At 42.7% G+C, this 43615-nt stretch carries 37 protein-coding genes and 1 rRNA gene; 16 read left to right on the top strand and 22 right to left on the bottom strand.

All coding sequences use genetic code 11. From position 1 onward, the window contains the following. Positions 1 to 1151 precede the first annotated feature (1151 nt). Positions 1152 to 1487: a hypothetical protein gene (locus VJ786_RS12785; protein ID WP_134776324.1), complete on the top strand. Its 336-nt coding sequence runs from the start codon at positions 1152 to 1154 to the stop codon at positions 1485 to 1487. Between the two features lie 221 nt (positions 1488 to 1708). Here the strand turns inward: VJ786_RS12785 and VJ786_RS12780 are convergent, their stop codons facing one another. Beyond that, complete coding sequence (locus VJ786_RS12780; RefSeq protein WP_336557820.1) at positions 1709 to 2752, bottom strand: DUF2157 domain-containing protein; 1044 nt, start codon at positions 2750 to 2752, stop codon at positions 1709 to 1711. 65 nt (positions 2753 to 2817) lie between these two features. Between VJ786_RS12780 and uvrA the strand changes: the two genes are divergently transcribed. Next, the gene (gene uvrA, locus VJ786_RS12775) at positions 2818 to 5655 is read left to right on the top strand and encodes an excinuclease ABC subunit UvrA (RefSeq protein WP_336557819.1); all 2838 of its coding nucleotides are present in this window, start codon (positions 2818 to 2820) and stop codon (positions 5653 to 5655) included. Positions 5656 to 5695: 40 nt separating this feature from the next. Here the strand turns inward: uvrA and VJ786_RS12770 are convergent, their stop codons facing one another. From VJ786_RS12770 to VJ786_RS12745, 6 genes are all read right to left on the bottom strand, one after another. Continuing rightward, positions 5696 to 6127: an energy transducer TonB gene (locus VJ786_RS12770; RefSeq protein ID WP_336557818.1), complete on the bottom strand. Its 432-nt coding sequence runs from the start codon at positions 6125 to 6127 to the stop codon at positions 5696 to 5698. Between the two features lie 54 nt (positions 6128 to 6181). Further along, complete coding sequence (locus VJ786_RS12765; RefSeq protein ID WP_134776327.1) at positions 6182 to 7162, bottom strand: hypothetical protein; 981 nt, start codon at positions 7160 to 7162, stop codon at positions 6182 to 6184. A 30-nt stretch (positions 7163 to 7192) separates the two neighbouring features. After that, complete coding sequence (locus VJ786_RS12760) at positions 7193 to 7843, bottom strand: alpha/beta fold hydrolase (RefSeq protein WP_336557817.1); 651 nt, start codon at positions 7841 to 7843, stop codon at positions 7193 to 7195. 40 nt (positions 7844 to 7883) lie between these two features. Next, the gene (locus tag VJ786_RS12755) at positions 7884 to 9998 is read right to left on the bottom strand and encodes a type IA DNA topoisomerase (RefSeq protein WP_336557816.1); all 2115 of its coding nucleotides are present in this window, start codon (positions 9996 to 9998) and stop codon (positions 7884 to 7886) included. Positions 9999 to 10062: 64 nt separating this feature from the next. After that, positions 10063 to 11409 (bottom strand): deoxyguanosinetriphosphate triphosphohydrolase, encoded by a 1347-nt coding sequence (locus tag VJ786_RS12750; protein ID WP_336557815.1) that lies wholly within the window; start codon positions 11407 to 11409, stop codon positions 10063 to 10065. A gap of 54 nt (positions 11410 to 11463) precedes the next feature. Then, entirely contained in the window at positions 11464 to 11868 is a 405-nt protein-coding gene (locus VJ786_RS12745; protein WP_134776331.1) for a hypothetical protein, read from the bottom strand. 108 nt (positions 11869 to 11976) lie between these two features. Here VJ786_RS12745 and VJ786_RS12740 point away from each other — a divergent pair, with 108 nt between their 5' ends. Then, positions 11977 to 13041 carry an aldose epimerase family protein gene (locus VJ786_RS12740; protein ID WP_336557814.1) on the top strand — a complete coding sequence of 355 codons (1065 nt, stop codon included), beginning with the start codon at positions 11977 to 11979 and terminating at the stop codon, positions 13039 to 13041. Here VJ786_RS12740 and argH read toward each other — a convergent pair. Continuing rightward, on the bottom strand, positions 13038 to 14378 hold the full coding sequence (gene argH / locus VJ786_RS12735; protein ID WP_336557813.1) for an argininosuccinate lyase: 1341 nt from the start codon (positions 14376 to 14378) through the stop codon (positions 13038 to 13040). The genes VJ786_RS12740 and argH overlap by 4 nt on opposite strands. Before the next feature lie 788 nt (positions 14379 to 15166). On the opposite strand from argH, the gene rbfA reads away from it, so the two are divergent. From rbfA to VJ786_RS12715, 4 genes are read left to right on the top strand one after another with little or no spacing between them, the layout of a single operon-like run. Then, the gene (gene rbfA, locus VJ786_RS12730; RefSeq protein ID WP_099367090.1) at positions 15167 to 15541 is read left to right on the top strand and encodes a 30S ribosome-binding factor RbfA; all 375 of its coding nucleotides are present in this window, start codon (positions 15167 to 15169) and stop codon (positions 15539 to 15541) included. A gap of 14 nt (positions 15542 to 15555) precedes the next feature. Beyond that, positions 15556 to 16224: a leucyl/phenylalanyl-tRNA--protein transferase gene (gene aat / locus VJ786_RS12725; protein ID WP_336557812.1), complete on the top strand. Its 669-nt coding sequence runs from the start codon at positions 15556 to 15558 to the stop codon at positions 16222 to 16224. After that, complete coding sequence (locus tag VJ786_RS12720; RefSeq protein WP_336557811.1) at positions 16202 to 17278, top strand: aminotransferase class V-fold PLP-dependent enzyme; 1077 nt, start codon at positions 16202 to 16204, stop codon at positions 17276 to 17278. The genes aat and VJ786_RS12720 overlap by 23 nt, the downstream gene beginning before the upstream one ends. Further along, positions 17275 to 17919: a DUF8465 domain-containing protein gene (locus tag VJ786_RS12715; RefSeq protein ID WP_134776336.1), complete on the top strand. Its 645-nt coding sequence runs from the start codon at positions 17275 to 17277 to the stop codon at positions 17917 to 17919. Before VJ786_RS12720 ends, VJ786_RS12715 begins: the two co-directional genes overlap by 4 nt. Positions 17920 to 18126: 207 nt before the next feature. On the opposite strand, the gene VJ786_RS12710 is transcribed toward VJ786_RS12715, so the two are convergent. Further along, positions 18127 to 18567 (bottom strand): hypothetical protein, encoded by a 441-nt coding sequence (locus tag VJ786_RS12710; RefSeq protein ID WP_336557810.1) that lies wholly within the window; start codon positions 18565 to 18567, stop codon positions 18127 to 18129. A gap of 289 nt (positions 18568 to 18856) precedes the next feature. Between VJ786_RS12710 and hemA the strand changes: the two genes are divergently transcribed. From hemA to VJ786_RS12685, 5 genes are all read left to right on the top strand, one after another. Then, positions 18857 to 20098, top strand: coding sequence for a glutamyl-tRNA reductase (gene hemA, locus VJ786_RS12705; protein WP_336557809.1), 1242 nt, complete (start codon positions 18857 to 18859; stop codon positions 20096 to 20098). A gap of 107 nt (positions 20099 to 20205) precedes the next feature. Continuing rightward, the gene (hemC, locus tag VJ786_RS12700) at positions 20206 to 21792 is read left to right on the top strand and encodes a hydroxymethylbilane synthase (protein ID WP_099367091.1); all 1587 of its coding nucleotides are present in this window, start codon (positions 20206 to 20208) and stop codon (positions 21790 to 21792) included. 13 nt (positions 21793 to 21805) lie between these two features. Beyond that, positions 21806 to 22783 carry a porphobilinogen synthase gene (hemB, locus tag VJ786_RS12695; RefSeq protein ID WP_336557808.1) on the top strand — a complete coding sequence of 326 codons (978 nt, stop codon included), beginning with the start codon at positions 21806 to 21808 and terminating at the stop codon, positions 22781 to 22783. Positions 22784 to 22835: 52 nt separating this feature from the next. Next, positions 22836 to 24281: an asparagine--tRNA ligase gene (gene asnS, locus VJ786_RS12690; RefSeq protein WP_336557807.1), complete on the top strand. Its 1446-nt coding sequence runs from the start codon at positions 22836 to 22838 to the stop codon at positions 24279 to 24281. Between the two features lie 99 nt (positions 24282 to 24380). Continuing rightward, the gene (locus VJ786_RS12685; RefSeq protein ID WP_099367082.1) at positions 24381 to 25001 is read left to right on the top strand and encodes an L-threonylcarbamoyladenylate synthase; all 621 of its coding nucleotides are present in this window, start codon (positions 24381 to 24383) and stop codon (positions 24999 to 25001) included. On the opposite strand, the gene VJ786_RS12680 is transcribed toward VJ786_RS12685, so the two are convergent. The 8 genes from VJ786_RS12680 to tilS form a co-directional block, all read right to left on the bottom strand. Further along, positions 24905 to 25438, bottom strand: a complete 534-nt coding sequence (locus tag VJ786_RS12680) for an SRPBCC family protein (RefSeq protein ID WP_336557806.1) — start codon at positions 25436 to 25438, stop codon at positions 24905 to 24907. The genes VJ786_RS12685 and VJ786_RS12680 overlap by 97 nt on opposite strands. A 44-nt stretch (positions 25439 to 25482) precedes the next feature. Then, positions 25483 to 26055: a Crp/Fnr family transcriptional regulator gene (locus VJ786_RS12675; RefSeq protein ID WP_336557805.1), complete on the bottom strand. Its 573-nt coding sequence runs from the start codon at positions 26053 to 26055 to the stop codon at positions 25483 to 25485. Next, positions 26052 to 26951, bottom strand: coding sequence for an EamA family transporter (locus VJ786_RS12670; protein ID WP_336557804.1), 900 nt, complete (start codon positions 26949 to 26951; stop codon positions 26052 to 26054). The genes VJ786_RS12675 and VJ786_RS12670 overlap by 4 nt, the downstream gene beginning before the upstream one ends. Positions 26952 to 26999: 48 nt before the next feature. Continuing rightward, positions 27000 to 27317 (bottom strand): DciA family protein, encoded by a 318-nt coding sequence (locus VJ786_RS12665; protein ID WP_134776344.1) that lies wholly within the window; start codon positions 27315 to 27317, stop codon positions 27000 to 27002. Next, complete coding sequence (gene recF / locus VJ786_RS12660) at positions 27301 to 28413, bottom strand: DNA replication/repair protein RecF (protein WP_336557803.1); 1113 nt, start codon at positions 28411 to 28413, stop codon at positions 27301 to 27303. Before recF ends, VJ786_RS12665 begins: the two co-directional genes overlap by 17 nt. Positions 28414 to 28449: 36 nt before the next feature. After that, positions 28450 to 28749 (bottom strand): DUF4834 family protein, encoded by a 300-nt coding sequence (locus VJ786_RS12655; protein WP_099367076.1) that lies wholly within the window; start codon positions 28747 to 28749, stop codon positions 28450 to 28452. 86 nt (positions 28750 to 28835) lie between these two features. Next, a complete protein-coding gene (locus VJ786_RS12650; protein WP_099367075.1) occupies positions 28836 to 29321 on the bottom strand; it encodes a hypothetical protein in 486 nt (161 codons plus the stop codon). Between the two features lie 5 nt (positions 29322 to 29326). Then, the gene (gene tilS, locus VJ786_RS12645; protein WP_336557802.1) at positions 29327 to 30730 is read right to left on the bottom strand and encodes a tRNA lysidine(34) synthetase TilS; all 1404 of its coding nucleotides are present in this window, start codon (positions 30728 to 30730) and stop codon (positions 29327 to 29329) included. A gap of 96 nt (positions 30731 to 30826) precedes the next feature. Here tilS and VJ786_RS12640 point away from each other — a divergent pair, with 96 nt between their 5' ends. Beyond that, positions 30827 to 33235, top strand: coding sequence for an OstA-like protein (locus VJ786_RS12640; RefSeq protein WP_336557801.1), 2409 nt, complete (start codon positions 30827 to 30829; stop codon positions 33233 to 33235). On the opposite strand, the gene VJ786_RS12635 is transcribed toward VJ786_RS12640, so the two are convergent. The 4 genes from VJ786_RS12635 to VJ786_RS12620 all read right to left on the bottom strand — a co-directional run bounded on the left by VJ786_RS12635 (position 33225) and on the right by VJ786_RS12620 (position 36020). Then, a complete protein-coding gene (locus VJ786_RS12635) occupies positions 33225 to 33716 on the bottom strand; it encodes a hypothetical protein (protein WP_336557800.1) in 492 nt (163 codons plus the stop codon). The genes VJ786_RS12640 and VJ786_RS12635 overlap by 11 nt on opposite strands. A 33-nt stretch (positions 33717 to 33749) precedes the next feature. Beyond that, entirely contained in the window at positions 33750 to 34730 is a 981-nt protein-coding gene (locus VJ786_RS12630; protein ID WP_099367071.1) for a deoxyhypusine synthase family protein, read from the bottom strand. Between the two features lie 67 nt (positions 34731 to 34797). Beyond that, positions 34798 to 34926: a hypothetical protein gene (locus tag VJ786_RS12625; protein WP_262708799.1), complete on the bottom strand. Its 129-nt coding sequence runs from the start codon at positions 34924 to 34926 to the stop codon at positions 34798 to 34800. Next, positions 34923 to 36020, bottom strand: coding sequence for a mandelate racemase/muconate lactonizing enzyme family protein (locus VJ786_RS12620; protein ID WP_336557799.1), 1098 nt, complete (start codon positions 36018 to 36020; stop codon positions 34923 to 34925). Before VJ786_RS12620 ends, VJ786_RS12625 begins: the two co-directional genes overlap by 4 nt. A gap of 210 nt (positions 36021 to 36230) precedes the next feature. Here VJ786_RS12620 and gltB point away from each other — a divergent pair, with 210 nt between their 5' ends. The 3 genes from gltB (at position 36231) to VJ786_RS12605 (ending at position 42977) form a co-directional block, all read left to right on the top strand. Then, a complete protein-coding gene (gltB, locus tag VJ786_RS12615; RefSeq protein ID WP_336557798.1) occupies positions 36231 to 40730 on the top strand; it encodes a glutamate synthase large subunit in 4500 nt (1499 codons plus the stop codon). An 11-nt stretch (positions 40731 to 40741) separates the two neighbouring features. Beyond that, positions 40742 to 42211: a glutamate synthase subunit beta gene (locus VJ786_RS12610; RefSeq protein ID WP_336557797.1), complete on the top strand. Its 1470-nt coding sequence runs from the start codon at positions 40742 to 40744 to the stop codon at positions 42209 to 42211. A gap of 190 nt (positions 42212 to 42401) precedes the next feature. Next, a complete protein-coding gene (locus VJ786_RS12605; protein ID WP_336557796.1) occupies positions 42402 to 42977 on the top strand; it encodes a non-canonical purine NTP diphosphatase in 576 nt (191 codons plus the stop codon). A gap of 320 nt (positions 42978 to 43297) precedes the next feature. Here the strand turns inward: VJ786_RS12605 and rrf are convergent. Further along, positions 43298 to 43409: ribosomal RNA gene (gene rrf / locus VJ786_RS12600) — 5S ribosomal RNA — on the bottom strand. Positions 43410 to 43615 lie beyond the last annotated feature (206 nt).

Genomic DNA, 43615 nt, shown 5'->3' with positions numbered 1-43615 from the left:
TTAGGGCGGCCAAAAACGGCTACCCTAAACAGGCTGGCAATAGACCGCCTAAAACCCGAAATTACAAAAAAAAGATAAAATTGACTTGTATATTAACACAGAATCTAAAAAAGATGTCTTAAAGAAATAACCCCGTCATTAAAAAATGGCGGGGTTTTTTATGGCAAACATAAAATTCAAAGTGCTTCTATCCAATAGTCCGAGTCTTTGACTCAAACAAAAAACGCTGTAGCCAGTGGAATCGGAGAGGAATCTCGTAATTGATCCAAGACCAATTAGAACAAACTATGAAATGGAAATTTATTTTTGTAACCCTAGCAATCGTTGTCATCATTGTAAACTTACCAATAATCAACAAGAACATTTTATTGATGATAGATGGAAATGATCCTTTTAGATATTCTAATTCGAATGCATCCTTTACACGAGAGGAGTCATTTGAATTTAAGGATCCTTATTTGACTAACTGGTCAATAAATCGTTTCATAGAAGAAACAAATCCTTCCGATGCAGACAAACAAGTCTTTCGTCTTTATAAAATCAATCCGTTATGTTTTTGGAGATGGTCTTACTATATTTCTATTAGCAGGAATTATAAGTATAAATCTTGGGACGATATAGGACTAAATCGAGTTCCATACGACCCGGAGAATATGTGGCAGGATTTTTAAAAGAAGTTATTTAAAAAAATCCGTGTTTTAAAGGAGAGGAAATGAAAAGTCAATAGAGGTGTCTAAAAAGTCACCTTCTTTTTCTATTATTTGGGATGTTATTAAAAATAATTTTTTTTGTAAATTTTGGATAATAACATCTGTTATATTATCCATTCCTAATATTGCAAATATCCTTTTCCTATGAAACTTGATCGATACAACTATTATACGCCCCAGTGTTGATAACGGATATGTGCCTTCCACCAATCTAAATAATAATATGAATTTTGAAATTGCTTATAGTTATCTGAATATTTTAAACCTGAGTCCCAAACAAGGATTAAACCTGTACGAAAATAAGCAGTCAAATAGTCAAAAATACCATGATATTAACAACAATTTTCAGCATTTATGGGTGAACCTATATATTATGAACTACGTTCTTACAAGCATAAAAATCAAATTATTGACTATACCATAAATTTTAACAATTAAGTTATGATCAAAACAAAAACCTCCCTTTACCTTCTTTCTGTAAGCCTTTTACTTGTTGGATTTCTATCATCTTGTATTAGCACTAATCTGGCATATATGAAGAATCAAAATATGAACAAGCTCTCATTGGGCATGAACATTGAACAAGTTTCGGATCTATTAGGCAAAAAGTATGTTATTTCTAAAAAAGAAATTGTCAACCAAGACACGCTTGAAATAATATCATATAGAGGATTCCCAAATGATGAAGAAGTTTATTTATTTACGTTCAAAAATAATAAGTTAGAAAAATGGGAAAGAGAATTTATACCTAAATACAGAGTTATGGAACAAAAGTGATAACACTTTCTAGCTACAGTTTTTTTCATAACAAAATTGATGTAGCGTCAAATCCATTCATGGAACTTATCGTCCTTGCGAGGGGTATACGTCATTGCGAGGAACGAAGCAATCTTCACACATATCGAAAGATTGCTTCGTCGTGCCTCCTCGCAATGACGATGTTAATTGCAGACTATCTAATATCTATAATCTAAAATCTAACATCTAACATCTATAATCTAAAATCTCCCATCCTTCCAAACCTTCTCTGCCCAGCGGCCAACAAACCAGAAGGAAACAGCGATCAAGAGAAAGAAAATAGTACGGTTGATGTTATCCCAGAGGTATTCAACGAAACGGGTGTATAGGTTCAGGATGAAGAATACAAAACCGATATCCCTGGCAGCATGGTCTTTAGTTTTCATGCCATAGATGGCCAATGCGAGGGATAGACCGATTCCCAATAATCCCCAATAAAAGATCTGGAACTGTCGTACCTTCAACCATTGTTCATAATCGCTGAAGTTTCCGAAGATGGAAAGCAACCACAGGGCGATCATGGTATACAAAAGACCAACCACAAAAGAGGTGGATTGAAAGTAGACCAACTTCTTGATACGCGGTTGGATAAAATAGGCGAAGGCTGTCAACAATATTCCGAAAATGGTAAACCGCAGCGGGTAATTCATACCCCAGAATTTAAAGCCCCAATTACTATGATAGGCCGTTTCTGTGGCGAACCATATCCCCAAAGCCACCAAGGTAAACACCCAGATCAACTTGGAACTCAGTTTTACCGAAAGGACGGCATAAATAACAATGGATAACAGAAATAGAATCGTATAGTGGTTTTCAGTACGGTCAAGGATCTGCCCGAGGAAACCGATACTGGCGGCGGTGGAAAAAGATCCGGCCAACATCATGGTCTCATTGGAAAAAGTCTTATCGGGATATTTCTTTTTATTCCGGAAGCCCCAGAGGTAGAACATCACCGCCAAGGCGGCAAAAAACAGACAGAACACCACATTCGGGGTGTCGTAAAACTGCTGCACCAAGGTCTCCAGGTAATTATCGGAAAACATGGATACAACCGCCAGGATTAAGGACGCTAAAGCGATCCACATGGCATATCGCGCAAGTACGCCCCACTCAAAACCCTTATCATCCAAATTGCCTTTCAGCTCTGCCACTTTCTCACCAGGCAGCAAGGCCTGATCTTCCCAATGTTTAAGCGCATCTTCGATGATTTCCCGCTCATTCTTACTTACGTCCAGCTTCTTCAAAATATCAAATTTGTTAATTAAAGGTAATAAAAATCAGTAACTTTGCATTTGCAAAAATTAGTTTGATGGCCCAACAAAAAACAATTGATCTTGGTGACCAAAGTGAGGTAGAAGTATTTGGAGCTCGAGTTCATAATCTGAAAAACATAGACGTATCTTTTCCTAGAAACCAACTGGTAGTCGTAACTGGCTTAAGCGGAAGTGGAAAATCTTCCCTGGCATTTGACACGATCTATGCCGAAGGTCAGCGCCGGTACATGGAGACCTTCTCGGCCTATAGCCGCCAATTCCTTGGTGGTATGGAACGCCCGGATGTGGACAAAATCTCGGGCCTGAGCCCCGTGATCTCCATCGAGCAGAAGACCACCTCCAAGAACCCGAGATCTACCGTTGGAACCATCACGGAAATCTATGATTTCCTGCGTCTGCTCTATGCCCGTATCGGGGAAGCTTTTTCCTACGTATCCGGCAAGAAGATGGAACGCATGTCGGATGATGAGATCACCGATAGGATCCTAAAAGAATTTGAAAGCGAAGGGATCTATATCCTGGCCCCCGTGGTAAAAGGCCGTAAAGGTCATTACCGCGAACTGTTCGAACAGATCCGCAAACAAGGCTATACCAAAGTGCGTGTGGACGGAGAGATATTGGATATCGCCCCTAAAATGCAGGTGGACCGCTATAAGATACACGATATCGAAATTGTGGTAGACCGCATTTTGGTGGAGGTCAATTCCAGGAAAAGATTGTTCGACAGCATCGGACAAGCCTTAAAAACCGCAAAAGGGATTATCAAGATTGCCAATAAGGAAAACAAGGAACAGTTCTTCAGTAGGTATTTGATGGACGCAGAATCGGGCATCTCCTACGATGAACCCCAACCGAATACCTTTTCCTTCAATTCGCCCTATGGCGCATGCCCGCGTTGCGATGGTTTGGGCTACATCTATGAAATCGATAAGAAGATCGTTATTCCGGATCGCAGCCTGAGTATACAAAAAGGGGCCATTCTTCCTCTCGGACCTTCCAAAGAGTCCTGGACTTTTGCCGTATTAAAGGCAGTAGCTAAAAAATATGACTTCTCCTTATCAACAGCCATCGAAAAATTACAGGAAGATACGATCGATATGCTTCTCTTCGGTGCTGAAGAACCGGTGAACCTTACGGTTTCCTATGGTTCCTATGGCGCTAGGGAATATAACGTGCAGTTCCAGGGTATTTTCAAGATGCTGGAAGAAATGAGCGGGAAATACCAGGATGATAACCAATCCTTGGAGGAATTCAGAACCCAAGTGGTCTGTCCGGAATGCGAAGGCGCAAGATTAAAAAAGGAATCCCTACATATTAAGGTAGATCAAAAGAATATTGCGGAATTGGCAGAAATGGATATTGTTGCCTTGTTCCATTGGTTCGATGGGATCGAAGAAAGACTTTCGGAACGCCAGAATATCATTGCAACCGAGATCATCAAAGAAATCAAGACCCGTATCGGGTTCCTATTGGATGTAGGTCTGAATTATTTGACCTTGAACCGCAGCTCGAAAACCCTTTCCGGCGGGGAGGCCCAACGTATCCGTCTGGCCACCCAGATTGGTTCCCAATTGGTGAATGTACTTTATATCCTGGATGAGCCAAGTATTGGTCTCCATCAGCGCGATAATGAACGCTTGATCAATGCCCTGAAAAACCTTCGGGATATCGGCAATTCCGTTCTTGTTGTGGAGCATGATAAGGATATGATCATGCATGCCGATTATGTGATCGACATGGGGCCAGCAGCCGGTGTATTCGGCGGTAAGGTAGTGGCACAAGGAACGCCTAAGGAATTGATGAAGGCGCATACCCTAACCACGGATTACCTGAACGGTACAAAACAGATTCATTATAACAAAGAAAAACGTGCAGGAAATGGCCATACGCTTTCCTTAAAAGGCGCTAAAGGGCATAACCTGAAGAATGTGAGCATCGATATTCCCTTGGGGAAATTGGTACTGGTAACGGGTGTTTCTGGTTCTGGAAAATCCAGCCTCATCACCAATACCCTATATCCGATTCTGAACCATCATTTCTTTAGGGCAAAAGCAAAACCACTTCCCTACAGCAAGATCGAAGGCTTGGAACATGTGGATAAGGTGATCGAAATCGATCAATCGCCGATCGGAAGAACGCCTCGATCCAACCCTTCCACCTATACTGGTGTATTTTCAGATATAAGAGCTTTATATGTACAGCTTCCGGAAGCAAAAATCCGTGGGTATAAACCCGGCAGATTCTCCTTCAATGTAAAAGGTGGGCGTTGCGAAACCTGCCAAGGTGCCGGAATGAAGATCATCGAGATGAATTTCTTGCCGGATGTTCAGGTTCCTTGTGAAACCTGTAATGGAAAGCGCTATAATCGAGAAACCTTAGAGGTAAGGTATAGAGGAAAGTCGATTTCTGATGTTCTGGATATGAGTATTGATGAAGCGGTAACCTTCTTTGAGAATATCCCTTCCATATATCGGAAGATCAAGACCCTGCAGGATGTGGGCTTAGGCTATATTACACTAGGGCAATCCTCTACCACCCTTTCCGGTGGGGAGGCACAACGGGTAAAACTAGCGACCGAACTTTCGAAAAAAGATACTGGTAAAACTTTCTACATTTTGGATGAACCAACAACTGGATTACACTTTGAGGATGTCAATGTGTTGTTAGGGGTGATCAACAGGCTGGTGGACCGTGGAAATACCATGATGATCATTGAGCATAACATGGACATGATCAAAGCGGCCGACTGGGTGATCGATATGGGACCTGAAGGTGGTAAAGAAGGTGGAAAGGTATTATTCCAGGGAACTCCAGAAGACCTGATCAAACAGAAGAACAGTGAAACAGGAAGATTCCTGAAGCTGGAAATGTAAGGAATCAATTGGGTCTTAGGTAAAAAATGCTGTCCGAAGATTATAGATCATCGATCAATACAGCTGTAATATGTTGCCTAAACCGAGTTCTTACGGGTTTATCGTTTTTCAAGGCTGGTTTCCATTTCGGTGATTTTTTCATCACCCGAAGGGTTTCTTCCACAAAGGCGGGACTAAGTTTATTTTTATTGATGACATCCACGTCACAGACCGATCCATCTTCGCAGACGGTAAATTCCATAATGGCCGTTTGCTTCGCTCCAAAATCGGCATATTGGGTACTATCCATCATTTCAATGGCATCCATTAGTTTGATGTTGTTGGTGAGGAACTGCTGCCAACTTCGCGATCCACCATTAAATTCGGGGATCCGATCCACATCCTTAACGATGCTGGTATCCACTTTTGCTTTTTCTTGGGCAGTTGCAAAAGAAACGAGGAGAGCCAATATGGGGATAAAAAACAAGCGCATAATCATAGTATGATTATAAATATACAACAAAACCAGCAATAAGCTGGTTTTGTTCTATTTAGGGAGTTGAATATCTTTCTTAAATCCACCGTTTTCATCAGTCAAAAAGCTCATGGGCTGATCCGGATTTTTGATGATCTCAAACAGGGTGAATCCCCAAGGCTTCCAAAAGTTCTCCAAGACCTGACCGTAGGTCTTCACCTGCCAATTATCAAAAATAGGCTTCATGGTCCAATCGTTCAAAGGCATCGGCTCTACAAAAACCTTATCGGGAACTTCCATATACGTATATTCCGGAAGGCGGTTGAACAGGTAGGCCGAATAGAAATACCGGGCACAGATTTCCTCGAACTGAATAGGATGCAAGGTTTCACCTTTAATTTTTGCCAATGCTTCTTCATGATAGATAGCATGGGTGCCATTATCCTGTAGGGTAGCGATCAAACCAAAATCACCCATACGCAAGGAAAAGATCAAGGTGTTGATCTCATCCCTATACATAAAGGTATTCTCCGGATTATCTACCGGAAACACTTCAATGGTAAAAGGGTTTTTATGTTCAAATTCCATGGGAACAATCAGAGACTGCAACATGGCATGCAGGTTCCGGAATTTTTGGACTAGCGCCTGGGAGAAGTTCATTTCTTCGCCCGAAAGTACGGCCTGTTTAATACCTGCCTGGATCTCATTGAACACAACGCCGTAAAGGATTTTTGAAATCCATTGGAACAATTCCAATTGGCTAAGGTCCTTCATGGCCTCATATCCGATCTCCGCAGCTTTTTGGACCTTATTTTCCAGTTGGGAAATGGTCTCTGCCACTTCTGCCGAGCAGGGCAGCTGCAATTGCTTATAGGTACGCATGCTCTCATCCAGCATCTTGAAGGGTTGGTCTTCCAATTGGAAAGCCTGCATCATCCAGACCGGAAAAACCTGGATCCGCTCATCAGCAGATGTAAGGGTTTTACCGGATAAAAAACAGGTATTCGGGTCAAATTTAAAATACAAGAATGGATTATACAGTTTTGTCGCCATAGGCAGCAAAGGTAAGGGAAATGATGTATACTAGTTCAAAAAATTCTTGATTGGGAAGGAAAGTTCGGCTGCTTTGTTCCAGACCATGAAATGCCCCCCTCCTTTTATCCGGATGCTGTAATCCACATGTTGAATGGGAAGAAGATGGTCCTTATCGCCATGCAGGTGTAAGCAGTTCACTGGCACCTGTTTATTCTCCCAATGAACGATCTTATCGATTGCCCATTTCAGGAATTCCGGATCCGTATCCTGAATGATCTCCTTGAAAAATTCCTGATCAGCTTCATCCTTGACACCAAATAGCCAGGTCAGCACTTTCATGGATGCTTTACTGCTTGGGGCATCGGGCAAGAGTTTATGAAGGGAAAGCCATTTAGAAATACCCAATAGTTTGGGCAGTTCATCCTTTGTTTTGGCGGAAGAGATCAATACCGTTTTTTTGAAATCGTAATATTTTGCCAATTCAGAAACGCACATGCCGCCAAAGGATAGTCCAAGAACGAGCGCTCCTTGTTTGGGGATCTGATAATGGTCGGCCAAGCGAAATACATAACTTTCAAAAGCTTCGGAAGTTCTTGGCTTCAGCCAATCGACATAGACCACTTCAAATCCCGAAAGATCCAATTTGGCAAATACCCGACGGTCTGCCCCCAAACCAGAAAAGACATAGATTTTCTCCATATCCCTAAGGTAGTGAAAAGAGCTTGTATTATTTGGCTTACTAAGCGATATTTACTTTGAAGTTCTCGAACAGAAGAGCGGCGTCCTGAAGCTGTCCTTGTTGGTTTTTCACGCCTTTTAGCACCGATGTTTTTCCCTTCTCCAGGAGATTCTTCATTTCCTTTTCTTCCAGGAAAACACCGTTCAGCGTACGCCAGATCTTGAAATCACAACCTCGGGCATAATGATCGCATTGGGCGACTTTCTCAAACAGATGGATCTGGCCATTGGCACATTTAGGACATTTGATCTTCCCTTTCTGCAATGGTTTCAGTTCTTCATGGGCAATGGCAATGCGCAGCTGCAATAATTCCTTGGTGATCTTCTCCGTGTAGTCCTTGATATGTTTCATGAACACCTCATAACTTACCTTATTCGCGCGCATTTCCTCCAGTTTCTGTTCCCATTTTCCGGTCAGGGTTACTTTAGCGATAGAGCGATCCTTGACCAATTGGTAAACCGCCAATCCCTTTTCGGTTGGGATCAATTTCTTTTTGTCCCTTTTGATGTAGTCCCGTTGGAACAGGGTTTCAATGGTGGCTGCACGGGTAGCAGGTGTACCCAATCCACAATCCTTCATCGCCTGACGCAATTCTTCGTCTTCGATTTCTTTTCCAGAGGTTTCCATGGCCTTTAACAGGGAAGCTTCCGTATGTATGGGCTTAGCCTTGGTAAAGCGTTCGGAAAGATCGATCTGTAATACTTCTAGGATTTCTGCCGGTGAAAGTTTGGGCAAAGCCGCATTTTCATTATCCTGATCATCGTTATTTTTATCTTCTTCGGGGATTTCGACCTGATCGGCAGACAAGCGCCAACCGTACTGTCGGATCACGGTACCTTTAGCGATCAATTCGATGCCGGCCGCATCAATGTTTACCGTGGTGATATCCTTGATACAAACCTCTGAAAAACTCTCCACCATCCGCTTAGCGATCATGTTGTAGATATTTTGCTGATCCATTGGCATAGGAGCAGGTTTTTCATCCGTAACGAGCAGGGCATGGTGGTCAGTGACTTTCTTATCATCTACCGATCGTTTATTCAGCTTAGCTCCTATCAGGTTTTTACTGATCACAGCAATGCTTTCTGTCGCCGTATCGGCCAGGTGCTGAAATAATTCTTCGATCTTTTCAAACACATCCTCGCCAATATAGCGGGATCCGGTACGCGGATAGGTGATGACCTTCTTTTCGTATAGTGTTTGGGCGATACTGAGCGTCTGATCAGCTGAATAACCATATTTTTTATTTGCATCCTGCTGAAGGGAGGTAAGATCGAACAATAAGGGCGGTTGTTCCTTCGTTTCCTTCGCCTCTACATGCGTTACTTGGGCATCCATGCCTACATGTAGCTTGGCTACACTGGCCTCGGCATCTTCCTTCTTATCGATTTTCTGGCTAGTGGCCTTGAAGGAGATTCCATCCTTTTCAAAACCTGCCTGGATCTTGTAGAATGCGGTTGATTTAAAGTCCTTATTCTCCAGGTATCTGGCACAGATCATCGCTAGGGTCGGTGTTTGCACCCGCCCTAAGGATAATAGGCCTTTATTTCCTGCAGCCAAAGTAAGGGCTTGGGTGGCATTGATACCGATAAGCCAATCGGATTCTGACCGAGAACGGGCAGATTGGTAAAGGCTATCGTATTCGGAACCATCCTTCAAGTTGGCAAAACCTTCCTTAATGGCTTTATCGGTCTGGGAAGAGATCCAGAGACGTTTGAATGGGATATTTGATTGGAGGTAATAGTAGATGTTCCGGAAGATCAGCTCCCCTTCCCTCCCCGCATCCGTCGCCACGATGATTTCTTCTGCTTGGTCGATCAGCCATTTGATGGTGTTCAACTGTTTTAAGGCTCCGGCATCATCCACCTGTTTCCCATCCTTACGGACCTTCTTCACTTCTAAGGCAAAGTTTTCCGGAATAATAGGCAGATTGGATACCGACCAATTGTGAAAACCATAGGCTTGCGGGGTACATAATTGGACCAAATGCCCAAATGCATAGGTAAAGGCATATCCATTTCCACTGATATATCCATCCTTGATTTCCTTTGCACCCATAACCCGGGCCAAATCCCTCGCCACAGAGGGTTTCTCTGCTATCACAACGGTACGCATCTTTATCTTCTAATTAATAAAGTAATCTGTCTAAATACTAAATACTATCTACTAAATACTCAAATTAATCCAGCGAGGCAATCGATATCCCCTTGATCTTCCTGTAAAGATCTACCGCATACACATCGGTCATCCCGGAAACAAAATCCAATACAGATCGGATTTTGGAATAGGTATCCTCCTCCTTACTATGGAATTGGGAAGGGATCATGGCGACCAATTTTTTATCGAACAAGGATTTGTTCGATTTCAGATAGGCCGGCACAAATTCCTCTAAGAGCGCATTCATCACCTTGAAACCGGCAATTTCGATCTGCACCACAGTTGCCGCATTGTATATTTTCTTAACAGAGATCTGCGAGATTGTTTTCATATGGGCGACGATATCGTCATTCAATGCATCCATGAGCGGTTTTTGGAAGGTTCCAGCCAAGAATTGGTCCTGGTTGTCCACAAATACTTCCGCGCAGGCATTGATCAAGGTATTGATGGCTTTGGCGCGCAATAGTGCTACCCTACTGGATGGATCTTCCAGATCTGCCAAACGGGACTTTAGGTTTTCACCTCCACATAAAGGCAACAACAAGGCTTCTACCTCTTCGTAACTCAATATCTTCAGGTGATGGGCATCTTCCAGATCGATGATATTGTAACAGATATCATCCGCCGCTTCTACCAGATACACCAAGGGATGCCTCAAGTATCCTTGAGGATTGGCTGGGTCTCTTTCCAGTCCCAACTCTTGGGCTATCTTTTCAAAGGTTTCCTTTTCCGCATCGAAGTAACCGTATTTTTTACGGTGATGGGAACCTTTGATATGGCCATCAATGGCAGCACAAGGATATTTTACGATGGCCGCAAGGCTGGTATAGGTCAATGCAAAACCTTTCGGATCCTTTCCATTAAATGGATGGGTCAGGATGCGCAAGGCATTGGCATTCCCTTCAAAATGGGTGATATCTGCCCATTGTTCTTTCGTTAGCATCTCCTGGTATTTCTGCCCTTTACCATCGGTAAAAAAGGAAGAAATAGCGGCTTCGCCGGAATGTCCGAATGCAGGATTTCCCAGGTCGTGGGATAGACAGGCTGCAGAAACAATATTGCCGACCTCCTGAAGGTAAGGCGCTTCTTCATCAATGTTTGGGTTGTTCTTTTTCAGCAGGTTATAGAACAAGCGTCCCAATGACCTTCCAACCGAGGCAACCTCCAAACTATGGGTCAACCTGTTGTGGACAAACACTGCGCCTGGCAATGGAAATACCTGTGTTTTATTTTGTAAACGTCTAAAAGGAGAGGAAAAAATCAAACGGTCGTAATCCCGTTGAAATTCCGATCGTGCATCAAATTGTTCACTTGGCAACCGATCTTCATATCCCCACCTCTTTGCTGATATTAATTGTTTCCAGTTCATCTCCAATATAGGCTTTTGGATTGCAAATATACGTTTTTAAAAGGGGAGCTTGACCTAAAAGTTGGATTTTCGGCGGAAGAGACCCATCAGCAGATTAATCGGATAGATGAGCTGCATCCAGAGGAGGATCGCCATCGAACCTGTAAATAATTCGGATATTTTATCCATGGCATACCGCTGGAGAAAGGAGTAGCTGATGATGTTGATGGACAGGAACGTAAAACAGATAAAATGCATATATCCCCAACGGGAAGATTGCAGGAATTTAAAGGTAAAAAGGTAAAGCAAGGCAAATACCAAGGCGGTAAGGGCTAAAACCCAAACAATATTTCGTTCGGGAAAAACATATTGGTCGCCTTGGAAGGGAATACGGGCGATGGCGTCGGCAGGTACCACCAGCATGGAAAAGAGAAACAATAGGAAACTGAGCAGAAAGAATAAGGCGTAGAGTTTGTTCATATACTTGATTTTTACCAATTTACAAAAATCAGAAGAAATATTAAAGCCTTTTCTCGTTGCTAAGGCGTTGCATATTTGCTATCTTTAGAAACAATAACCGATAATAGCATGACGACTTACCCGCTACCCTTAGCAAAGGATTTTGAAGACAAAATAAACAATAAGAACACCCACCTGATCACGTTGAGAAACCGGGCAGGGATGCAGATTGCCCTAACGGATTATGGTGCCCGATTGGTGAGTGCATTGGTACCGGATAAGTATGGTAACCTGATCGATGTGGTTTTAGGTTTTGACAGTATAAAAGGTTATGTAAATGCCCAGGAACAATATCATGGGGCTACGATCGGTCGGTTCTGCAACCGTATTGCAGCAGGGAAATTCTGTATTGATGACCAGGAATTCACCCTCGCGCTGAACAATGGTCCGAACAGTCTGCATGGCGGAAAGGAAGGTTTTCATACCAAAGTATGGGACAGGCAGGTCAGTTTTAAGAAACTGGTGGATTTCTATTATGTCTCTGCAGATGGTGAGGAGGGTTTTCCAGGCGAACTGAAGACTTCGGTATCCTATGAGCTGAGCAATGAGAATGAGATCATCATCAAATTTCGGGCAACCACAAATGCCACAACCATCATCAACTTAACCAATCATGCCTATTTCAACCTGAATGGCGAAGGGAATGGCGATGTATTGAACCATATTGTTCAAATAAATTCGGATGAATTTGTTCCCATCAACGATCAACAGATTCCGGAAGGTGGTGTTATGCCGGTGGAAGGCACTGCCTTTGATTTTAGGGAACCAAAGAGCATCGCGCAGGATTTTGAGGCCAAAGAGGAACAATTGATAAACGGGACAGGTTATGACCATTGCTTTGTGAACAAACAACCCTTAAGCCAGGCTGCAGCACATGCCTATTCGAAGGACAGTGGAATTTGTTTGGAGGTTTTTACTACGGAGCCTGGCCTACAATTCTATACCGGAAATTTCCTGGCAGATGATCAGGGAAAATCAGGACATAAATATTTGAGGTATGGGGGCTTTTGTTTTGAGGCCCAGCATTATCCGGATAGCCCTAACCAAAAAGATTTCCCGACAGTGCTTTTAAAACCTGGAGAGGTGTTTCAGAGTGAGATTCGATATAAATTCAGCATAAAAAAGGAGGCTTAAGCCTCCTTTTTCAATAATTCGTTTAACGCTTTCTCTACTTTTTCGAATCCGAACTCAGCCTTGACATGCTGGAACATCCGTTCGATCTGGTCGTTGCAAAGGTTTCCTATACTTCCCTCATGGGTATGATTTACCTCTTTCGCGGGTTGGAATTTCCCTTCTTCAATCGCTAATCCTATGTTTTTATAGGCTTCCCGGAACGGGATACCATTTAGTACCTCATTGTTGACAACCTCTACCGAGAACAGGTAATCGTATTTAGGGTCATCTAGGATATTATCTTTAATACTGATATTCTCCAACATGTATTTTGCAATAGCCAAACAGTCATTAAGGGATTGGAATGCTGGAAACAGGTTTTCTTTCAGCAATTGGAGATCACGGTGATAACCTACCGGAAGGTTGCTGGTCATCATGGCAATTTCGTTTGGTAATGCCTGGATCTTATTGCATCTGGAACGGATCAATTCAAATACATCGGGATTCTTCTTATGCGGCATGATGCTAGATCCGGTCGTCAAATGGGCCGGAAAAGAAATGAAACCGAAGTTCTGGTTGATGAACAAGGTAACATCCATGGCAAATTTAGCCAGTGTGGCTGCAATGGAACTCATCGCTTGGGCAAGGATCCTTTCGGTCTTGCCTCTTCCCATCTGTGCATAAACCACATTGTAGTTGAGGTCTTCAAATCCCAATAAGTTGGTGGTCATGGTACGGTTCAATGGAAAGGATGATCCGTATCCTGCGGCAGAACCCAATGGATTCTTATTACAGATATGCCAAGCTGCTTTTAACAATTGAAGGTCATCCACCAAACTTTCCGCATAAGCGCCAAACCATAATCCAAAGGATGAAGGCATAGCAATCTGTAGGTGGGTATAACCTGGCATCAATACCTGCTTATGCTGATTGCTCAATTGGATAAGCTGCTGGAAAAGTGCTTCGGTATTTTTAAAGATAGATTCGATCTCTGATCGGAAATATAATTTCAGATCCACCAATACCTGATCATTTCTTGACCTTCCGGAATGGATTTTCTTGCCTGCTTCTCCAATCCGTTGGGTAAGCATCATTTCTACTTGGGAATGCACATCCTCGACCGAATCTTCAATCAGGAATTTGCCATCCAGGATTTCTTGGTAGATATTTTTAAGTTCTTTTTGGACCAAGGATAGATCCTCATCTGTCATCAGGTTGATGCTGTTGAGCATTCGGGTATGCGCAAGGGATCCCAATACATCTGCACCTGCCAGGTGCATATCCATTTCACGGTCCTGCCCTACGGTAAATGACTCGACAAACGAATCAACATCGATATTTTTTTGCCAAATTTTCATGTGTGCGGTATCTCGAACAAAAGTACCAATATCTGTAGAATTTACAATATGGAATCAAAATCTGTTGAATTGTTGGGGAATTGGGGATGGGTTGTGGTTGGGTTTATTCAATTCTTTACAGAAGCTTCATGTTTTTTTAAATTTTTGTTGACAATTATTTCATAATTGGATTTTAGGCTGGAAATTTTAACAATTTTTAACAGCTTTTCCGTTTTAGCAAGGTTTTTATCCAAATTTGGGGCGGTGGTGGGGTTAGAAATGGCTTGGATTTTAGCCTGTCTGAAAAAAGCAATCTTGGAGTAATAAGGAAAATACAGCCAAATTAATTAAGTAACTACTTACTTTTTTTTAAAAAACAATTTGCAGTAAAGTCTTTAAAGACCTATGTTTGTGATGTAAAGGGAGATGAAAAGAAATAAAAAGTGAGTTTACACTCACACTAATAACCACCCAAAGAAACTAAAAAATGATAGACCTGAATGTCTTAAAACTTTGAAAGAAATTATTCTATCCAATTATAAACTAATTTTGATTAAAGACTTGTCACCATGCCCACGACAAGTCTTTTTTTTTTGGGATTTTTTTTGAAAATACGTCATTGCGTAATTCGTCATTGCGAGGAGGCACGAGGAAGCAATCTTTCGATTAGTGTAAAGATTGCTTCGTTCCTCGCAATGACGGGTAAAGTTCCTCTCAATGACGGCCAAAAATCTTATATTTGTAAAACGGACACACATTCGTCCTTTCACAACAGTTAAAACGTGAACAACAGTTAAAAACAGATAAACATGGCAACAGAAAGTAAAAGACAACAACGATTTGCAGGAGTGATCCAACAGGATTTAGCGGAGATGTTTCAGAGAGAGGGTAATGCATGGGCTCCAGGTGCTTTTATTACTGTGACCAAAGTTCGGGTTACACCCGACTTGGCCATCGCACGCGTTTACCTAAGTTTCCTTAAAACTTCTACAGCAAAGGCAGATCTGGAAAACATCAAAAGCAAATCCAACGAGATCCGCTATAAATTAGGTGCAAGGATCAAAAACCAGGCACGCATTGTTCCACAATTGGAGTTCTTCCTGGATGACACCAACGAATATGTGGAGCACATGGATAAATTGTTTGACGAGATCAGCAAAGAACCTCGCCAACCAGAAGAATAGTACTTCTTAAAGGCATGATCTACAGATTGGATGAAAAACAGATCAGTTTTCCTCACCCTTCATTAGCAGACGAAGATGGATTATTGGCCGTTGGCGGCGATTTAAGCATCGATCGGTTATTGTTGGCTTATGAATATGGAATTTTCCCATGGTATGATGAGGACACCCCCATATTATGGTATGCGCCTTTTGAAAGATTTGTGCTCTATCCTGAAAAGATAAAAATCTCAAAAAGCCTTCAGAAAACAGTAAGATCCGGCAAATTCCGAATCACAGTAGATACAGCTTTTGCAGAGGTAATTCAAGCCTGTGCAACGATGGATCGAAAAGATCAACAGGGCACTTGGATCGTTGATGACATGCAACAGGCATACATTAATCTGCACAAGGCCGGATATGCACATAGTATAGAGGTTTGGCAGGATAATAAGTTGGTTGGGGGATTATATGGTGTTCAGGTAGGCCGGGTTTTCTGTGGAGAAAGTATGTTCTCCAGAGTTTCCGATGCTTCCAAAGTCGCCTTAGTCCATCTTGCACAAGATTTTGGTTTGTCGATGATCGATTGCCAGGTACCATCGCAACATCTGCAAAGAATGGGGGCAGAATTAATCAGCCAAGAGAAATATTTGCTAGATTTAGCTCATCAAGATATAAAGCCATATGGATTTCAAAGAACACTTTAACCTCTCTGAGCAGATTTTATATGTCAATACGCCCGGAAACGGATTGATTCCTAAGGAAACACTTGCGTGGCGAAGAAATTGGGATGAAACGTTTTTTGATATCCATACAGACCTACGGGATAAGCAGGCGGATTTCCTTTCGGAAGTAAAAGCCAGCATATCTACCTTATTCAATACGAATAGCGAAAACACCTTCCTAACGCCGAATTTTTCCTTTGGTTATAACACCCTGATAGAAAGCTTGCCCACTGATTTTGAATTTTTGGTTTTAGCGGATGAATACCCCTCCCTGCAATATCCCTTGATCAATAGGAGATTAAGCTTTCAGGAAGTTCCGGTCAGCACAAATGTGGAGGAAAGGATTCTGGAGGCTATCGAAACGCAGCGGCCGGATGTTTTTGTCTTTAGTGTGGTTCAATATATTTCGGGATTAAAAATTGATCTGGGTTTTATTCAACAACTCAAGAAGACCTTTCCGGAGATGTGGATCATAGTTGATGCTACGCAATACTTGGGCACGGAGCCTTTCGATTTTAAAGCTTCGGGGATAGATGCGCTAGCCTGTTCGGGTTATAAATGGTTGTTGTCGGGTTTTGGTAATGGCTTTATTACGCTGAGTGATGGATTAGCTGATTTTCTAAATGGGATGCTGAAGGATATTCCACGACCGAAGGCTGCCATGTGGCAAACCAAATCGTTGCTAGGAACGTTCTTTGAACCGGGACACCAGGATACGTTGGCACATGGGACCTTGCAGCAATCGCTAAAGTTTTTGGAAAGAATGGGTTTAAGGGAAGTTGGCGCACATTTGGAAGAAGTGCGGAATGAGGCTTATGAGTTGTTGGATGAAAGGGGATTTTTGTTGGATATCTGCAAAAGAGCGAACAGATCTTCCTTGATCAATATACAGATCGACCCGGCCTTATATCCAAATTTATTACAGAGTGGAGTTAAATGTTTCCCGCGAGGAACAGGAATACGAATAGGATTGCATCTATATAATGACAAGGAAGATGTACATCGATTGATAGAAATAATAGAAAGTTTACGATGAATTATAAAATAGGCGATTTAGTACGATTTGTAGAAGAGCCCATAGAAGGACATATCACCTCATTTTTAGGGAATGAGATGGTGGGGGTAACGGATGATACAGGATTTGAGATTCCGGTATTGTTGAATAAAATTACTTTGGTGCATGGAAATATGCGGATGGCAGAGGATGATGAACCTGTTCAGGTGAATCTGAATGCTAAATTTATTGACAAAGGGATTTATTTGGCGCTTACTGGTGAGCAGAAGGATGGATTGGTGAAGTTTTTCTTGGTCAATGAGACTTCTTTTGAGCTGTTGGTAGCTGTGGAGGAGGTTTCGGGAAATAAACGAACTGGGATTTTTGCGAATATTATTCCTGCAAGGGAGTATAATCAGATTTATACGGGTAATTTTTCGGCGATCAATAAATGGCCGACGATGGAATTTCAGATTGTGCGGACTTCTCGGAGAAGCCATGAGGGAAAATCGGCAATTGAGAAAACAGTGAAGGTGAAACCGTTGGATTTGATTAATTCGAAGGAACAGTCGGAGGTTTTGCCGGAAAAGGCTTGGTTATTTGAATTGGATAAGGTGGAGGAGAATATTGGGTTGGATAAGTTGAAGGATCATTTTATTTCGCATAGGCCTGGGAGGAGATAAGGGAGGGAATCATGTCTTGCTGAGTGGAGTAGTGTCATGCTGAGCGTAGTCGAAGCATCTGTACGGTGGTATACGAACAGATCCTTCGACTCCGCTCAGGATGACATGGAGATTCCGATCAGGAGGACAAGGGGGATACGGGTAGGGAGAAAGATTGCTTCGTCGTGCCTCCTCGCAATGACGATACAGTTACGATGACGATACAGTTTAATCTTCTTGCTCTGCGATTGGGTTTCCTTTTCCTACTGATCCTTTTCCTACCGATCCTTTTCCTACGGAAAAAACAATAATCAACGCGCCTACAATAATCACCGCCCAGCCCCATTTCATATGCAGGGTCTTCACTAATATATTATCAATAAACTTCCAACCGAAATAATTATGGATCTGGAAATAAACCAAGCCCATTGCCAATACCAACCAGCCCACTAACACCAAACCCACTATCCGAAATGCTCGTAACTTCCGGATAAAAAACAACAGCACAGCCAATCCCAATAACCCATTAGTGATCATATACAGCCCCATATCCACCTGAAATAAGTTCCAGTTCGCCTGTAAGGGCGCTTTCAAGAAAGGACAGAAAATTGCGGATAAAAACACAACAATAAATCCGATAATAGCCATTGGTTTGTTTAAGCGATTCATATCTTTATTTTTTGTCAAATATGAGAAAACCTTATGAATTTTATCGTTCATCCCGATTTTTTCTCCTTGGAACCCCTACAATAATGGTGACTTTTCCCCGTTATAAATTATGATTGTCATCACAATTATTTTTCAAATACTTCTATAACACCCTCTAAAATAACATTTTAACATTTTTTTAACATTATTTATAATCGTTCTAAATTCATTGTATTGACAGATTTTTGACAATATCCCAAAGGTTTTAATCTACATTTGCAGTACAAAATTATTGGCGGAAGATTAAGCTTTGAAGAATTTAAAAGTTATAGCGTTTACCCATAAACATGTCGATCTAAAAGATCTTGGGAATTTGGTTATATGCAATGAGGAGTTGGATAATCGCCTTATTAACCTTAAGAACAGTTTAGACATCCCTGAAATATTCTACATCGGTACTTGTAACCGGGTGGAATTCGTGTTTTATGGTCCGCATGAATTGAACGATGATTTTGTAGTTCAATTTCTTGACAAGATGAATTTCTGTGTACCGGCTGAGCGCATGCAATGTTACCTAAGCCAAGTGAACAGATATACTGGTCAAGAAGCCCTTCAACATCTTTTCCGTACCTCTTGCTCCATGGAGAGTCTAGTGGTCGGAGAAAAAGAAATCCTTGCCCAGATCCGCCGTGCTTACGATCGTTGTAAAGCAGCAGGCTTCACTGGCGATTTCTTACGCTTGATGATGGACCGCCTGGTTAAAACGGCAAAAGAGGTCTATACCTTCACCAATATTTCACGCAACCCCATCTCCGTGGTTTCTTTGGCTTACCGTAAGCTTCGTGAAGTAAAATTAAACGACAACCCTAGGATATTGGTTATTGGTTCGGGCGAAACCAACCAAAACTTGGCCAAATACCTGAAGAAACATAAATACAGCAATTTTACCATCTTCAACAGAACCGTTGAAAACGCTGCAGCACTTGCAGAAGAATTGAACGCGCCTGTTTACCCGCTATCGGAATTGAAAAATTACAAGAAAGGGTTCGATTTGATGATTACCTGTACAGGAGCTCCTGAGGCGATCATCTATGAAGACCTTTATCAATCCCTATTGAATGGTGAAGATGATAAAAAAGTGATTATCGATTTGGCAATTCCGAATGATATCGATGCGGAAATCATTGCAAAACACCCGATCCAATACATTGAGGTGAGCAGTTTGCAACAGATTGCGGAGAAAAACATTCAAGAGCGCTATGCGGAATTGGAGAGTGCCGAGAAGATCATCGACCAAAACATCAAAGAATTCCTTCCGATCTTAAAGCAACGTCGTGTAGAAGTTGCCATGAAAGAAGTTCCAGAGCAAATCAAAGCGATTCGTGAATTGGCCATGACCGAGGTTTTTGCCAATGAAATGGAACAGCTTGATCCTCAGGCCCGCGAAGTGCTCAACAAAGTCATCAATTACATGGAAAAGAAATACATCAAAGTTCCCATGGTGATGGCAAAAGAGATTCTCGTGAAATCTGCGGAATCTGAGAGCAACTAATTCCTTAACGCTATTTTAAATATTCGCATTCTGACAATAAAAAGGCAGAATTGATTGGCTATTTCCTTAACTTTGCCAGCGAATTATTCATATGTAAATCTTTGAACGTGAACAGAAAACTTATCATCGGTACCCGGGGCAGTGAATTGGCCTTATGGCAAGCAAACTTTGTCAAGGATCGATTGGCTGACATTGGGGTACAGGCCGAGTTAAAAATCATCAAAACACAAGGAGATATCATCCAACATCTCCGATTGGATAAATTAGAAGGCAAAGGTTTCTTTACCAAAGAATTGGAAGAGGAACTGTTGTCCGGAGGTATTGACCTCGCGGTGCATTCTCACAAAGATTTACCTACCGTAAACCCTCCAGGGTTAATTATTGCAGCCGTTTCGGAACGGGAAGACCCTGCAGAACTACTGATTGTACATAAGGATTGTGTGGATATCAGCAAACGCCTATCCCTAAAGCACAATGCCACCATTGGTACATCTTCCAACCGTAGAAAAGCACAATTACTTTCCTTAAGACCAGACCTAGAATTCGATGACCTTCGTGGAAACCTGCAGACTAGGGTTCAGAAATTAAGGGATGAGAAATATGATGCCATTATGTTGGCAAAAGCCGGGATTGCCCGGATCAATATGGATCTTTCGGATTTCCATTTGGAAGAGATCCCTCCGGTGGAGTTGATCCCTGCTCCTGCTCAAGGTGTTCTGGCGATTCAGATCCGCGAATCAGATACCGAATTATTTGATATCCTTCAGGGAATCCACAATAAGGAAGTGGCGGAGACTATTGCGGTAGAACGCAAGGTATTGAACATGTTCGATGCCGGATGCCACGCTCCACTAGGTTCTTATTGCCGTAAAAAAGATGGCATGTACCAATCTTGGACCTCCATTGCAGATACGAATGAGGACTTTCCAGACCGTGTGTTCCTGCAGGCAGAAAGCACTGAAGGGATGGCGGAAAAGATCTTTGCCAAATACAGCAAGGATAGAAAACTTCCATCTTCGGTATTCATCACCCGCGATCTGGCAGAAAACTCCTATTTGGGAAGGTTCCTTAAAAAACACGAGATCCAGATCGATGATCGATCGTTGATCCGTATTTTCCCAACCATCAATAAATTGGATTCTTTTATACTTAAACGCGCTGATTGGATTTTCTTCAACAGCAAGAATGCGATTGAACATTTCTTTAAATTGGAGCCTTGGATTTTGAAAAAAACCAAGATTGCCGTTTTGGGCAGAGGATCTGAGGATACGTTGAGAAAGTACAACCGCATTGCAGACTTCTCTGGTGATAACCTAGGTATTGAAACCGAAGATATCGCGAAGGAATTTGCAAAATTGGTGGATGGACAGACGGTATTGATCCCTCGCGCTGAAGGATCGTACATGACCATCCAAAAGGCCTTGACTCCAGAAACCAAGGTGATCGATATGCCAATCTATGAAACTGTCATTGAAGAAGAGGTGAACAAGACCAATGCGGAGGTGATGATTTTCACTAGCCCAAGCAATGTGGAAGCCTATTTCCGCGAAAACTTGGCAGATCCGGATCAGAAGATCATCTGTATCGGCCATTCTACCGCAGCTGCTATCGAGAAATTGGGCTTAAAATACACGCTTCCATTTACCCCAGATGAAATCGGTTTGGCGGAAGCAATTTTCGGATTAGATTATTAATAAACAAAACATCATGTTACATCGTCCTAGAAGAAACAGGAAATCGGCTGTAATACGCGATATGGTTCAAGAGAACCACCTACATGCACAGAATCTTATATTCCCATTATTTATTGTTGATGGCGAAAACCAGAAAGTAGAAGTATCCTCCATGCCGGGCATCTACCGGTATTCGGTGGATAACCTTTTACGCGAAGTGGAAAGCTGCATGAAGCTTGGGTTAAAAGTATTTGACCTTTTCCCGGCTGTAGAAGAGTCTTTAAAAGATAAATATGCTACGGAAAGCTACCGCAAAGGTACCTTGTACCTTCGGGCCATCGAGGAAGTGAAGAAGAACTTCCCGGAGGCTTGTGTGGTAACCGACGTTGCTATGGATCCCTATAGTTCGGATGGCCACGATGGTATTGTGGAGAACGGTGAGATCCTGAACGATGAAACCCTAGAAGTATTGGGTAAAATGGCTTTGGCACATGCGGAATCAGGTGCGGATATCATTGCTCCATCGGATATGATGGATGGTCGTATCGGCTACTTGCGTGAGGTATTGGATGAAAATGGTTTTACCAATGTATCCTTGATGTCTTATACCGCGAAATATGCTTCTGCTTATTATGGTCCTTTTAGGGATGCCCTAGGTTCTGCACCTAAAAAAGGTGATAAAAAGACCTATCAGATGAATCCAGCCAACAGCAAGGAAGCCTTGATCGAAGCGCAATTGGATATGGAAGAAGGGGCAGACTTTCTAATGGTCAAACCGGGATTACCTTATCTGGATGTGATCAAGTTATTGCATGATAATTTTGATCTACCGATCGCTGCTTACAATGTTTCCGGAGAATATGCGATGTTAAAAGCAGCCATTGCTAATGGTTGGTTAAGCGAGCAGGTGATCTTGGAAACCTTATTGAGTTTTAAACGCGCTGGCGCAACCTCTATCCTAACCTACCACGCCAAAGAGGTGTTGGAAAAAGGTTGGGTAAAATCCTATTAATTGCTATTTTTGTAAGCTTAAACCGCAGAAATAATCATATTTTCATAAAAAAATGGAACATACACGAATAAAAGAATTATTAAAATCAGAAGAGTTTGGAAAAGAAGTAATTGTTAAGGGATGGGTTCGCACCTTTCGTAACAATCAATTTGTGGCGATCAATGACGGGTCTTCCATCAATAATATCCAAGCTGTAATCGATTTTGAGAACACCCCAGATGATATCCTGAGAAGAATCACTACTGGTGCCGCTGTTCGTGTAAAAGGGATTTTGGTGGAATCCCAAGGAAAAGGACAACGTGTGGAAGTGAAAGCGACGGACATCAGCATTATTGGTGATTCGGATGCAGAGAAGTTCCCTTTGCAACCTAAAAAACACAGTCTTGAATTCCTTCGTGAAATTGCACACCTTCGTTTCCGTACCGGAACTTTCAACGCGATCTTCAAAGTGAGAAACGCATTGGCTTTCGCTGTCAATAAATTCTTTCAAGAAAGAGATTTCGTTTATATGCATACGCCGATCATTACAGGATCGGATGCTGAAGGCGCTGGGGAGATGTTCCGCGTAACGACTTTGGATCTGAACAACCTACCTCGTACAGAGCAAGGCGACATCGATTTTAAAGAAGACTTTTTCGGCAAATCAACCAACTTAACGGTTTCCGGCCAATTGGAAGGCGAATTAGCTGCTTTGGCTTTTGGAAATATCTATACCTTCGGACCAACCTTCCGTGCAGAGAATTCTAACACTACCCGTCACTTGGCGGAGTTCTGGATGATCGAACCGGAAATGGCATTCTATGAATTGGAAGACAACATGCAGTTGGCGGAAGATCTATTGAAATATGTGATCAGATATGCCTTGGATACCTGTCCGGAGGAGATCGAATTCTTGAGAGCTCGTCTATTGGAGGAAGAGAAATCTAAACCACAGGCAGATCGTTCTGAGTTGGATCTGGTAGAGAAATTAAACTTTGTTGTGCAGAATGATTTTGTTCGTTTGACCTATACAGAAGCGATCGATATCCTGATGAAGAGCAAGCCTAACCAGAAGAAACAGTTCAAATACCTGATCGAAGGATGGGGTGCCGATCTACAATCGGAGCACGAACGTTATCTGGTAGAAAAACATTTCAAGAAACCGGTCATCTTAATCGATTATCCAAGAGAGATCAAGTCTTTCTATATGAAACAGAACCCTGTTGATGCGCAAGGTAGACAAACCGTACGTGCTATGGATATCCTGTTCCCTGGAATCGGAGAAATGGTTGGTGGTTCTCAGCGAGAGGAAAACCTGGAGAAATTGATCACCAGGATGAATGAAGTAGGTATTCCTACGGAAGAAATGGAGTGGTTCTTGGATACCCGTCGTTTTGGATCGGTGCCGCATTCTGGTTTCGGTGTAGGATTTGAACGTTTGGTGTTGTTCACTACCGGAATGACCAACATTCGGGACGTGATACCTTTCCCAAGGACGCCTAAGAACGCTGAATTCTAAGATCATTAAAAATATAATTAAAACCGTCAGAAACTTCTTTTGACGGTTTTTGTTTATCATATAGCGGATTTAATATCCATAACCCTAAAAGAGAAAAGCATGCTGTTGAAGATATACAACGATAACCCTAATCCGAAGGTAATAGAAGAAGCCGTAGAGGTATTGAAAAAAGGTGGAGTGATCATCTACCCGACGGATACCGTATATGGTATGGGCTGTGATATCAGCAATCAGAAGGCTATTGAAAAGGTCTATGCCCTGCGTGGATTAAAACCTGACAAAGCAAATCTCTCTTTTATCTGTTATGACCTGACGGATATCTCGCAATATACCAAGCCGTTTGATACGGCTGTGTTCAGGGTATTGAAAAAGGCTTTGCCTGGTCCATTTACCTTTATTTTTAATGCGAGCTCTCAGGTTCCGAAGCTGCTAAGTTCGAAAAAGAAAACTGTAGGTATCCGTGTCCCTGACAATAATATCGTTCGGGAGATCGTGAAGCAATTGGGGCATCCCATTGTGACGACATCCATCCACGATGAGGATGAAATCATTGAGTACTCCACAGACCCTGAATTGATCTACGAAAAATACCAGGATAAGGTAGATTTGGTAATCGATGGTGGTTATGGTGATAATGTGGCATCTACCATTGTGGATCTTACATCTGGCGACTTTGAGGTTATTCGTGAAGGAAAAGGTGATTTAGAGCAATATTTATAATTTGAAGCCTCTGCCCTATCTTTTATCGCTTGATTAAAGAGTTCAAAACCCTTTTTTGTATTTCCATGAATCATTTTCTGGAGGAAGGGCACTAATATTCCGGAGAATTTCTCCCCTTGTACCAGCTCGGTAGTTCCATCTTTGGTTTCCCTTAGCAGGAAATAATGTTCTCCATCAAATATTCCCTTTATCAGCAAGCTGCCTTTCCACCGAAGTTCTTGGTTGGATTTAATCGCCAAAAAAATGGGATTCATGCTTATTTTGCCTCCTCCCGGTTGTGATAATACTACCTTAGTTCGAGAACCTTCCTTTGGTATTCCTTTAAATTCCTTGATGGTTGGGCTCCAGGCAGGATACTTTTCAAAGTCAGATAAGATGTTCCAAACGAGTGAGATTGGAGCTTGAATGTTTATCGTTGTTTCTATCGCTGTTTTCATATACCAAAGGTAGCCTGAGGTATTCCGAAAGCACTTGACATTTATCAAGAAATAGCCAGCTTATTCCTGATCCTGCTTAATGTCTCTGGGCTCATCCCCAAAACCGAGGCAATGTATTGCAGGGGCACCTGATTAAACAGGGCTTTATGTTGATGGAAATATTTCAGATAGCGCTCTTCTGCAGATAAGCCAATAAAATCAAATACACGGGATTCGATCTGCATGAAACACTTCGCCAAAAAACGCTTTTCCAACAGATTCCATTCCGGGAACTGCCTTTCCAAACTCTGGTAATCGGTTTTGGATAAAGTCCAGATGACCATTGGACTCAACGCTTCAATGGTTCCCAGTGCTGGTTGATTAAAAAAGAAGGACGATAGATCCGTCATGAAATAACCCGAAGAGCCTATCCATTGGGTTACTTCCTTTTCTTCTGTCCATTTCACCACCCGACAATAGCCTGACGCTATAAAACTTAAGCGATCTGCTGATTTTCCAACTGCTAAGAACAGGTCTCCTTTTGCTAGCTCCTCCCTTTTGAAAAGGCTGAGGATATGTTCTGCCTGCAGTTCATCGACCTCAAATAATTGAAAGAGTTGTTCCTTAAATGCTTTCATATACTGGCTATTCTTTTTGTTTTCCTTCTTTCATAAATATAGGAAACATTAAATAAGATGATGGCCAAGAAGATCAGGCTAAACGCAATGATCTGGAATAGGGTGATGGATTCCTTGTAATAAAGGATCGCCAAGAAAAAGGAAATGATGGGATTAAGATAAAGCAGGATGCCCACTACAGAGCTATCCAAGCCTTTCAGGGCGTAGATATTTAAGAACAAAGGGATAATGGTATATCCAATGGCAATGACCATGATCAAAAGATAGAAATCATTGGTTTTTGGTACAGAGGTGTCGATCATCCCCAGTACAGGCAGCAATAAGAGCGTACTGACCAAAATATGTATGGTCAGGGTGACGAACTTATCCAGTTGAAAGGAATTCTTCTGCAACACAAGATAAGCCGCATAGGAAAGCGCGATTACAAAACTATAGAAGAGGTCGATAAAATGGCCATAGGCCATGAGGATACAACTGACCACACTCAGCGCCACGGCAAGCCATTGACCTTTGTTTAGGTGTTCCTTGAGGAAGATACTGGCCAAGACGGTCGTTAAGATCGGACAGATCAAGTAGGCCAGCGAAGTGGCATTGACCGAAACGGTATTCATCACATAGATAAAGAGGAACCAGTTCAAAGCCAATAAAATGGCACTTCCGATCACATTGATCAGCAGGTTCTTTAATTGTTTTTTTGGAAGATTTCGAAGGTATTGTATACTTGCCAGGGTCTGCTTGCGTCTGAACAGAAAACAAGCAATGACAATGGAAACGGAGGCGAACAAAACGCGGTGGATCAGAATATCCAGGGCGGCATAGGCACCGAGCGGTTTTAGGACGAGGGCAAAGGTTCCCCAGATCAAAAAACCCAGCACGGCTGATAGGTAATATTTCATCGATAAATAAGAAAAGAACTAAGGTAAACTGAAAAGAACTAAGGTAAACTACAGAATTACAAATTCCTCAATGACCACCTGCCCCACATACTCATTCACACGGCCGATGATCTGCCTACGCATCATCGCCAACTCATTTTTGATGACAGCCGATTCTACACGAACAAATAACTTTTTATCTCGGATATAGATCTGTTGGGTTCGGTTGGCGATCGCTTGTCCGATCAATTCTGGCCAGGCAGCCACAATGGAGGTTTCGTCAAATTTCCTGCGAAGACGATAGACATCCAGAAGCTTCTCTACCGCCTGTTTGATGGTGATATCATCGCTTCTTCGAAAAGCATCGTCTTTATTGTACTTCAGCATTTACTTGACCTCCTTGTATATCAAAGATACGAATAGGTTTACCTATTTCTTCAAAAATTCTGTTTATTCTATCCGCATCCGTATCTGTCAGAAAAATCTGTCCAAACTCATCTTCCGACACCAACTGCATCAATTTCTTGGTGCGGTTTTCGTCCAATTTATCGAAGATATCATCCAATAAAAGTAATGGTTTAAACTGTTTTTTATCTTTCAGAAAAGAGTATTGGGCGAGTTTCAAGGCAATCAAAAAGGATTTTTGTTGACCTTGGGAACCAAACTTCTTCAAGGGCATCCCCTCGTGGATACTGAACAGCAAATCATCTTTATGAATACCAATGCTGGTTCTTTCCAATTGCCTATCTTTATCCAAACTGGCCTCCAATAGTTGCAGAAAATCCTGCCCCATGAGCGGTGATTCATAGATAAGCTTCACTTGTTCCGCATCATCCGATAAGAACTGGTAATACCGACGGAACTCAGGTAGAAATTCAGCCATGAACTGTTGTCTTCGTTTAAAGATCCGTTCACCCGATTCGACCAATTGCAGGTTCAGCACCTCCAAAAGTCCCACATCAAAAACACCTGTATCCTTGATATTCTTCAGAACGGTGTTGCGTTGCAGCAATATGCGGTTGTAGGAAATCAGGATATCCAGGTATTGGTTATCCGTTTGGGAGATCACATTATCCACGAATTTCCTTCTTTCCTCACTACCATCAATAATGATGGAGGTGTCATTCGGTGAGATCATCACTAACGGAAATTGTCCAATATGATCGGCAAGTCGGTTGTATTCTTTCTTGTTCTTCTTGAATTGCTTCTTCTGGTTTTTTTTGATGCTACAGGAAACCACATCACAGAGGAGTTCACGATCGAATTCGCCCTGCACCATAAACCAATCTTCCCCCTTTTTAATATGTTGGGAATCAATGGGATTGAAGAAAGATTTGCAGAGTGAAAGGTAATGGATCGCATCCAATAGATTTGTTTTTCCGGAGCCATTCTGTCCTGTAAAGGCGTTGGTTTCGGGTAAAAAATCTAAGGTAGACTCTGTATAGTTCTTAAAGTTTAAGACTGAAAGGTGCTTTAGCCACATAGCAAAGCAAATATAGGCTTTTTAGATGGGCTTAGCTTATTTTACTTCTTCAAAATCAATAAACTCACCAGCTGTTTCCGTGCCTTTGCCCTTTTTGGATTTTTCCGGGGTATATTCTACCCTTACTTTACCATCCTGACGAGACTCACGCTTGAACTGGGAAAATGGATCTTGATAACGTCCCTGTTGTGGACCTTCATTGGCGTATTGCCCTTGTTGACCATTCATGATCTTCTCAGCCACCTTCTTCATGAAGAAAGGCAGCAACAGGCGCATACCAAATTTGAACAGGTAATAAAATACAACTACGGATATAATGAAATAGATAAGTGTCATTCTTTTTTAATGCTTTTTATCAAATTTAATAAATATTTGATTGCTTAGCGGGGAAAATTGTCAAGGAAATCTCAATTAACAAATTTTTACTTTTTGCCTTTTGCCAATTGCAAAGCTTGAAAAAACTGGTCAGGATGCTGAGAACCAATCACATAGACCAATCCATCTTTGTCGGTTAACCAAATGGCTTCTTTGCCTCCTGAATAAAAACGAATCTTACCATTCTTATGCAAATTGTAAACCGGGTTATTGAAGAAGAAGTTGGAGTACTTCTTTTTTTCCACCTTGGTGATGGAATTTAAGTCAATCTTCACCAAACTGGTGGTCCAAAGACCACTTAAGATCACATGCGTATCGGTGACTTTTGTCCGATAACTGATCATATAAAGCATAATAATCGAGACCAATAAGATCAAAACGCCGACAATGAAGAAAAGTTGGCGGGAAATTAGGTGTTCCCAATTGATATAATAAGCTACGAAACAGAACAGGGCAAGGATCAATCGAACACTAATCCAAGTCATGTCCCGACCTAGGTACTGTTTTTCCTGAAATAAAGGTTGATCTGTCATTTCCACTATTTGAACACTAATGTAAGTACTTTCTTTGTATTTTCAGTCACTTTATAGCGATTATCTAACCGCATGCCGACTACCCAGATGATTTCTCCATTGCCATTCACCAAGATCGGAATCTCTTCCTTTTCAAAGCGGTTGACCTTTTCCTGGATGAAGAAATCGCTCAATTTCTTCCTGCCTGTCATGCCCAGGGGGATGAAATAATCTCCCTGTTGCTTAAAGCGTAATTTTAATGGGAATTGGAGGAGGTCTGCATCGATCTGGATTTCAGACTTTCCATTTTCGTTTGTGTTTGTGTTTGTGTTTTGATTCGATGATTTAGTATCTGCAATCCCTAGATCTCTTAAACGGCCTAAGGTTAAATACGAATCTAGAAATGGAAAGCTTACGCTTTCTCCTGCGCTTAAATGTTTACTAACATTATCTTCTAATATTAGCAGCTTCTGCTCCTTTTTTAATCCTGATCTCTCCCTAATAATCAATTGATCCCTATCCATCAATAGCTCATAATCCGATGATTCAAATACCTGCCCCATCGGCTTATCCCATACCGCAATCATTTCCTCCAGAATACTTTTTTGAAAACCAAAAGGTTTAAACAGCTCAAATAAAAAGTAGGAATCAGAAAGGTTTTCCGATAAGTCTGCTCGTTGGATGTAAACATATTTACCATCTTCACGAAGCAAATCCTTTCTTTTTTCCGAAACAATACGTTGGATGAATTGGTAACTTTCTTCAAAATGCTTGATGTTCTCCAAGAAGATCTGCTCAAAATCAGGCTGAATTTCCTTGAATTTGGGAATAATCTCCAAACGGATTTTATTGCGGGCATATTTATTGGAAAAATTCGATTGATCATCGCGGTAGGGAACTTGAAGTTCTTTCACTATTTTCTCCACTTCCGCTCCAGTAAAACACATCAACGGACGGATAAGGTGATCCCGCTGGATGGAAATGCCCAATAGGCCTTTCAATCCCGTGCTCCTGGTCAGATTGAATAGGGAAGTTTCGATATGATCGTTCAGATGCTGTGCAATCGCGATCTTCCCATATCCAAATTCGGTCCTTAACTGCTCGAACCACTCATAACGCAGTTCACGGGCAGCCATTTGAATGGATATTTTATGTTCATCGGCGTATTCCTCGGTATCAAAATGGATAACATGGAAAGGAATTTGATGCTGAAGCGCGTGATTCCTCACCAATTCTTCATCCAGATCGGACTCCTTGCCCCTTAATTGAAAGTTACAATGGGCAATACTGATTTGATAGCCCAAATCATGCATCAGATGCAGCATCAGCATGGAATCCTTCCCTCCACTGACCGCCAAAAGCACTTTTTCCGAACGGTTTAGCAGTTCGTTTTTTGTTAAGAAATGCGAGAAATTAGCCTTTGCATCCATTCTTCAAAAATAGATATAATAAACTTTGCATCCCCTTTGCTATTAAAAATTATTGTTTAACAAATTTTTGCTAATTAATTGTATATTTTTGCGCTTGTGAGATTCCTTATTCTACTGTTTTTAAGCATCATCTGTTTGGCCAGTTATGGCCAGATTCCCGTTACACCACAGGCTCAACCTGCAGGTAATGAACTTCGTTTGTTAAGTTCTTCTTCTGTTAAAGCCATAAATCAAAAAATATTCCGGGCGTATAATGCATTGTATGAACATAAGGGATCGAGATTGGCTGCCGATTCTGGCGATTATTACAAAGAAGAAGATGGTAGGGAATATTTTAAGGCAAAAGGAAATATCATCATCACACAGCCTTCTGGAACGGTCATTTTTGGGGATGATTTGTTTTATGATGCAGCTGCTCAGCAAGCAACCCTACTTTATAATGTGAGGATGATTGATGGCGAAACCACGCTTACCACCAACCACTTGACCTATAATACGGGATCCCAACGTGGTTCCTACAGAAATGGTGGACGAATTATTGGACGTCAAGATACCATCACCTCTAGAAATGCTTATTATTTCGAAACGACCAAGGATGCTTACTTCCGCAACAAAGTGGTGGTCCGTTCGCCTGGCGCCATTATCTATACCGACTCCCTACAATACAATACCATGTATCGGGATGCATTTTTCTTTGGCCCTACGAATATCAATGGTAGAAAAGGTGAGAAATTATATACCGAGCGAGGAAAATACAACACCGCTTTTGGCATTGCGAAATTCAACAAAAACAACTTATACACCGAAGGATCTCGCTTTTTAAAAGGCGATAGCTTATTCTACGATCGGGAGAAAGGCATTGGAGAAGCTTTTAGGAATGTGGTATTCGTAGATACCTTGGATAAATTTTATGCCAATGGCGAGTATGGTAAGTACTTAGAGGCCGATCAGTCTATCCTAATGCATACCGACCCCCTGATCAAATATGTTGTTCAATCAGACTCCACAGGGAATGCGGATTCTACGGCTACAGATACAATCGATAGGGCAAACTTAAGCCCTAAAGAGATCAAGCAGCTTGAACGCGATGAGGAGAGGTTGGCCAAAGAAAAAGAAAAAGCCGAAAAAGAACGTTTAAAAGCCGCTGAAAAGCTCGAAAAGGAACGGCAGAAAGAATTAGCGAAGAACCCAGAGCTTAAAGCTATTGAACCTCCCAAGCAGGATAGCATCCTTGCGCCTACCGCTAAAACCAATACCAGGATCGATACTGCCTATATGACGGCGGATACTATATTTTCCAAGGTTATTTTAGTTAGAGATTATAAGCCTTTGGATTTAAATTTAGATCGATCGGGAGGAAAACTCCAAGAAGATACCGATGTGGATTATGGGGATGAGGAGGATATGGATTTGAATGCTGCTGGAGATTCCATCCAGCAAAATCCACAGACTGCCGGTGAGAAAATCCTTCAGGATCCTAAAAAACCGACTACTCCAGCTAAAACTGTCCAGAAGAAAACAACGCCAAAGGTTAATAACACAAATCCTGCAAATACGGTGGCTGTGGATCCGAAACAGATACAGGCCATCAGCAAAGCGGATAGCATCCTGCGCAGAAATGCGGTAATACCAACGGGAAATGAGCCGGATAGTTTGATGAAGAAGGCCATGAATTCAGCGCTGAAAGCCGATACAACGGTGAAAGATTCCACCGTTATGTTTTCGGATACTGCCAGAATCCGGATCGTGAATGCCTACAATAATGTCAGGGTTTTCAAATCGGACCTTCAGGCTGTTGCCGACTCCGTTTATTACGGAATGGTCGATTCCATGTTCCGGTTTATGGGTAAACCCATGATCTGGTCGGATGGATCCCAGATCTCAGCAGATACTATTTTCATGCAGATCAAGAACAACAAGATGGATAATGCATTATTAAAAGAGAATGCTTTTATGGTGAATGCTGTTCTGGATACCGTGAAGTTCAATCAATTGAAAGGCCGAAAGATTGTCGCCTTCTTTGCCAATAACAATATCGAACGCCTATTCGTAACAGGAAATGCAGAGGCTCTTGTGTTCAATGCAGATGATAAAACAAAGATCATCAAAGAGATGTTCCATGACCGCTGTAGCCGCATCAAAATACGTATGGTTGACCGAAAAATCAATGATTATGTTTCGGAAAGGAAGGTTGACCAGAAGCTTTATCCGTTTAAGTTGGTTACCCAAGAGAATGAGGTACTACCTGGCTTTATTTGGAAGCCTCAGGACAGACCAAAGTCTGTGGAAGATATGATGAACAGAAAACGCAGCAAGGAAACTGTTGTTCCAGATCAGAACGACAAAGATGATCCTGAGCAGAATTCATCTGATCAAAACAGCAAGGAAAATCCTATTCAAAAAAGTATAGAAAATCCTACCCAGAAAAAAGTAGAAAATCCAGTTCAAACTAAAAAAGAAGTAGAAAACTTAGAAGAAGAGCAGAACAGCTCGACTAACCCATAAAGGATTTAAATTCCATCCAGAACATCTTTTTCTTTTGCACATCGGCAAACATCTCTTCAAAACTGAAGGTATTAAAAACCGTTGCTATCTTTCCGTGCATATAAGAATTATGTGCGATGGTCGGTAAGCCTAAGGAAATAGGTTCCACACCCAATAAGGTAATTTTCTTCGGTTGGAAAAAGGCCATGATCCGTTTCCATTCATTCGGATTATGCGAATTGGCCAGATTAACCACCGCCACATTGCCAGCGTGGAGCTGCAATGCACCTATTGTTTTCAGAAAAGCCTCTTCTGCCGCCGGCGAGAAATAAGGATAATCCGGATAGCGCAGGATAAACAACACCCCTGTGCTCTTATCCCCTTGATATATGAACTCCTCAGCAGAAGTTAATTCCTGCTGAGGAGTTTTTGGTATAAATAAGGTTTCCGACATCAACGCTTGAAGCGCAACGGGATTCGTTGTATGTAAGCTATCTGCCATTTCTAAAACCTATTCTTCAATCAAAAATATGGACTATTGACCCAATACCCAAGCGAAGATCAATGGCGCAACGATCGTTGCATCAGACTCCACGATGAATTTAGGGGATTCGGTATCCAATTTACCCCAAGTGATTTTCTCATTCGGAACTGCGCCTGAATAAGAACCAAAAGAAGTGGTCGAATCAGAGATCTGACAGAAATAAGACCAGAAAGGAACATCATGCCATTCCAAATCCTGATACATCATTGGAACCACACAGATTGGGAAATCTCCGGCAATACCACCACCAATCTGGAAGAATCCTACTCCTTTACCACCAGAATTCGCGCGGTACCATTCCGTAAGATAGATCATGTACTCAATACCGGTTTTAACCGTGTGTACATTCAACTCGCCTTTGATCACGTAGGAGGCGAAGATATTACCTGTAGTAGAATCTTCCCATCCCGGTACAATGATTGGAATATTTTTCTCTGCAGCTGCCAAGATCCAAGAGTTCTTCGGATCGATCTCGTAATATTGTTCAAGATCTCCGGAAAGAACAACTTTATATAAAAATTCGTGTGGGAAATAACGTTCGCCAGCAGCTTCTGCGTCTTTCCAAGCCTTTTCTAAATGGGATTGCAAACGACGGAAAGCTTCTTCTTCTGGGATACAGGTATCGGTTACACGGTTGTAATGGTTCTCCAATAATTCCCATTCATCTTGAGGCGTCAAATCGCGGTAATTTGGAACACGCTTATAGTGAGAGTGAGCCACCAAGTTCATCACATCCTCTTCCAAGTTCGCACCAGTACAGGAAATGATAGCCACTTTATCCTGACGGATCATTTCAGCTAGGGAAATTCCAAGTTCTGCGGTACTCATCGCACCGGCCAATGAAATCAACATTTTACCACCCGCTGCCAAATGATCTTCATAGCCTTTCGCCGCATCTACCATCGAAGCAGCATTAAAATGAAGATAGTTTTTCTCCATGAATTGAGAAATAGGTCCTCTTTGTGTACTCATAATCTTTAATTCTGATAAATGTTCCCAAAGGTACTCATTTATACCCAAATTTCAGCCGTAAACGAACTTACTTTCGCTTCAATAGCTTCCGGAAAATATAAAAGAAAAAGGCCAGGATCAAGACCAGAATAAGTAGGATCAATACCTCACTTACTCCCAGATTCCAGCTGTCGTTATTTAATTGTGCGTAGATCATACCAGCCATTTATCGCATTTTTGTAAGAATTCTTCCGAAATATCAGCCGCGATGCCCGGACCATCGGTCAGCTTGATGGCATAGCCATCATAAACTACTCCCCCAATTACTGGATCTTCCAGATGGCCCACCATGCAGGTATCCAGATCATAGAATTTCACATTATCTGCCGCATAGGCGAAATGCGCCTTGGCAGCCAATGCCAAACGGCTTTCCAACATCCCTCCGATCATACATGGGATACCATATTCCTTGGCTACCGCCTGTATTTTCAGCGATTCTGCAATACCCGAAGATTTGGAGAATTTGATGTTGATGTAATCACAACTATCAGTTCTACAGATGCGCTCCGCATCATGATGATCATAGACCGATTCATCCGCCATGATGGGAACAATGGTCTCCGCTCGTAGTGCAGCAAGCAGATGGTCATTATAGGTTCGCATCGGTTGTTCGCAGAATTGGATTTTCAAGGGTTCCAATCCTTGCAACGCTTCCACAGCCTCTTCATAGGTCCAACCTTGGTTGGCATCGATGCGGATAGGGATATCAAAACCCACCGCTTGCCGGATAGCCTTCATACGGGCAATATCCTCTTGCGGCTTCTTCCCCAATTTGACTTTCAGGGCCACTGCCCCACCCTCATACAATGCCAAAGCTTTGGCAGCCATCTCCTCCGCAGTGCCAATCCCGATGGTAATATCCGTATGGATCTCCCGAGGAGTTCCTCCTAAAAATTGATAGAGCGGAACGCCGGCAGCTTTGGCTGCCAGATCATATAAGGCCATATCGAAGGCCGATTTGATGGTACTATTCTTCGCGATATAGGTATGCAATTCGGCTAGGCGATCCGCTAAAGCCAGGGGATCTTTCCCCACCCAGATTTTGGCAAAATCCTTTGCCACGGCGATACAGGTTTCCTGAGTTTCCCCAACGATCATGGGAAAAGCCGAACATTCGCCTACTCCATACAGTTCAGCATCTGTCCGAACCCGGATAAAAGTATTCTGTGCATAATCCATAACCCCCGTTGCAATCACAAATGGTTCCATCGGAATGCTCAAACGGTAGATCTCAATTTCTTTGATGACCATAATTTGTTTGTTCTATATACAAATGTAACGAATGATATTTCATTTTTATAATGAGATGGCGAAACAAATACAAATACAATCATAAAACCAATTATAATTTACATTAAAAACAACAAAACATTAATTAAATTATAAATATTATAAATAAAACAAGTTTTTATTCATATATTAGCAATCTCGTTATTAAATCAATCTAATATTCAAAATATCATGCAGCAAGAAGGACTTTATCATCCCGAATTTGAACACGATGCCTGTGGTGTAGGTTTTGTCGCCCATATCAAGGGGCAGAAATCCCATGCGCAGGTACGCGATGCACTGACCATGTTGGAGAATATGGAACATCGTGGTGCTTGTGGATGTGATCCAGAGTCTGGGGATGGTGCCGGTATCATGATCCAACTTCCGCACGAATTCTTATGGGAAGAATGTATCAATCTAGGCATACAATTACAGGAACCGGGTTATTATGGCGTAGGGATGTTATTCCTGCCGAAGGATGAGGAAATGAACAAGATCTGCCGCGAGGTGATCGTAGAAGCAGCTTCGGAACGTCACATGGATTTCCTTGGTTTTCGTTCCGTTCCGGTCAATAGAGCCGGTATAGGACCTACGGCCTTAAGTGCCGAACCAGAAATCGTTCAATTCTTTGTGGCCAGACCCGAACAGGTTAAAAACACCAAAGAATTTGAACGGAAATTATATGTGCTCCGCCGCCTGATCATCCAGAAGATCAAAAAACACCAAGCTTATCCATTACCCCTTTACCTCGCCTCTCTTTCTTGCAAAACCATTATCTATAAAGGTCAGTTGACCACTTACCAGGTGGGCAGCTATTTTGAGGATCTGAAAGACCCACGCGTAGTTTCCGCTTTTGGATTGGTGCATTCCAGGTTTTCCACCAACACTTTTCCATCCTGGTCATTGGCCCAACCCTTCCGGATGATTGCCCATAATGGCGAAATCAATACCCTGACCGGAAACCTCAATTGGTTCTATGCCGGTGTTAGGGCCTATTCTTCGCCCTATTTTACGGCAGAGGAAATGGAAATCCTATTGCCCGTAGTGGATAAGGGCCAATCCGATTCGGCATGTCTGGACAATGTGGTCGAGCTATTGCTACACAGCGGCAGAAGTCTTCCTCATGTCCTCTTGATGCTCGTTCCGGAAGCCTGGGACGGCAATGAACAGATGGATCCTTTAAAAAAGGCATTCTATGAATACCATGCCACCTTGATGGAACCATGGGATGGACCGGCAGCACTTTGTTTTACGGATGGAAAGATCATCGGCGCCACCTTGGACCGCAATGGCCTACGCCCATTACGCTACGCCATTACCTCAGACGACCGGGTGGTGGTGGCATCGGAGGCTGGTGCATTACCAATTGACGAATCAACCATCATCAAAAAAGGCCGCCAACAGCCAGGGAAGATTTTTGTGGTAGACATGGAGGCGGGTAAAATCCGTTCGGATGAGGAAGTTAAAGGCGAACTTATCCGGCAGCAACCTTATGGCGATTGGATCAATAAATATAAAATCCGAATGGATGAGTTGGCCGATCCGCGTGTCACCTTTACCTACCTGTCCAAAGAATCGGTTTTCAAATACCAACAATCCTTCGGTTATAGCCGCGAAGATATCGAAACGATCCTTACCCCTATGGCCTTAACGGGCTATGAACCTATTGGTTCCATGGGTACGGATGTTCCTTTAGCCGTGCTATCCGATCAACCTCAGCATATTTCCAGTTATTTCAAACAGTTTTTCGCCCAGGTGACCAACCCACCGATCGACCCGATCAGGGAACGATTGGTCATGAGTTTGGCAACTTTTATCGGCAATGCCGGCAATATCCTGATTGAGGATCAGAAATTCTGCCATTGTGTAACCCTGGAGCATCCCATCCTGACTTCCTCCGAATTGGAGAAATTAAGGTCTATCGACACCGGGGTTTTTCAGGCAAAGACCATCCAAAGTTATTTCCGAGCCGATGGCAAGGAAGGATCCTTGGAAGCGGGTTTGGAACGCCTATGCCGCTATGCGGATGATGCCGTTCGGGATGGCTTTGAGGTTATTATCCTATCGGATAGGGCGATCGATTCACAGCATTGTGCAATCCCTTCCCTATTAGCTGTTTCTGCGGTGCATCACCATCTGATCAAAACCGGCAACCGCGGTGCAGTAGGATTGGTGGTGGAAGCGGGCGATGCCTGGGAAGTCCATCATTTCGCCTGTCTACTGGCTTTCGGTGCAACGGCTATCAACCCCTATATGGCCTTGGCAAGTATCAGGACCATGAAGGAAACCGGGCAAATGGATACCCAACTGACCTGGGACGACCTGAAAAAGAATTATGTAAAAGCCGTTTGTAATGGCTTATTGAAAATATTTTCCAAAATGGGTATTTCCACCCTTCAATCCTACCATGGTGCACAGATCTTCGAGGTGCTGGGTATCGATGCCGAGGTGGTGGATAAATACTTTTGTGGTGCCGTTTCCCGTATTGGGGGTTTGACCTTGGATGATATCGCCAAGGAGGCCCTGGCAAAACATAAACGTGGTTTTGAACACAGCCGCGTTAGCCAGACTTTATTGCCTGAAGGCGGATTATACCAATGGAAACGTCGGGGCGAAGGCCATTTATGGAATCCACAGACGGTGCATCTCCTGCAGCAGGCCTGTCGCAACAACGATTACGAATCTTATAAAAAATACGCTTCACTGATCAATAACCAGCAGGAACGCATGTTCACTTTACGCGGATTATTGGATTTTGCCAAACATCGCACGGCCATTCCATTGGATCAGGTAGAGCCAGCTAGTGAAATCCTGAAAAGATTCGCTACGGGAGCCATGTCCTTTGGTTCGATATCCCATGAGGCACATAGCACCTTGGCGATTGCCATGAACCGGATTGGCGGAAAATCCAATACCGGCGAAGGTGGAGAGGATGAGATCCGATATCAAAAATTAGCGAATGGCGATTCCATGCGCTCTGCCATCAAACAGGTGGCCTCTGCACGCTTCGGTGTGACCTCCAATTACCTGACCCAGGCCGATGAAATACAGATCAAAATGGCCCAGGGAGCAAAACCGGGAGAAGGAGGCCAATTGCCAGGTGACAAGGTGGATGAATGGATCGCGAAAGTAAGGCATTCCACACCTGGAGTAGGTCTGATTTCTCCACCTCCACACCATGACATCTATTCCATTGAGGATTTGGCGCAGTTGATCTTCGATCTGAAAAATGCCAACAGGGATGCCCGGATCAATGTAAAATTGGTGTCCAAGGCAGGCGTCGGAACGATTGCTGCCGGGGTGGCAAAAGCCCATGCCGATGTTATCCTGATTGCAGGTTATGATGGTGGGACCGGTGCATCGCCGATCAGCTCCATCAAACATGCGGGATTACCTTGGGAATTAGGTTTGGCAGAGGCACATCAGACGCTGGTACAGAATAAGCTCCGCAGTCGGGTGGTCCTACAGGCGGATGGGCAGATGAAAACTGGCCGTGACCTGGTGATAGCGACCTTATTGGGCGCAGAGGAATGGGGTGTAGCCACAGCAGCCTTGATCGCTGGTGGATGCATCATGATGCGTAAATGCCACCTGAATACTTGTCCGGTTGGTGTGGCTACTCAAGATCCGGAATTGCGGAAGTTGTTTTCCGGAAAACCGGAAGATATCGTCCATCTTTTTGGATTCCTAGCGGAGGAAATGCGTGAGATCATGGCCGAACTGGGTTTCAAATCCATCAATGAGATGGTTGGACGCGCGCAATTTTTGAAGAAACGAGAGGATATGCCACACTGGAAAGCCAAGAAAATCAACTTCTCGGGCATCCTCCATGTAGCGGCGAATGCGCAGGGGGAAACCTTGTACAATACCGAAGAACAGGACCATGGCATGGGAATGATATTGGATTGGGGTTTATTAAATGTGGCGAAACCTGCATTGGAGACCAAAACTCCGGTCTTTGGAACCTTCCACGTAAAGAATACCGATAGAACGATAGGCACCTTATTGTCCAATGAAATTTCCAAGATCTACGGATCGGAAGGACTTCCGGACAACAGCATAAACTTTAAGTTTGAAGGTTCGGCAGGCCAATCCTTTGGCGCCTTTAACACGCGAGGGATTTCCTTTGAATTGGAAGGCGAAGCTAATGATTATGTGGGCAAGGGACTATCAGGCGCTCAGTTAGCCATTTATCCGAGCAAGGAAAGCAAATTACAGCCACATGAGAACATCATCATCGGAAATGTCGCCTTATATGGAGCAACCTCCGGGCACTTGTTCATCAACGGTATGGCTGGCGAACGTTTTGCGGTAAGGAATTCTGGTGCGACGGCCGTCGTGGAAGGGATCGGCGACCATGGTTGTGAATATATGACCGGCGGAAGAGCATTGATCCTGGGTGAGACTGGAAGGAATTTCGCTGCGGGCATGAGCGGAGGGATCGCATGGGTCTACGACATCAAGGGCAATTTCAAGGAAAACTGCAACAAGGAAATGGTGGATCTGGACCCCTTGGAAAGCGAAGACGAAACAGCGATCATCAGCTTATTGAAACGCCATATCCTATTGACCAAGAGTGAAAGAGCAAGCGCCATCCTTCAGGATTGGGCGGTTGAAAAACACCGCTTTATAAAGGTGTTCCCAAGGGAATACAAAAATGTATTATTGAAAAAATTAGTGACCGCATAATCAGGAATTTCATGGGAAAACCAACAGGATTTTTAGAATATGAACGCTTGCTCCCTCAGAAAGATGCTGTGGAAAGCAGGAAACAACATTATAAGGAATTTGTCTATCCGTATTCGGATGAACAATTAAATGCCCAGGCGGCAAGGTGCATGAACTGCGGAATTCCGTTCTGCCATTCGGGTTGTCCTTTGGGCAACGTGATCCCTGAGTTCAATGACGCTGTATATGATGGGAAATGGGAAGAAGCTTATCAGATTTTGAGTTCGACCAATAACTTCCCGGAGTTTACAGGTAGGATCTGTCCGGCACCGTGCGAATCTGCCTGTGTGCTGGGCATCAACAAAAACCCGGTTGCCATTGAGGAAATCGAGAAACACATCATCGAAATAGCCTATAAAAAAGGCTATGTAAAACCCCATAAGAGCTTCCTGAAAACAGGGAAAAGGGTGGCTGTAGTGGGTTCTGGTCCTTCTGGACTGGCCGCTGCCGCACAGTTGAACAAGGCTGGGCATGAGGTGGTGGTATATGAAAGGGATGATAAAGTAGGTGGCCTATTGCGGTATGGAATCCCCGATTTCAAGCTGGATAAGCAGGTGATAGACCGTCGGGTAGCGATTATGGAAGAATCTGGGATCATCTTCCGGACGAATGCTGAAGTAGGGAATAATGTCCCAGCGAAGGAATTACAGGAATATGATGCCGTGGTATTGACCGGAGGATCGACCATTCCGCGAAACCTGGATATTCCTGGTCGGGAGTTGAATGGGGTGCATTATGCGATGGAATTCCTCAAACAGCAGAATAAACGTGTTGGGAATTCCACTATTGTGGATGCAGAAATAACGGCTACTGGAAAAAATGTATTGGTGATCGGTGGTGGTGATACGGGATCGGATTGCGTAGGGACTTCCAATAGACATGGTGCCAAATCGGTTACCCAATTTGAACTGATGCCTACCCCGCCCCAAGCTCGTACTTCTGCCATGCCATGGCCTAGTTATCCCATGGTTTTAAAAACAACGACTTCACATGAAGAGGGTTGCCAAAGGCATTGGAGTGTTAGTACGAAAGAATTTTTAGGCGATGAACAAGGGAATCTACGGGCGGCCTTGGTGGTGGATCTGGAATGGGAAACCGATCAGCAGGGAAGACCAGTATCTTTTAAAGAAGTAGAAGGATCGGCTAGGGAACTCCCTTGTGAACTAATCACCCTTGCCATGGGATTCCTGCATCCTCAACACGAAGGTTTACTGACTCAGCTTGGCGTGCAGTTGGATAATAGGGGAAATGTTCAGGCTACAGAATCAGCTTATAAGACCAATTTGGAAAATGTATTTGTGGCAGGAGATATGCGAAGAGGACAATCTTTAGTGGTATGGGCGATTTCTGAGGGAAGGGAATGTGCAAGGAAGGTGGATGAGTATTTGATGGGTAGCTCCAATTTGGAAAGCAAGGAGGCGATATTTAGCCAAGCTGTTTAATCATGGTTTGTCAAGCCTTTTAATATAAATTGTTAAAACTGTTTAATCATATTCCGTTAAATTTAATGTGTAGTTTAGCATCAATCCAAGAGGTTGATGCATTTTTTGTATTTTAACCGGGTAAATATTTACCTATATATTTAACAGTATTTACATTTAACATCTTATAAAAAAAATAAATAACAAAGGAATGGAATTAGTATTTGCAACAAACAATGCCCATAAATTAGAAGAGGTGCAACAGATGATCGGTGATAGGTTCAAGCTACTTTCCTTAGCAGATATTGGTTGCCATGAGGATATCCCCGAAACCGGGGTGACCTTTGAAGAGAATGCCCAACAAAAGACGGATTATCTTAAAGAAAAATTTAATGTGGATTGTTTTGGAGATGATTCGGGGTTGGAGGTTGATGCTTTGCAGGGGGAGCCTGGTGTTTATTCGGCAAGGTATGCCGGAACGAGGGATATGGAGAAAAACATTGATCTGGTATTGGAAAAACTTGGTAATAATGACCATAGAACTGCCCGCTTCAAAACCGTTATTTCCTTAAACATAAATAATGAACAACATTTTTTTGAAGGAAGTATTGAAGGTAGAATTATTAATGAGCGTATTGGAACTAAAGGATTTGGTTATGATCCAATCTTTATTCCAAATGGATATGATATCACTTTCGCAGAAATGAGCTTGGAAGAGAAGAATCGGATAAGCCACCGTTCGGTTGCTGTTCAAAAACTTTGCAATTTCCTTTTTAGTATTAAGTAGTTAGTATTTAGTAGTAAGACCTATGGCGCCCTCCGTCATTGCGAGGAGGTACGAGGAAGCAATCTTTGGATATGCAGCCCTTTGTAATGCTGTGATCGAATCTTTGTCATCCTGAGCGCAGTCGAAGGATCTGTACGGGTGCCACATGTAGATGCTTCGACTCCGCTCAGCATGACATGCGGGAAGATTGCTTCGTTCCTCGCAATGACGCAAGGAGCCCAATGACGCGTGGGCCGCAATGGCTCGGAAGTCCCGCACACAAAGAAATCCATAAAAACAGAAAGCCCCGTCATCTATCGATAACGGGGCTCCTTTGTAAAATTAGGCGCCGACCTACTCTCCCACCTGTTACGGCAATACCATCGGCTCTGGCGGGCTTAACTTCTCTGTTCGGAATGGGAAGAGGTGGACACCGCCGATATAGGCACCTGAAGATCTTTATGAGATATTGTTCTTTTACACTAGACATTGTACCTCGCATGCAGTAATCTAGATACTAATTACTAACTACTTTATACTGAACAAGGCATTGACATGTTATTGGAAGAAAGGATCAAAAAAGAGAGAGGACAACAGTACTATCCGCATTGGAAAGCTTCGGGTTATTAGTACCACTCGGCTTTGGTCTCTCAACCTTT

Source organism: Sphingobacterium tenebrionis (assembly GCF_037126265.1).
In the GTDB taxonomy this organism is placed as follows: domain Bacteria; phylum Bacteroidota; class Bacteroidia; order Sphingobacteriales; family Sphingobacteriaceae; genus Sphingobacterium; species Sphingobacterium tenebrionis.
The sequence above is the reverse complement of the archived record's forward strand: the minus strand, read 5'-3'. Positions and strand labels throughout refer to the sequence as shown.

Excerpts from the sequence above, each read along its gene's own strand:
- VJ786_RS12770 (WP_336557818.1), bottom strand. The coding sequence starts at position 6,127 with ATGCGCTTGTTTTTTATCCCCATATTGGCTCTCCTCGTTTCTTTTGCA.
- VJ786_RS12785 (WP_134776324.1), top strand. The coding sequence starts at position 1,152 with ATGATCAAAACAAAAACCTCCCTTTACCTTCTTTCTGTAAGCCTTTTA.
- VJ786_RS12710 (WP_336557810.1), bottom strand. The coding sequence starts at position 18,567 with ATGAATCGCTTAAACAAACCAATGGCTATTATCGGATTTATTGTTGTG.
- VJ786_RS12760 (WP_336557817.1), bottom strand. The coding sequence starts at position 7,843 with ATGGAGAAAATCTATGTCTTTTCTGGTTTGGGGGCAGACCGTCGGGTA.
- VJ786_RS12620 (WP_336557799.1), bottom strand. The coding sequence starts at position 36,020 with ATGGTCATCAAAGAAATTGAGATCTACCGTTTGAGCATTCCGATGGAA.
- argH (WP_336557813.1), bottom strand. The coding sequence starts at position 14,378 with ATGAAAATTTGGCAAAAAAATATCGATGTTGATTCGTTTGTCGAGTCA.
- VJ786_RS12605 (WP_336557796.1), top strand. The coding sequence starts at position 42,402 with ATGGAATTAGTATTTGCAACAAACAATGCCCATAAATTAGAAGAGGTG.
- VJ786_RS12765 (WP_134776327.1), bottom strand. The coding sequence starts at position 7,162 with ATGGCGACAAAACTGTATAATCCATTCTTGTATTTTAAATTTGACCCG.
- rbfA (WP_099367090.1), top strand. The coding sequence starts at position 15,167 with ATGGCAACAGAAAGTAAAAGACAACAACGATTTGCAGGAGTGATCCAA.
- VJ786_RS12750 (WP_336557815.1), bottom strand. The coding sequence starts at position 11,409 with ATGAACTGGAAACAATTAATATCAGCAAAGAGGTGGGGATATGAAGAT.
- recF (WP_336557803.1), bottom strand. The coding sequence starts at position 28,413 with ATGTGGCTAAAGCACCTTTCAGTCTTAAACTTTAAGAACTATACAGAG.
- VJ786_RS12635 (WP_336557800.1), bottom strand. The coding sequence starts at position 33,716 with ATGGCAGATAGCTTACATACAACGAATCCCGTTGCGCTTCAAGCGTTG.
- VJ786_RS12655 (WP_099367076.1), bottom strand. The coding sequence starts at position 28,749 with ATGACACTTATCTATTTCATTATATCCGTAGTTGTATTTTATTACCTG.
- gltB (WP_336557798.1), top strand. The coding sequence starts at position 36,231 with ATGCAGCAAGAAGGACTTTATCATCCCGAATTTGAACACGATGCCTGT.
- VJ786_RS12630 (WP_099367071.1), bottom strand. The coding sequence starts at position 34,730 with ATGAGTACACAAAGAGGACCTATTTCTCAATTCATGGAGAAAAACTAT.
- VJ786_RS12625 (WP_262708799.1), bottom strand. The coding sequence starts at position 34,926 with ATGATCTACGCACAATTAAATAACGACAGCTGGAATCTGGGAGTAAGT.
- VJ786_RS12610 (WP_336557797.1), top strand. The coding sequence starts at position 40,742 with ATGGGAAAACCAACAGGATTTTTAGAATATGAACGCTTGCTCCCTCAG.
- uvrA (WP_336557819.1), top strand. The coding sequence starts at position 2,818 with ATGGCCCAACAAAAAACAATTGATCTTGGTGACCAAAGTGAGGTAGAA.
- VJ786_RS12685 (WP_099367082.1), top strand. The coding sequence starts at position 24,381 with ATGCTGTTGAAGATATACAACGATAACCCTAATCCGAAGGTAATAGAA.
- VJ786_RS12670 (WP_336557804.1), bottom strand. The coding sequence starts at position 26,951 with ATGAAATATTACCTATCAGCCGTGCTGGGTTTTTTGATCTGGGGAACC.
- VJ786_RS12715 (WP_134776336.1), top strand. The coding sequence starts at position 17,275 with ATGAATTATAAAATAGGCGATTTAGTACGATTTGTAGAAGAGCCCATA.
- VJ786_RS12650 (WP_099367075.1), bottom strand. The coding sequence starts at position 29,321 with ATGACAGATCAACCTTTATTTCAGGAAAAACAGTACCTAGGTCGGGAC.
- VJ786_RS12675 (WP_336557805.1), bottom strand. The coding sequence starts at position 26,055 with ATGAAAGCATTTAAGGAACAACTCTTTCAATTATTTGAGGTCGATGAA.
- VJ786_RS12755 (WP_336557816.1), bottom strand. The coding sequence starts at position 9,998 with ATGCGTACCGTTGTGATAGCAGAGAAACCCTCTGTGGCGAGGGATTTG.
- VJ786_RS12740 (WP_336557814.1), top strand. The coding sequence starts at position 11,977 with ATGACGACTTACCCGCTACCCTTAGCAAAGGATTTTGAAGACAAAATA.
- aat (WP_336557812.1), top strand. The coding sequence starts at position 15,556 with ATGATCTACAGATTGGATGAAAAACAGATCAGTTTTCCTCACCCTTCA.
- hemB (WP_336557808.1), top strand. The coding sequence starts at position 21,806 with ATGTTACATCGTCCTAGAAGAAACAGGAAATCGGCTGTAATACGCGAT.
- VJ786_RS12720 (WP_336557811.1), top strand. The coding sequence starts at position 16,202 with ATGGATTTCAAAGAACACTTTAACCTCTCTGAGCAGATTTTATATGTC.
- VJ786_RS12665 (WP_134776344.1), bottom strand. The coding sequence starts at position 27,317 with ATGCTGAAGTACAATAAAGACGATGCTTTTCGAAGAAGCGATGATATC.
- VJ786_RS12745 (WP_134776331.1), bottom strand. The coding sequence starts at position 11,868 with ATGAACAAACTCTACGCCTTATTCTTTCTGCTCAGTTTCCTATTGTTT.
- VJ786_RS12680 (WP_336557806.1), bottom strand. The coding sequence starts at position 25,438 with ATGAAAACAGCGATAGAAACAACGATAAACATTCAAGCTCCAATCTCA.
- tilS (WP_336557802.1), bottom strand. The coding sequence starts at position 30,730 with ATGGATGCAAAGGCTAATTTCTCGCATTTCTTAACAAAAAACGAACTG.
- asnS (WP_336557807.1), top strand. The coding sequence starts at position 22,836 with ATGGAACATACACGAATAAAAGAATTATTAAAATCAGAAGAGTTTGGA.